The organism is Enterobacter sp. DVT3837 (genome assembly GCF_056238685.1).
Genome location: NZ_JBWDLA010000001.1, coordinates 865,074 through 920,590, shown reverse-complemented (window position 1 = coordinate 920,590; position 55,517 = coordinate 865,074). Strand labels below are relative to the sequence as shown.

56 protein-coding genes, 1 tRNA gene and 4 pseudogenes (2 of these 61 cut by a window edge) are annotated in these 55,517 nt (G+C 55.4%); 27 read left to right on the top strand and 34 right to left on the bottom strand.

Features of this window, described 5'->3' with window-relative positions; translation table 11 throughout:
• Together mgtA and AC0XWG_RS04505 are read left to right on the top strand one after the other, a co-directional pair.
• Positions 1–2,634, top strand: the 3' portion of a protein-coding gene (mgtA, locus tag AC0XWG_RS04510) for a magnesium-translocating P-type ATPase (RefSeq protein WP_475680418.1). 75 nt of this gene lie to the left of the window's left edge; only the last 2,634 of its 2,709 coding nucleotides appear in the window; its start codon lies off the left edge, out of view; its stop codon occupies positions 2,632–2,634.
• 200 nt (positions 2,635–2,834) lie between these two features.
• Complete coding sequence (locus tag AC0XWG_RS04505) at positions 2,835–5,219, top strand: beta-N-acetylhexosaminidase (RefSeq protein ID WP_475680417.1); 2,385 nt, start codon at positions 2,835–2,837, stop codon at positions 5,217–5,219.
• A gap of 49 nt (positions 5,220–5,268) precedes the next feature.
• Here AC0XWG_RS04505 and ridA read toward each other — a convergent pair whose 3' ends face one another.
• From ridA to AC0XWG_RS04485, 4 genes are all read right to left on the bottom strand, one after another.
• Positions 5,269–5,655, bottom strand: a complete 387-nt coding sequence (gene ridA / locus AC0XWG_RS04500) for a 2-iminobutanoate/2-iminopropanoate deaminase (RefSeq protein ID WP_014068687.1) — start codon at positions 5,653–5,655, stop codon at positions 5,269–5,271.
• Between the two features lie 74 nt (positions 5,656–5,729).
• Entirely contained in the window at positions 5,730–6,191 is a 462-nt protein-coding gene (pyrI, locus tag AC0XWG_RS04495) for an aspartate carbamoyltransferase regulatory subunit (RefSeq protein WP_028016502.1), read from the bottom strand.
• Positions 6,192–6,203: 12 nt separating this feature from the next.
• Positions 6,204–7,136, bottom strand: a complete 933-nt coding sequence (pyrB, locus tag AC0XWG_RS04490; RefSeq protein ID WP_025759900.1) for an aspartate carbamoyltransferase — start codon at positions 7,134–7,136, stop codon at positions 6,204–6,206.
• Between the two features lie 34 nt (positions 7,137–7,170).
• Entirely contained in the window at positions 7,171–7,275 is a 105-nt protein-coding gene (locus AC0XWG_RS04485; protein WP_022646880.1) for a pyrBI operon leader peptide, read from the bottom strand.
• Between AC0XWG_RS04485 and AC0XWG_RS04480 the strand changes: the two are divergent.
• Positions 7,255–7,372 (top strand): annotated as a pseudogene (locus AC0XWG_RS04480) (hypothetical protein). The gene AC0XWG_RS04485 and the pseudogene AC0XWG_RS04480 sit on opposite strands and share 21 nt — an antisense overlap.
• Positions 7,373–7,375: 3 nt before the next feature.
• Here AC0XWG_RS04480 and AC0XWG_RS04475 read toward each other — a convergent pair.
• The 5 genes from AC0XWG_RS04475 to arcA form a co-directional block, all read right to left on the bottom strand.
• Complete coding sequence (locus AC0XWG_RS04475; protein WP_028016503.1) at positions 7,376–7,855, bottom strand: arginine repressor; 480 nt, start codon at positions 7,853–7,855, stop codon at positions 7,376–7,378.
• An 80-nt stretch (positions 7,856–7,935) separates the two neighbouring features.
• Complete coding sequence (locus AC0XWG_RS04470; RefSeq protein WP_028016504.1) at positions 7,936–9,339, bottom strand: YfcC family protein; 1,404 nt, start codon at positions 9,337–9,339, stop codon at positions 7,936–7,938.
• Positions 9,340–9,385: 46 nt separating this feature from the next.
• A complete protein-coding gene (gene argF, locus AC0XWG_RS04465; RefSeq protein ID WP_119935755.1) occupies positions 9,386–10,390 on the bottom strand; it encodes an ornithine carbamoyltransferase in 1,005 nt (334 codons plus the stop codon).
• A 25-nt stretch (positions 10,391–10,415) separates the two neighbouring features.
• Positions 10,416–11,327 (bottom strand): carbamate kinase, encoded by a 912-nt coding sequence (arcC, locus tag AC0XWG_RS04460; protein ID WP_128348270.1) that lies wholly within the window; start codon positions 11,325–11,327, stop codon positions 10,416–10,418.
• Positions 11,328–11,337: 10 nt separating this feature from the next.
• Positions 11,338–12,558: an arginine deiminase gene (gene arcA, locus AC0XWG_RS04455; protein ID WP_008501384.1), complete on the bottom strand. Its 1,221-nt coding sequence runs from the start codon at positions 12,556–12,558 to the stop codon at positions 11,338–11,340.
• A gap of 675 nt (positions 12,559–13,233) precedes the next feature.
• Between arcA and AC0XWG_RS04450 the strand changes: the two genes are divergently transcribed.
• Positions 13,234–13,686, top strand: coding sequence for a YhcH/YjgK/YiaL family protein (locus AC0XWG_RS04450; protein ID WP_475680416.1), 453 nt, complete (start codon positions 13,234–13,236; stop codon positions 13,684–13,686).
• A gap of 95 nt (positions 13,687–13,781) precedes the next feature.
• Here AC0XWG_RS04450 and AC0XWG_RS04445 read toward each other — a convergent pair whose 3' ends face one another.
• The 4 genes from AC0XWG_RS04445 to argL form a co-directional block, all read right to left on the bottom strand.
• The gene (locus AC0XWG_RS04445) at positions 13,782–14,234 is read right to left on the bottom strand and encodes a DUF3828 domain-containing protein (RefSeq protein ID WP_028016508.1); all 453 of its coding nucleotides are present in this window, start codon (positions 14,232–14,234) and stop codon (positions 13,782–13,784) included.
• Position 14,235: 1 nt separating this feature from the next.
• On the bottom strand, positions 14,236–14,598 hold the full coding sequence (locus AC0XWG_RS04440; RefSeq protein WP_475680415.1) for a CHAP domain-containing protein: 363 nt from the start codon (positions 14,596–14,598) through the stop codon (positions 14,236–14,238).
• A 260-nt stretch (positions 14,599–14,858) separates the two neighbouring features.
• Positions 14,859–15,863 carry an ornithine carbamoyltransferase gene (gene argF, locus AC0XWG_RS04435; protein WP_128348269.1) on the bottom strand — a complete coding sequence of 335 codons (1,005 nt, stop codon included), beginning with the start codon at positions 15,861–15,863 and terminating at the stop codon, positions 14,859–14,861.
• Positions 15,833–15,928, bottom strand: a complete 96-nt coding sequence (gene argL, locus AC0XWG_RS04430) for a putative translational regulatory protein ArgL (protein WP_213014347.1) — start codon at positions 15,926–15,928, stop codon at positions 15,833–15,835. Before argL ends, argF (AC0XWG_RS04435) begins: the two co-directional genes overlap by 31 nt.
• Positions 15,929–16,027: 99 nt before the next feature.
• On the opposite strand from argL, the gene rraB reads away from it, so the two are divergent.
• The 4 genes from rraB to AC0XWG_RS04410 all read left to right on the top strand — a co-directional run bounded on the left by rraB (position 16,028) and on the right by AC0XWG_RS04410 (position 18,210).
• Positions 16,028–16,453 carry a ribonuclease E inhibitor RraB gene (rraB, locus tag AC0XWG_RS04425; RefSeq protein WP_025759886.1) on the top strand — a complete coding sequence of 142 codons (426 nt, stop codon included), beginning with the start codon at positions 16,028–16,030 and terminating at the stop codon, positions 16,451–16,453.
• A 45-nt stretch (positions 16,454–16,498) separates the two neighbouring features.
• The gene (gene miaE / locus AC0XWG_RS04420; protein WP_475680414.1) at positions 16,499–17,257 is read left to right on the top strand and encodes a tRNA isopentenyl-2-thiomethyl-A-37 hydroxylase MiaE; all 759 of its coding nucleotides are present in this window, start codon (positions 16,499–16,501) and stop codon (positions 17,255–17,257) included.
• Positions 17,258–17,287: 30 nt separating this feature from the next.
• Positions 17,288–18,019 carry a topoisomerase II gene (locus AC0XWG_RS04415; RefSeq protein WP_475680413.1) on the top strand — a complete coding sequence of 244 codons (732 nt, stop codon included), beginning with the start codon at positions 17,288–17,290 and terminating at the stop codon, positions 18,017–18,019.
• 106 nt (positions 18,020–18,125) lie between these two features.
• A tRNA-Leu gene (locus AC0XWG_RS04410) sits at positions 18,126–18,210 on the top strand.
• A gap of 513 nt (positions 18,211–18,723) precedes the next feature.
• Here the strand turns inward: AC0XWG_RS04410 and AC0XWG_RS04405 are convergent.
• From AC0XWG_RS04405 to AC0XWG_RS04380, 6 genes and pseudogenes are all read right to left on the bottom strand, one after another.
• The gene (locus AC0XWG_RS04405; RefSeq protein WP_475680412.1) at positions 18,724–19,563 is read right to left on the bottom strand and encodes a hypothetical protein; all 840 of its coding nucleotides are present in this window, start codon (positions 19,561–19,563) and stop codon (positions 18,724–18,726) included.
• A gap of 3 nt (positions 19,564–19,566) precedes the next feature.
• Positions 19,567–20,687, bottom strand: a protein-coding gene (locus tag AC0XWG_RS04400) for an IS3 family transposase (protein WP_134708787.1) whose coding sequence is annotated in 2 segments (ribosomal slippage) — positions 19,567–20,429 and positions 20,429–20,687 — 1,122 coding nt in all. Because the reading frame shifts where the segments join, the coding sequence is not laid out codon by codon here.
• 489 nt (positions 20,688–21,176) lie between these two features.
• Positions 21,177–22,070: pseudogene (locus tag AC0XWG_RS04395) on the bottom strand (IS3 family transposase); the annotation flags it as partial.
• A 12-nt stretch (positions 22,071–22,082) separates the two neighbouring features.
• Complete coding sequence (locus tag AC0XWG_RS04390) at positions 22,083–23,234, bottom strand: IS30-like element IS30 family transposase (protein WP_001254932.1); 1,152 nt, start codon at positions 23,232–23,234, stop codon at positions 22,083–22,085.
• A 64-nt stretch (positions 23,235–23,298) separates the two neighbouring features.
• Positions 23,299–23,547: pseudogene (locus tag AC0XWG_RS04385) on the bottom strand (transposase); the annotation flags it as partial.
• A gap of 44 nt (positions 23,548–23,591) precedes the next feature.
• The gene (locus tag AC0XWG_RS04380) at positions 23,592–24,110 is read right to left on the bottom strand and encodes a phosphorothioated DNA-binding restriction endonuclease family protein (RefSeq protein ID WP_475680411.1); all 519 of its coding nucleotides are present in this window, start codon (positions 24,108–24,110) and stop codon (positions 23,592–23,594) included.
• A 374-nt stretch (positions 24,111–24,484) separates the two neighbouring features.
• On the opposite strand from AC0XWG_RS04380, the gene AC0XWG_RS04375 reads away from it, so the two are divergent.
• On the top strand, positions 24,485–24,952 hold the full coding sequence (locus tag AC0XWG_RS04375) for a type I toxin-antitoxin system SymE family toxin (protein ID WP_257246770.1): 468 nt from the start codon (positions 24,485–24,487) through the stop codon (positions 24,950–24,952).
• Positions 24,953–25,211: 259 nt separating this feature from the next.
• Here the strand turns inward: AC0XWG_RS04375 and AC0XWG_RS04370 are convergent.
• From AC0XWG_RS04370 to trpS, 4 genes are all read right to left on the bottom strand, one after another.
• A protein-coding gene (locus AC0XWG_RS04370; RefSeq protein WP_223216367.1) for an IS1 family transposase occupies positions 25,212–25,909 on the bottom strand; the annotation gives its coding sequence in 2 pieces (ribosomal slippage) (positions 25,212–25,660 and positions 25,660–25,909; 699 coding nt in all).
• 28 nt (positions 25,910–25,937) lie between these two features.
• Positions 25,938–26,159, bottom strand: a complete 222-nt coding sequence (locus AC0XWG_RS04365) for a hypothetical protein (RefSeq protein ID WP_475680410.1) — start codon at positions 26,157–26,159, stop codon at positions 25,938–25,940.
• A gap of 54 nt (positions 26,160–26,213) precedes the next feature.
• The gene (locus AC0XWG_RS04360) at positions 26,214–26,558 is read right to left on the bottom strand and encodes a hypothetical protein (RefSeq protein WP_128348615.1); all 345 of its coding nucleotides are present in this window, start codon (positions 26,556–26,558) and stop codon (positions 26,214–26,216) included.
• Between the two features lie 188 nt (positions 26,559–26,746).
• A complete protein-coding gene (gene trpS / locus AC0XWG_RS04355) occupies positions 26,747–27,748 on the bottom strand; it encodes a tryptophan--tRNA ligase (protein ID WP_475680409.1) in 1,002 nt (333 codons plus the stop codon).
• Positions 27,749–27,947: 199 nt separating this feature from the next.
• Between trpS and fosA the strand changes: the two genes are divergently transcribed.
• The gene (gene fosA / locus AC0XWG_RS04350) at positions 27,948–28,373 is read left to right on the top strand and encodes a FosA/FosA2 family fosfomycin resistance glutathione transferase (RefSeq protein ID WP_475680760.1); all 426 of its coding nucleotides are present in this window, start codon (positions 27,948–27,950) and stop codon (positions 28,371–28,373) included.
• Here fosA and AC0XWG_RS04345 read toward each other — a convergent pair.
• Complete coding sequence (locus AC0XWG_RS04345) at positions 28,359–29,366, bottom strand: LacI family DNA-binding transcriptional regulator (protein WP_475680408.1); 1,008 nt, start codon at positions 29,364–29,366, stop codon at positions 28,359–28,361. The two genes, fosA and AC0XWG_RS04345, sit on opposite strands and share 15 nt — an antisense overlap.
• A 185-nt stretch (positions 29,367–29,551) precedes the next feature.
• On the opposite strand from AC0XWG_RS04345, the gene AC0XWG_RS04340 reads away from it, so the two are divergent.
• The 4 genes and pseudogenes from AC0XWG_RS04340 to AC0XWG_RS04325 all read left to right on the top strand — a co-directional run bounded on the left by AC0XWG_RS04340 (position 29,552) and on the right by AC0XWG_RS04325 (position 34,130).
• Positions 29,552–30,640, top strand: a complete 1,089-nt coding sequence (locus tag AC0XWG_RS04340; protein ID WP_475680407.1) for a cellulase family glycosylhydrolase — start codon at positions 29,552–29,554, stop codon at positions 30,638–30,640.
• 44 nt (positions 30,641–30,684) lie between these two features.
• Positions 30,685–32,080, top strand: a pseudogene (locus AC0XWG_RS04335) (MFS transporter).
• A 190-nt stretch (positions 32,081–32,270) separates the two neighbouring features.
• Positions 32,271–32,873 (top strand): ATP-dependent Clp protease proteolytic subunit, encoded by a 603-nt coding sequence (locus tag AC0XWG_RS04330; protein WP_028016528.1) that lies wholly within the window; start codon positions 32,271–32,273, stop codon positions 32,871–32,873.
• Positions 32,874–33,008: 135 nt separating this feature from the next.
• A complete protein-coding gene (locus tag AC0XWG_RS04325) occupies positions 33,009–34,130 on the top strand; it encodes a ribosomal protein uL16 3-hydroxylase (protein ID WP_208594045.1) in 1,122 nt (373 codons plus the stop codon).
• A 96-nt stretch (positions 34,131–34,226) separates the two neighbouring features.
• Here AC0XWG_RS04325 and AC0XWG_RS04320 read toward each other — a convergent pair whose 3' ends face one another.
• The gene (locus AC0XWG_RS04320; protein WP_475680406.1) at positions 34,227–35,642 is read right to left on the bottom strand and encodes an aminotransferase-like domain-containing protein; all 1,416 of its coding nucleotides are present in this window, start codon (positions 35,640–35,642) and stop codon (positions 34,227–34,229) included.
• A 176-nt stretch (positions 35,643–35,818) separates the two neighbouring features.
• Here AC0XWG_RS04320 and AC0XWG_RS04315 point away from each other — a divergent pair, with 176 nt between their 5' ends.
• Positions 35,819–35,980, top strand: coding sequence for a DUF1127 domain-containing protein (locus tag AC0XWG_RS04315; RefSeq protein ID WP_032666760.1), 162 nt, complete (start codon positions 35,819–35,821; stop codon positions 35,978–35,980).
• A gap of 86 nt (positions 35,981–36,066) precedes the next feature.
• On the opposite strand, the gene pdxR is transcribed toward AC0XWG_RS04315, so the two are convergent.
• The gene (pdxR, locus tag AC0XWG_RS04310) at positions 36,067–37,455 is read right to left on the bottom strand and encodes a MocR-like pyridoxine biosynthesis transcription factor PdxR (protein ID WP_475680405.1); all 1,389 of its coding nucleotides are present in this window, start codon (positions 37,453–37,455) and stop codon (positions 36,067–36,069) included.
• A 102-nt stretch (positions 37,456–37,557) separates the two neighbouring features.
• Between pdxR and AC0XWG_RS04305 the strand changes: the two genes are divergently transcribed.
• A complete protein-coding gene (locus tag AC0XWG_RS04305; protein WP_008501331.1) occupies positions 37,558–38,037 on the top strand; it encodes a carboxymuconolactone decarboxylase family protein in 480 nt (159 codons plus the stop codon).
• Here AC0XWG_RS04305 and AC0XWG_RS04300 read toward each other — a convergent pair.
• Positions 38,024–38,926 (bottom strand): LysR family transcriptional regulator, encoded by a 903-nt coding sequence (locus AC0XWG_RS04300; RefSeq protein ID WP_108089503.1) that lies wholly within the window; start codon positions 38,924–38,926, stop codon positions 38,024–38,026. The genes AC0XWG_RS04305 and AC0XWG_RS04300 overlap by 14 nt on opposite strands.
• 100 nt (positions 38,927–39,026) lie before the next feature.
• Here AC0XWG_RS04300 and AC0XWG_RS04295 point away from each other — a divergent pair, with 100 nt between their 5' ends.
• From AC0XWG_RS04295 to AC0XWG_RS04265, 7 genes are all read left to right on the top strand, one after another.
• The gene (locus tag AC0XWG_RS04295) at positions 39,027–40,442 is read left to right on the top strand and encodes an aldehyde dehydrogenase family protein (protein ID WP_475680404.1); all 1,416 of its coding nucleotides are present in this window, start codon (positions 39,027–39,029) and stop codon (positions 40,440–40,442) included.
• A gap of 75 nt (positions 40,443–40,517) precedes the next feature.
• A complete protein-coding gene (locus AC0XWG_RS04290; RefSeq protein ID WP_049004977.1) occupies positions 40,518–40,841 on the top strand; it encodes an antibiotic biosynthesis monooxygenase family protein in 324 nt (107 codons plus the stop codon).
• Positions 40,834–41,232, top strand: coding sequence for an amino acid-binding protein (locus AC0XWG_RS04285; RefSeq protein WP_049004976.1), 399 nt, complete (start codon positions 40,834–40,836; stop codon positions 41,230–41,232). Before AC0XWG_RS04290 ends, AC0XWG_RS04285 begins: the two co-directional genes overlap by 8 nt.
• The gene (locus tag AC0XWG_RS04280; protein ID WP_475680403.1) at positions 41,204–41,899 is read left to right on the top strand and encodes an ArsR/SmtB family transcription factor; all 696 of its coding nucleotides are present in this window, start codon (positions 41,204–41,206) and stop codon (positions 41,897–41,899) included. The genes AC0XWG_RS04285 and AC0XWG_RS04280 overlap by 29 nt, the downstream gene beginning before the upstream one ends.
• A gap of 148 nt (positions 41,900–42,047) precedes the next feature.
• The gene (locus AC0XWG_RS04275; RefSeq protein WP_134708237.1) at positions 42,048–42,518 is read left to right on the top strand and encodes a MarR family winged helix-turn-helix transcriptional regulator; all 471 of its coding nucleotides are present in this window, start codon (positions 42,048–42,050) and stop codon (positions 42,516–42,518) included.
• On the top strand, positions 42,515–43,582 hold the full coding sequence (locus tag AC0XWG_RS04270; protein ID WP_128348627.1) for an HlyD family secretion protein: 1,068 nt from the start codon (positions 42,515–42,517) through the stop codon (positions 43,580–43,582). The genes AC0XWG_RS04275 and AC0XWG_RS04270 overlap by 4 nt, the downstream gene beginning before the upstream one ends.
• Positions 43,572–44,648, top strand: a complete 1,077-nt coding sequence (locus tag AC0XWG_RS04265; protein WP_475680402.1) for a DUF2955 domain-containing protein — start codon at positions 43,572–43,574, stop codon at positions 44,646–44,648. The genes AC0XWG_RS04270 and AC0XWG_RS04265 overlap by 11 nt, the downstream gene beginning before the upstream one ends.
• Here AC0XWG_RS04265 and AC0XWG_RS04260 read toward each other — a convergent pair.
• Complete coding sequence (locus tag AC0XWG_RS04260; protein ID WP_475680401.1) at positions 44,645–45,916, bottom strand: DUF445 domain-containing protein; 1,272 nt, start codon at positions 45,914–45,916, stop codon at positions 44,645–44,647. The genes AC0XWG_RS04265 and AC0XWG_RS04260 overlap by 4 nt on opposite strands.
• 169 nt (positions 45,917–46,085) lie before the next feature.
• Here AC0XWG_RS04260 and AC0XWG_RS04255 point away from each other — a divergent pair, with 169 nt between their 5' ends.
• Both AC0XWG_RS04255 and AC0XWG_RS04250 read left to right on the top strand, forming a co-directional pair.
• Entirely contained in the window at positions 46,086–46,373 is a 288-nt protein-coding gene (locus AC0XWG_RS04255) for a BrnT family toxin (RefSeq protein WP_128348630.1), read from the top strand.
• Complete coding sequence (locus AC0XWG_RS04250) at positions 46,360–46,662, top strand: BrnA antitoxin family protein (RefSeq protein WP_128348631.1); 303 nt, start codon at positions 46,360–46,362, stop codon at positions 46,660–46,662. The genes AC0XWG_RS04255 and AC0XWG_RS04250 overlap by 14 nt, the downstream gene beginning before the upstream one ends.
• 30 nt (positions 46,663–46,692) lie before the next feature.
• Here AC0XWG_RS04250 and AC0XWG_RS04245 read toward each other — a convergent pair whose 3' ends face one another.
• Both AC0XWG_RS04245 and AC0XWG_RS04240 read right to left on the bottom strand, forming a co-directional pair.
• Positions 46,693–47,331 carry a LysE family translocator gene (locus AC0XWG_RS04245; RefSeq protein ID WP_128348632.1) on the bottom strand — a complete coding sequence of 213 codons (639 nt, stop codon included), beginning with the start codon at positions 47,329–47,331 and terminating at the stop codon, positions 46,693–46,695.
• 48 nt (positions 47,332–47,379) lie between these two features.
• Positions 47,380–48,123, bottom strand: a complete 744-nt coding sequence (locus AC0XWG_RS04240; RefSeq protein WP_128348633.1) for an AraC family transcriptional regulator — start codon at positions 48,121–48,123, stop codon at positions 47,380–47,382.
• A gap of 151 nt (positions 48,124–48,274) precedes the next feature.
• On the opposite strand from AC0XWG_RS04240, the gene AC0XWG_RS04235 reads away from it, so the two are divergent.
• On the top strand, positions 48,275–49,645 hold the full coding sequence (locus AC0XWG_RS04235; protein WP_128348634.1) for an NAD-dependent succinate-semialdehyde dehydrogenase: 1,371 nt from the start codon (positions 48,275–48,277) through the stop codon (positions 49,643–49,645).
• A 50-nt stretch (positions 49,646–49,695) separates the two neighbouring features.
• Here AC0XWG_RS04235 and AC0XWG_RS04230 read toward each other — a convergent pair whose 3' ends face one another.
• Positions 49,696–50,241 (bottom strand): YfaZ family outer membrane protein, encoded by a 546-nt coding sequence (locus AC0XWG_RS04230; protein WP_028016547.1) that lies wholly within the window; start codon positions 50,239–50,241, stop codon positions 49,696–49,698.
• A gap of 410 nt (positions 50,242–50,651) precedes the next feature.
• Between AC0XWG_RS04230 and AC0XWG_RS04225 the strand changes: the two genes are divergently transcribed.
• Positions 50,652–52,010, top strand: a complete 1,359-nt coding sequence (locus AC0XWG_RS04225; RefSeq protein WP_475680400.1) for an esterase-like activity of phytase family protein — start codon at positions 50,652–50,654, stop codon at positions 52,008–52,010.
• Positions 52,011–52,440: 430 nt separating this feature from the next.
• Here the strand turns inward: AC0XWG_RS04225 and yjiA are convergent, their stop codons facing one another.
• The 3 genes in view from yjiA to AC0XWG_RS04210 are tightly spaced (at most 54 nt apart) and all read right to left on the bottom strand, a layout consistent with a single transcriptional unit that may run on beyond the window.
• Positions 52,441–53,394 carry a GTPase gene (gene yjiA, locus AC0XWG_RS04220; RefSeq protein ID WP_257246782.1) on the bottom strand — a complete coding sequence of 318 codons (954 nt, stop codon included), beginning with the start codon at positions 53,392–53,394 and terminating at the stop codon, positions 52,441–52,443.
• Between the two features lie 10 nt (positions 53,395–53,404).
• Positions 53,405–53,608, bottom strand: coding sequence for a YbdD/YjiX family protein (locus AC0XWG_RS04215; RefSeq protein WP_003856610.1), 204 nt, complete (start codon positions 53,606–53,608; stop codon positions 53,405–53,407).
• Positions 53,609–53,662: 54 nt separating this feature from the next.
• Positions 53,663–55,517 carry the 3' portion of a carbon starvation CstA family protein gene (locus tag AC0XWG_RS04210; RefSeq protein WP_028016551.1) on the bottom strand. The gene runs 299 nt beyond the window's last position, so the window shows 1,855 of its 2,154 coding nt (coding positions 300–2,154); its start codon lies beyond the right edge, outside the window; it ends in the stop codon at positions 53,663–53,665.

The window sequence follows — 55,517 nt, the reverse complement described above, 5'->3', positions numbered from 1 at the left end:
CCGCTGCCCAATGCCAAAAACATGGCTGGCGCGGCGATCCCCGCTTCTCTGACCGAGCGCTGCCTGAATGTGGCAGCAATGGATGAAAACGAAGTCTGGCGCGCCTTTGGCGGACACCCGGAAGGGCTGAATGCGGCCGAAGTGGAAAAAATCCGCGCCTTGCATGGCGATAACCAGATCCCGGCGCAAAAACCGTCTCCGTGGTGGGTGCATCTGTGGCTCTGCTACCGCAACCCCTTCAACCTGCTGCTGACCGTGCTCGGCATCATCTCTTATGCCACGGAAGATCTGTTTGCCGCAGGCGTGATTGCCCTGATGGTGGGGATCTCCACGCTGCTGAACTTTATTCAGGAAGCCCGGTCCACCAAAGCGGCGGATGCCCTGAAGGCGATGGTCAGTAACACCGCGACAGTCTCGCGCGTGATTAACGAACTCGGCGAAAACGCCTGGGTGGAACTGCCCATCGACCAGCTGGTGCCGGGCGATCTGGTGAAGCTTGCCGCAGGGGATATGATCCCGGCGGATTTACGCATCATCCAGGCACGCGATCTGTTTGTCGCGCAGGCCTCCCTGACCGGGGAATCCCTGCCTGTGGAAAAGGTGGCGCGCAGCCGCGACCCGCAGCAGATGAACCCGCTCGAGTGCGATACCCTGTGCTTTATGGGAACCACGGTGGTGAGCGGCACCGCGCAGGCGATTGTCACCGCCACCGGGGGCAACACCTGGTTTGGTCAGCTTGCCGGGCGCGTCAGTGAGCAGGAGAGTGAACCCAATGCCTTCCAGAAAGGGATTGGTCGCGTCAGCATGCTGCTGATCCGCTTTATGATGGTGATGACGCCGATCGTACTGCTGATCAACGGCTATACCAAAGGCGACTGGTGGGAAGCGGCGCTGTTTGCGCTCTCCGTGGCCGTCGGCTTAACGCCGGAAATGCTGCCGATGATTGTGACCTCTACGCTGGCGCGTGGGGCGGTGAAGCTCTCTAAACAGAAAGTGATCGTTAAACACCTCGACGCCATTCAAAACTTTGGCGCGATGGACATTCTCTGCACCGATAAAACCGGCACCCTGACGCAGGACAAAATCGTGCTGGAGAACCACACCGATATCTCCGGTAAAACCAGCGAGCGTGTCCTGCACAGCGCGTGGCTGAACAGCCACTACCAGACCGGGCTGAAAAACCTGCTCGACGTCGCGGTGCTGGAAGGGGTGGATGAAGAGTCTGCCCGCACGCTCTCTGGCCGCTGGCAGAAGGTGGATGAGATCCCGTTCGACTTCGAGCGCCGCCGTATGTCGGTGGTGGTGAGCGAGCAGGCGGATGTCCATCAGCTGATCTGCAAAGGTGCGCTGCAGGAGATCCTGAATGTGTCAACGCAGGTGCGCTATAACGGTGACATCGTGCCGCTGGACGACACCATGCTGCGCCGCATCAAGCGCGTCACCGACAACCTGAACCGCCAGGGGCTGCGCGTGGTGGCGGTAGCGAGCAAGTTCCTGCCAGCCCGCGAGGGGGATTATCAGCGTATTGACGAATCCGATCTGATCCTCGAGGGCTACATCGCCTTCCTCGATCCGCCGAAAGAGACCACCGCACCGGCGCTGAAAGCGCTGAAGGCGAGCGGGATTACCGTGAAAATCCTCACCGGGGACAGCGAACTGGTGGCGGCGAAAGTGTGCCACGAAGTGGGGCTGGATGCGGGTGATGTGGTGGTGGGGAGCGATATTGAGCATCTCTCCGACGACGAACTGGCAAAACTGGCGCAGCACACCACGCTGTTTGCCCGCCTGACGCCGATGCACAAAGAACGTATTGTCACCCTGCTGCGTCGTGAAGGTCACGTGGTGGGCTTTATGGGCGATGGCATCAACGATGCACCCGCCCTGCGAGCAGCGGATATTGGCATCTCCGTGGATGGTGCGGTGGATATTGCCCGTGAAGCGGCCGACATCATTCTGCTGGAAAAGAGCCTGATGGTGCTGGAGGAAGGGGTTATCGAAGGGCGTCGTACTTTTGCGAATATGCTCAAGTACATCAAAATGACCGCCAGCTCCAACTTCGGAAACGTCTTCAGCGTTCTGGTGGCGAGTGCATTTTTGCCGTTCCTGCCAATGTTGCCGCTGCATCTGCTGATCCAGAACCTGATGTACGATGTGTCTCAGGTGGCGATCCCGTTTGATAACGTGGACGATGAACAGATCCAGAAGCCACAGCGCTGGAACCCGGCCGATCTGGGGCGCTTTATGCTGTTCTTTGGCCCGATCAGCTCCATCTTTGACATCCTGACCTTCTGCCTGATGTGGTTTGTGTTCCATGCCAACACGCCGGAACACCAGACGCTGTTCCAGTCTGGCTGGTTTGTGGTGGGGCTGCTGTCGCAGACGCTGATTGTGCATATGATCCGCACCCGCCGCATTCCGTTCATCCAGAGCCGTGCCGCGTGGCCGCTGATTGTGATGACGGGGATTGTGATGGCGCTTGGGATCGCGCTGCCGTTCTCGCCGCTGGCGAGCTACCTGCAGCTGCAGGCGCTGCCGCTGAGCTACTTCCCATGGCTGGTGGCGATCCTTGCGGGTTACATGGTACTGACGCAGATGGTGAAAGGATTCTACAGCCGTCGGTATGGATGGCAGTAACGGCAAGCCCGGTGGCGCTGCGCTTACCGGGCCTACGATCCGAACGTAGGCCGGGTAAGGCGAAGCCGCCACCCGGCAGCTGGCTTTCCTCTCAAATTCAACAACCTGTGATCTCCGTCGGCGCATTCGCTTGACGACAAATTGAGCGCATGTTAACAGAATGTTTTGCCTTTATTTGGCCCGTCAGATAAGGAACATTCATGTTACGGTACAGTCTCTTAACCGCCGGGCTGATGCTCGGCTTCTCTGCGTTTGCCGCCCCGGCAGGCGATCTCCCCCTGATGCCCTGGCCTGCAAAGGTCGAACGCCCGACAACCCAGGGCACGCTGGTGCTCAGCAACAACGTTTCCATTAGCGTCAGCGGGGACGATCTCGGTGACGCCGTCAACCGCCTTCGCCAGCGCATCGCTCTGCAAACGGGCTGGACGCTCCAGCCGCAGGCTGAAAAGCCGGAAAAACCGACCATCCGCATTGCCATCGCCAGAAAGGTCAAGCCCCAGCCGCTGCCGGATAGCGATGAAAGCTATAAGCTGACGGTGGATGCCAGCGGTGTCGATATCTCCGCCAACACCCGTTTCGGCGCATTGCGCGCCATGGAAACCCTGCTCCAGCTGATACAGAACGGCGCGGAAAACACCTCGCTGCCGTGGGTTGCCATTGAAGATTCGCCACGCTTCCCGTGGCGCGGGCTGCTGCTCGATTCGGCGCGTCACTTTATCCCGCTGGCGGATATCAAGCGCCAGATCGACGGTATGGCTGCCGCAAAACTTAACGTATTGCACTGGCATCTGACCGACGATCAGGGCTGGCGCTTCAGCTCGACGCGCTATCCAAAGCTCACTCAGCTTGCCAGCGACGGGCTGTTTTACACGCCTGAGCAGATGCGCGAGGTCGTTCGCTATGCGACCGAGCGCGGTATTCGCGTGGTGCCAGAGATCGACATGCCGGGCCACGCGTCGGCCATTGCCGTGGCTTACCCGGAACTGATGAGTGCGCCGGGGCCATACAAAATGGAGCGTAACTGGGGTGTGCTCAAGCCGGTACTGGATCCCACTAAAGACGCAACCTATGCCTTTGCTGATGCGATGGTCAGCGAACTGGCAGCGATCTTCCCCGATCCGTATCTGCATATCGGTGGTGATGAGGTGGATGACAGCCAGTGGAAAGCGAACCCGACCATTCAACAGTTTATGCGCGACCACAAACTGGCGGACAGCCACGCATTGCAGGCGTATTTCAACCGCAAGCTGGAGACGATCCTTGAAAAACATCACCGCCAGATGGTCGGCTGGGACGAGATCTACCACCCGGATCTGCCAAAAAGCATTCTGATCCAGTCCTGGCAGGGGCAGGACGCGCTGGGGCAGGTGGCACAAAGCGGCTACAAAGGTATTCTCTCGACAGGCTTCTATCTCGACCAGCCTCAGTCCACGGCCTATCACTATCGCAATGAAATCGTCCCACAGGGATTAAACGGTGTGGATGTGATTGCCGACACTGACAGCGTCCAGAGCTGGGCCTTCTCCATGCCGCGTCTGAAAGGTAAACCGGTAGAAGGGAGTTTCACCCTGGTGAAAGGGGAATCTGGCTGGCGCGGGTTTATTGATTTCGCCGGGAAATCCCGCCGCGCGGTGCAGGATATTGAATGGCGTGATGACAGCCAGGTGACGTTCACCGTCGATACCTGGATGGGCGAAACGCGGCCGGTTGTCTCCGTTGAAAACGATAAGCTGAGCGGCTATTTCCTCGTGGGGAATACGCGCTACCCGATTAGCGGCACGCGTCTGGACGACGTGCCGAAAGGCATTCCACCTGTCGTGCCGGACGTAGCGAATCAGGCCAACCTGCTCGGCGGTGAAGCCGCGCTGTGGGCGGAAAACGTGGTGGCGCCGGTGCTGGATATCCGCCTGTGGCCGCGTACTTTTGCAGTGGCGGAGCGGCTGTGGTCCGCGCAGGACGTCAACGATGTCGACAACATGTATACCCGTCTGCAGGCAATGGACAGCTGGTCGACGGTATCGGTCGGGTTGCAGCAGCATACCCAGCAGCAGGTGCAGTTCACGCGGCTGGCGAACAATGCCGACACCTTGCCGCTGCAAATCCTCGCCCAGGCGGTAGAGCCGGCACAGTATTACACGCGTCAGCATCTGAAGTTCCAGGCCGGAAACTATCATCAGTTTGAGCCGCTTAACCGGTTCGCCGATGCGCTGAACGCCGAAAGTTCCACCGTGCGCCAGATGAACAAATGGGCTGACCGTCTGGTCAGCGATGCAGAAGACACGGAAAGTGCTGACGCGCTGCGTCACGTCTTCAACCGCTGGCAGAGCAACACCAGCGATGCGCTGGCATTAAGCGAAAATAGCTACCAGCTGAAGGCGATAAAACCGGTTATCCAGGAGGTGGACAAGCTTGCCTCCATTGGTCTGAGGTTGACGGATCTGGTGGCCCGTCAGGGGACGCTGGATGATAAAGAGATCGCGTCGATTCAACGCGAGCTGGATAACGCGGCGAAAGTTCAGGATGAAGTGGTGATTGCGGCGGTTTATCCGCTGGAGACGCTGCTGCGCGCGACGCGCAATCAATAGCGGGCAACAAAAAAGGCAGCCAGGCTGCCTTTTTTATCGCAAAAGCGAATTAGCGACGAACGGCAATCGCTTCAATTTCGATTTTCACGTCTTTTGGCAGACGTGCAACTTCCACGCAGGAGCGCGCCGGGAATGTCGCGTTGTGCTCGGTGAAGAAGGCTTCGTAAGTGGCGTTAACGGTCGCGAAATCGTTAAGATCTTTCACGAAAACGGTGGTTTTCACGATATCGCCAACTTTCAGACCGGCAGATTCCACAATTGCCTGCACGTTCTCCAGCGACTGACGCGCCTGTGCCGCCACGTCTTCCGGCACAGCGCCGGTTTTCGGGTTCACCGGGATCTGGCCAGAGGTAATAATCATGCTACCCAGATCAACGCCCTGAACGTATGGGCCGATAGCCGCTGGTGCATTTTCCGTCGCGAGTACTTTGGTCATGATTTCTCCAGAATAACAGCTGATTAAATGTTCCCGGCCATTATAGGGAGGCCGGGATCCTTTACCAACCTCAATTAGTTGGCCAGCACCACATAATGAGAAAACTCTTTTTCGCAGTATTTGCATTTGAGTGCGATGTCATCAGCGCGTTTTTTCACTGCAAAACTGGAAGAAACCGGCTCAGCATGACTGATGCAGTTGCTGTTCGGACAGACCAGCACGCTTTCGATGCGCTCCGGCAGGCTCGGACGGGATTTGCCGACCACTTCATATTCGTCGATGCGGTTGACGGTGGCGTCCGGCGCGTACAGGGACAGCTGGTTCACCTGCTCATCGGTCAGGAAGGTGTTCTCAATCTTGATCAGATCCTTACGACCCATTTCGCCTGACGGCAGGTTCAGGCCGATGGTGATGCGCTGGTCGGTTTCGGTCAGTTTGAACAGCGTCAGCAGCTTAAAGCCTACCTGTGCAGGGATGTGGTCGATCACAGTGCCACGCTTGATGGCTTCAACCTGGAGTTTGTTATCGTGTGTCATTGTCGTTTCCCCTTACAGAGCCAATTCGCGATTCAGAACCAGTGCCAGTAACGCCTGGCGAGCGAAAATGCCGTTCCCGGCCTGCTGGAAGTACCAGGCGTGCGGCGTTTTATCCACGTCGGTGGTGATTTCATCAATACGCGGCAGCGGGTGCAGCACCTTCATGTTGTCGCGCGCGCCCTCAAGGTCGCTGGCGCGCAGCACGAACTGCGCCTTCACGTTGGCGTATTCGGACGGATCCAGACGCTCTTTCTGCACGCGGGTCATATACAGAATATCCACGTGGCTCATCACCTCTTCGATGCTCGCATGCAGGCTCCACTGAATGCCTTTCTCGTCCAGCATGTCGAGAATGTACTGCGGCATCGCCAGCGCGTCCGGGGCGATGAAGAAGAAACGGTTGCCGTTAAATTTCGCCAGCGCCTGGGTCAGCGAGTGGACGGTACGGCCATATTTCAGGTCACCGACCATCGCGATGTTCAGGTTTTCAAGCGTGCCCTGGGTTTCCTGAATGGTGAACAGATCCAGCAGGGTCTGCGTCGGGTGCTGGTTGGCACCGTCACCGGCGTTCAGCACCGGAATGCCACCGGAAAACTCGGTCGCCAGACGCGCCGCCCCTTCTTGCGGATGGCGCATGACAATCGCGTCTACGTAAGTACTGATAACTGAAATGGTATCCGCCAGCGTTTCGCCTTTTTTACCCAGCGACGTGTTGCTGCTGTCAGAGAAGCCGACCACGCTCGCGCCCAGGCGGTGCATGGACGTTTCAAAGGAGAGGCGCGTACGGGTAGAGGCTTCGAAGAAGCAGCTCGCAATCACCTTGTGCTTCAGCAGCTCCGGTTGCGGATTAGCTTTCAGTTTTGCCGCGGTTTCCAGAACCAGTTCCAGCTCTTCGCGGCTGAGGTCGTTTATGGAAATGATGTGTTTTTGATAAAGCGGATTCATGTTTATCTCCTGACGCCGGGCAAAAAAAAGCCCCTCAAATGAGGGGCTCTGGGAATAGGTTTAGCAACGGGAAGAAAAACGGCAGGCCAGCGTCTGATTTCAGACGCGGTAAGACGTTATGTCGTACACGCTTGACCATGCTTCCTCCCGGCAAATTGTCGGGCATTATACGCACCCCGATTTTCGGATCAAGCGATTTAATGCACGCTTTACTCAATGCAAACGGTTCTTTGTGAATATTAATTCGTTCTGAGTAAATAATTAATTTGCTTATGCACCAGCGCGGTACGCTTCACCACCCGGGGAGCGACCCAGACGATACTGCTGCCTGCCACCACGCCTAAAATTTCCGGTAACTGGTGGTAATCCAGAATACGCGCCACCGCGCGGCCATATCCGGCGACAGTATGAATGAGGATAAACTCGCTATTGTGCTCCACGCTCACCACCATTTCAGAAACGGTACGCGCGGCATCGGGGGCAGGGCGCAGTTGGGGATTCAACGAATAAATCTTTAGCCCTTTGGCATTTCGAATTTTTATGACGCCGAGCAATTTCAGCAGACGCGAAACGGTCGACTGGCTGATGCTGTCAAACCCTCTCTCCTGCAGGTCGCGGCGAATTTCTTCCTGTGAAAGATAGCTCTTTTCGGCGATCAGACGCTGGCACACCGTTAGCTGCAGTTGTTCTTTGGGAGAGTACGCTTCGTAATCCATCATGTTTCCCATATTAGTTCCTGAAATAACCGGTGGCACTGCACCGATCCGTAGGCCGGATAAGCGCAGCGCCATCCGGCAAATCACAACAAGGCACCCAGGCTTAGCGCCACCATAATCACCACCGTCAGGATCGCCAGCAGCGGCGCAACCCATTTCAGGTAGCGCACGTAAGGCACACGGGCGATAGCCAGCCCGCCCATCACCACTGCTGAGGTTGGCGTGACCAGGTTAACGATGCCGGAGGCCGACTGGTAAGCCGTAACTACCAGGTCGCGGTTGACGTTAGCGAAATCGGCTAGCGGTGCCATGATCGGCATCGTCAGTACGGCCAGGCCGGATGAAGAAGGCACAAGAAACGACAGAACAACTTCCAGCCAGTACATCACGTTAATAAACGCCACCGTGGACAACCCGCTGACCAGACCTTCCGCGCTGTGCAAAATGGTGTGGGTAATCATGCCCTTATCCATGATAACTACGATACCGCGCGCAATGCCGATAATCAGCGCGACACCCAGCAAATCTCGCGCACCGTTGATAAAGGTTGAGGTAAGCTCCTCTTCACTCATACGGGCGATAAGCCCCACGATGATGGCGCTGGCGAGAAACACCGCCGAGATCTCTGCCATCCACCACCCCAGCACCGCCACGCCGTAGATCATCACCGCGAAGGCGAGGGCGAAGATCACCAGAATGATTTTGCGCACCGGGGTAAATTCCAGCGACTGTTCACCCTTGTTGCCGAGGAAATGGGCGCGGTTCTCTTCCTGTTTGTCTGCGACGATAGAGAGAGACGGATCCTGACGAACTTTACGGGCGTAGCGCATCACCCATGCCACGCAGATGACCCAGCCGATGACCAGCAGCGCCACGCGCAGGGCAATACCGTGGGTGAAGGGGATCCCGGCGGCGTTGGCGGCGATCACCGTGGCAAACGGGTTAATGGTGGAACCGAGCGTGCCGATCCCCGCCCCGAGCAGCACGGTAGAGGCGGCAACCACCGGATCAAAACGGGCGGCCAGCATGACGGGCACCAGCAAGGTATAGAAAGGCAGTGACTCTTCGGCCATGCCGTAGATCGTGCCGCCTGCGGCAAACAACGCCATCAGGATCGGGATCATCCACTCTTCGCGTCCGCGCAGGCGGGTCGTCACACGTTCGATCCCGGCGTCAATCGCCCCGGTTTTGGTGACGATCCCGAGGAATCCCCCGATGATCAGGATAAACAGCGCCACGTCGATCGCCCCGGCCTGACCGGAAACGGGATCGTACAGCCCGGCGATGGGGGCCATCAGGACGGAAACCAGCCCCTGCGGGTGCGCCGCCACGTGCGCGTACGTTCCGGCAATCGGGACTTCTTTGCCAAGGGTTTCATTCATCGCCATCTGGTACTGACCGGCCGGAACAACCCAGCTCAGCGCCGCCACAACGGCAATCAGAAAAAAGAGAATGGTGTAAGCGGAGGGAAACTTGAACTTGCCCATGATGTTCTCCTGAACCCGGCGCACCCCGTGGTGCGCCGGGCGGTGATTAGTCGCCGAGTGTCGCCACCATGACCGCTTTAATGGTGTGCATGCGGTTTTCTGCTTCGTCAAAGACGATAGAGTTCGGTGATTCAAAGACCTCTTCCGTCACCTCAAGCCCTTTCAGGCCGTAAGCCATCTCAATTTCACGGCCCACTTTGGTGTGCTCGTTGTGGAACGCCGGCAGGCAGTGCATGAACTTGACGTTCGGGTTGCCAGTGGCTTTCATCACCTGAGCATTAATCTGGTAAGGCTTCATCAGGCTGACGCGCTCGGCCCATGCCTCTTTCGGTTCACCCATGGAGACCCACACGTCGGTGTAGAGGAAGTCAGTCCCCTGAACGCCTTCTTCCACGTCATCAGTGAGGGTGATGCGCGCGCCAGTCTCTTTGGCGATGGCGCGGCACTGTTCCACCAGCCCTGCTTCCGGCCAGAAAGATTTCGGTGCCACGAGGCGGATATCCATCCCCATCTTGGCTGCACCGACCATCAGGGAGTTGCCCATGTTGTTCCGCGCGTCGCCCAGATAGGCAAAGCTCAGCTCCGGCAGGGTTTTCCCTGGCGCATGCTCCAGCATGGTCATCAGGTCAGCGAGGATTTGGGTGGGGTGAAACTCATCAGTCAGACCGTTCCACACCGGTACGCCCGCGTACTCGCCCAACTCTTCAACGATGGCCTGGCCGTAGCCGCGATACTCAATGCCGTCGTACATGCGGCCCAGCACGCGGGCGGTGTCTTTCATCGACTCTTTATGGCCGATCTGCGATCCGCTTGGGCCGAGATAAGTGACCTGTGCGCCCTGGTCAAACGCGCCGACTTCAAAAGCGCAGCGGGTGCGGGTGGAGGTTTTTTCAAAGATCAGGGCGATGTTTTTCCCGACCAGGGTTTGCTTTTCACGTCCGGCTTTTTTGGCGGCCTTGAGTTCGATGGCAAGGTCGATCAGGTACTGGATTTCTGCCGGGGTATAGTCCAGCAGTTTCAGGAAGTTGCGGTTTTTCAGGTTGATGGTCATGGGTAAATCCTTTTTGAAATTTGAATTAGTTGCGAATCAACGTGCCTTTCTCGCCCGCGAGGATCTCCGCGCCGTCAGCCAGCGCGCCGATCCCGGCAATCCCGTTGCAGGTTTCAACAAACTCGCGGCAGGCGGCCACTTTTGGTCCCATCGATCCGGCGTCGAACTGCATGCCTCTGAGCAGTTCCGGTGTTACCTGTGCCAGCGGACGCTGGGTCGGTTTGCCCCAGTCGAGATACACCGCGTCGGCATCGGTCAGGATCAGCAGGGCATCGGCTTCGATCTGGCGCGCCAGCAGCGCGGCAGAGAGGTCTTTGTCGATCACCGCCTCAATGCCGTGATAGCCGTTGGCGTTTTCCACCACCGGAACCCCGCCGCCGCCGTTGCAGATCACCAGGTGATCGCGCTGGATAAGCGCCGTAATCGCGTCGCTCTCGACGATGCGTTTGGGTTGCGGGGAGGGAACGACGCGGCGGAAGTAGCTGCCGTCGGCCTTAAACACCCAGCCTTTTTCCGCGGCCAGCGTTTTCGCCTGAGCTTCGCTGTAAACCGGGCCGATATATTTGGTCGGGTTGCGGAACGCTGGGTCGGCGGCATCCACCTCTACCTGGGTGAGCAGCACGCTCACTTCGCGCTGAGGAAGATTGTTTTTCAGCGCCTGCTGGAGCATGTAGCCGATCATCCCCTGACTTTCGGCGCCGAGAACGTCCAGCGGGTAGGGCGTGACTTTGTCATAGGCGCTGTTCTGCAGCGCCAGCAGCCCGACCTGCGGGCCGTTGCCGTGCACCAGCACCACGCGCCACTGCTCCGTCAGCCCGGCGATGGTGCGGGCGGCCTGCTCGATGTTCTGGCGCTGGATCTCCGCTTCCAGCGGTTCGCCGCGTTTCAGTAACGCGTTACCGCCAAGCGCCACAACCAGAGTGGGTTTTCGTTCCATGATGACTCCTTTAAATTCCGTCACGTTCCAGTGGGCAGCTCATGCAGCGCGCGCCGCCGCGACCACGTCCGAGTTCGTCACCTGGGATCGGCAGCACGGTGATGCCCGCTTTGTCGTATTTCTCGTTGGTCCAGACGTTGCGCTCGTAGCCAATCACCACGCCCGGGCGGATGGTCAGAACGTTATTGGCGTCGTTCCACTGTTCACGTTCGGCCTCAAAGGCATCGCCGCCGGTGGTGATCAGGCGCACCTGGTTAATGCCGAGGGCTTTTTCGATGGCGTGGAGCAGGTCGGTTTCCTGAGTACGCAGCAGACCGCCGCGTCCGTCCGGGGTGAGCGTCCAGCACTGGGCATCTTTGCGCACCACTTCCGGGTAGACGGAGAAGGTGTCCACGTCGATGTGGGTCATCACGGTGTCGAGGTGCATGCAGGAGCGGTGTTTTGGCAATTCAACGGCGATCACGCGCTCGGCCTGGCGGTGTTTGAACAGGCTATTAGCAAGGAATTCCACACCCTGTGGCGTTGTGCGCTCTGACATGCCGATTAATACCGCGCCGCGTCCAATCACTAATACGTCACCACCTTCTAATGTCGCGTGATCGTAATTAATATTCTCGTCGCCGAAATATTTAATAAAATCACCGTCGGCAAACGCAGGATGCCAGCGATATATGGCCCGCAGGTTATTGGTTTCACGCTGGCGAGCCGGTTTAGCCATTGGGTTAATGGACACGCCGTTATAAATCCAGCAGGAAGTGTCGCGAGTAAATAAATGGTTAGGCAGCGGCTTCATAATAAAATCATTCGCCGTGTGGGTATCCACCACCATATTTTTAATGGCTGCCGGAATTTCACCGTAGGTTAATCCGCCGCTTAACCGGCGCGCCAGTTCACGGTGCGGCATATCCGCCAGCCAGCCGCGCACATCACCTGCAAAGGTTGGCCCGAGGCGGTAGTCAGAGATTTGGGTTTCGAGAAGCCAGGCTTTTGCTTCTGCAATATCAAGCGTTTGAGTAAGAAGGTCGGTCAACAGCAGGACTTCCACACCCTGCTCGCGCAGTGTGTTTGCGAAAATATCGTGCTCTTCACCCGCCCGTTCAACCGAGAGCACATCATCGAAGAGTAATTCCTGACAGTTCGACGGCGTTAAACGTTTCAGACTTAAATTTGGACGGTGCAGCATAACGCTACGCAATTGACCAATTTCAGAACCGACATAATGCTTTTCCATAATTATTCCTTTAACTGTTTTTCAGAATAAAAAGGGCATGCGCCATGTGATGTGATTATTTCCATGGCGGCTAAGCTCAATTGATTTCGAGGTTCATACTAGGCGGTTAAATAATCCGTATTGTGATATTGCTCACGTGAAACCGGATATTAAGCGGTTTGTTTTCATTTGCATGATTCGCATCAGATAATGATTAATTGGATATAATTGCCGGGTGAATAGCTAAGCAGGATGCGCTGGTGTTATTTGGAGTTGTTATTATTTTGTGGAATTTAATCATTTGAAATATTTTGTTATCCTGTTGATTTTAAAAGAATAAAAATTATGAGAGGAATGACTATGCAGTATTAGTAATTAACTATTTTCAACTTAAGGAAAATCAATAAATAATTATGGGATTTAATAGCAAATTATCAAAATGATAAAGTGTGAGCCCGGAGAGAGTTTTGTTGTTAACGCCATACGATCAGTGAGTTAGCTATAGGGCGAGACCACGAAGATCTGAGGTTATGCATAACGACTGCATAAATGCCTGAGAGGGCTTAACAGCAAATTAACACATTTCCCGATAAACATGCGCTGGCGCAAAACCTGTCGTGAAAGCGGTGGTATGGCAGTGAGAATTCTCGTATAAAAGATTAAAGTGAAACGATGTTTTATATTGAGGGTTTGTTTATGATTATCGGCAACATCCACCATCTGCAATCCTGGCTCCCTGACGAATTGCGCCAGGCCATTGAACACGTTAAAGTCCACGTCACCGACGCCACTCCGCTCGGCAAGCACGATATCGACGGCAACAACCTGTTTTATCTGGTCTCGGAAGACATGACCCAGCCGTTCGCCGAGCGCCGCGCCGAGTACCACGCGCGCTATCTGGATATTCAGATCGTGATGAAGGGGCAAGAAGGGATGACCTTCAGTACCCTGCCGCACGGTACACCGGACACAGACTGGCTGGCGGATAAAGACATCGCGTTTCTGCCGGAAGGTGAGCAGGAGAAAACGGTGGTGCTGAGCGAAGGGGATTTTGTGGTGTTCTGGCCGGGCGAAGTGCATAAACCGCTGTGCGCGGTGGGGGCACCTGCTAAGGTGCGTAAAGTCGTTGTGAAGATTCTGGTGGAGTAAGACCCTCACCCAGGGTTTTGTACGCCGGGTAAGCGCAGCGCCACCCGGCAAGAAGATCGTACCGAATCAGTATTATTGTCAGTACGTCGTTTGGCTCATTTCGTGGTAGCCAGATTTCTTGAAAAATCCGCATTTGAAACCGACTGTACCTTCCATAAGTTGTTTTCTTTAACCATGCAGTCTATGACTACGTGGTCCTGCTTTTTACCGAATGCAATGTATACGTTGACACAGACTGGATCGGTATCCCCAGCTATGGCTGTTACATTCTGCGGCCAGTCATCGCCGACGTATTGCGCTTTTAAAAATATATCTGCCTCGTAAAACTCTTCGTCTGCATAGCGAGGATCCTGCGCGTGACGGAGTTTTTTCATTGTTGATGCTGTGACATATTTATCTATTTCGTTTCCATCAGTGATCGGAAATGCATCTTTGTTGATTTGATTAACGTACCAGCTGTTAAATTTAACCGCACGCTCAATCGGGTCAGAATGGCCAGCCATCGCAGAGAAAGAAAATATGAAGAGAAGCGGTAAGATATTTTTCATATCAGTAGTGCCTGTAAAAGGTTATTTTTGGCTGTATCTTCCGATATGTCGGACCGGGATAAAGGCTGTTCTGTTTAAAGTCTGAATACCAGGTACCCGATCCGTCGTAGATACATACATGCCCGTTCTGATGCGCACCAGGTAATGCGTCAATGACTGCAACATCACCTTCAATAGGGGTGCCGTACACCTTACTGAATCCTGCCTTCTCAAGTGATCGCCAGAAGTTTTTTGCATCAGCGCCATCAATCTTCAATCCTCCGGCACGGATAGCAGCAGCAACGGCGCGAGCGCAGTAACCGGTACTTTTATGATGTGAGTGGCTGCGGGCATATGACACAGCTTCGTGCTTATTCCATGACATAAATAATCCTTATTAACGAAATGCAGCAATAAGGAAATATTACGCCTTTAATATACACTGTTTTGTAATTTATAATGAATTAATATTAACCATTATCTATCCAATAAATAATGGCTAATAAAATCATAAATACATTTTATGGTTGATATGTATCTGTGGGAAGTGTCAGGAAAATAAATTTTTATGCCAATAGACCGGAAATGATTATCTGCTGAAAATTAATTCAGCAGATAATCACCATTTCAATGTGGGAGAGAGGATCACTCCCCAAGCGTCGCCACCATCACCGCCTTAATCGTATGCATCCGGTTTTCTGCCTGGTCGAACACGATGCTCGCCGCCGACTCAAACACCTCGTCCGTCACTTCCATCCCGCCGTGCAGGTCGAACTCTTTCGCCATCTGCTTGCCGAGCGTAGTCTGGTCATCATGGAACGCCGGCAGACAGTGCAGGAACTTCACGTTCGGGTTGCCGGTCAGCGCCATCATCTGGCTGTTCACCTGATAGCTCCGCAGCAACGCAATACGCTCCGCCCACTTCTCTTTGGCTTCGCCCATCGACACCCATACGTCGGTGTAGATGAAGTCCGCGCCTTTTACGCCCGCCGCCACATCTTCCGTCAGGGTGATTTTCCCGCCGTTCTTCGCGGCGAGCGCGCTGCACTCCGCCACCAGGCTCTCTTCCGGCCAGCAGGCTTTCGGGGCCACCAGACGCAGATCCAACCCGGTCAGCGCTGCGGCTTCGAGCATCGAGTTGCCCATGTTGTTGCGCGCATCGCCTGCATAAACCAGCGTCATCTCGTTAAACGCTTTGCCCGGCAGGTGCTCCTGCATGGTCAGCAGGTCCGCCAGCAGCTGCGTTGGGTGGAACTCGTTGGTCAGCCCGTTCCACACCGGCACGCCCGCATACTGTGCCAGGGTTTCAACCACTTCCTGACCGTGACCACGATACTGAATGCCATCGTACATGCGGCCTAGCACGCGTGCGGTATCTTTAATTGATTCTTTATGCCCAATCTGGCTGCCGCTCGGCCCTAAATACGTGACGCGCGCGCCCTGGTCAAATGCGGCAACTTCGAAAGAGCATCGTGTACGGGTTGAGTCTTTTTCGAAGATGAGCGCGATGTTTTTACCGGTAAGTTTTTGTACTTCCTTGCCATTTTTTTTATCGGCTTTGAGTTGTGCGGCAAGAGTCAGCAGAGAAGTGAACTGTGCAGGGGTAAAGTCGAGCAATTTCAGAAAGTGTTTCTTGTACAAATCAGACATTTTATCCTCACATGGCGAACGCCACTTATTGAATTAAAATTCACTTTATATGTGTAATTATTCATTTGCAACCCCGTTTAACAAATCTTTCTCACAAAGGTGGAGGCAAACACGTCCGTGTGTGAAAATAGAAGTATCTGCCGCACTTTAAAGAGGATTGAGCCATGGCAAACCCGGAACACCTGGAAGAGCAACGCGAAGAGACGCGTCTGATTATTGAAGAGCTGCTGGAAGACGGTAGCGATCCGGACGCGCTGTACACCATCGAGCACCATTTCTCTGCGGATGATTTCGACGCGCTGGAAAAAATGGCGGTGGAAGCCTTCAAACTGGGTTACGAAGTGACCGAGCCGGAAGAGCTGGAAGTGGAAGAGGGCGACACCGTCATCTGCTGCGACATCCTGAGCGAAGGCGCGCTGAAGGCGGAGCTGATCGACGCGCAGGTAGAACAGCTGATGAACCTGGCCGAGAAGTTCGACGTGGAATACGACGGCTGGGGAACCTACTTCGAAGATCCAAACGGTGAAGACGGCGAAGAAGGCGACGACGAAGATTACATCGACGAAGACGACGACGGCGTGCGTCACTAATAGCGTTCAAGCGGCAGTGCATGCTGCCGCTTTCAAGGTTTAAACATGGATTACCCGCAGATACTCGCCCCCGTACTCAACTTCCTCCAGTGCCCGACCCCGCAAGCATGGATTGATCAAGCCCGCGACCCGGCGAACCTACCGCTGCTGCTCACCGACCACATGGTGTGCGAGCTCAAGGCCGCCCAGACCGCGCTGCTGCTGGTGCGTAAATACGTCGCCGACGAAAGCGGTGCAGACGCGCTGCTCGACTGGCTCAAACCCTACGAACAATTCACCTTCCGTGACGGCCCGGAGCCGGACTTCATCGCCCTGCACAAGCAGATTGGCAAAAGCGTGATGCCCAAAACCGACGACCCGTGGGGCCAGGCGCTCATCGACAGCATGGTGTTGCTGATCAAAGAGGAGCTGCACCACTTCTGGCAGGTGCGCGATGCGATGCTGGCCCGCGATATTCCGTACGTCAAAATTACCGCCAGCCGCTACGCCAAAGGAATGCTGAAAGAAGTACGCACTCACGAACCGCTGACGCTGATCGACAAGCTTATCTGCGGCGCGTACATCGAAGCCCGTTCCTGCGAACGCTTCGCCGCGCTGGCTCCGTTCCTCGACGATGATTTGCAGAAGTTCTATCTCTCGCTGCTGCGCTCGGAAGCGCGCCATTATCAGGACTACCTGACGTTGGCCCAGCAGGTGAGCGATAACGATATCTCACCGCGCATAAAGCTTTTTGGCGAAATTGAAGCCACACTTATCTCGACACCGGACAACGAGTTTCGCTTCCACAGTGGCGTGCCGGTGTAAACAGGCATAGCGAAAGGATAAGGATGCGAGATGAATAAAACGTGGACCCGTATTGTCATTGTCGTCATCGCGGCCGCCTCCGTGGCGTTCTGGGTGTATTTTGACAAACAGCGTATGCAGCGCACCCCTGAACAGCAGCTTGATACCACCCTCAACACGATGCCCGCCTGGCAGGTGATTAAAGAGCAGGAACCCGCGTTCCAGAAACGCATCCGCGAGCAGATCCTCACCATGCAGAAAGCGGGCGAGTCTGAACAGCACATTATCGACGTCATCCAGCCGCAGATTTTGACCCTGCAGATGTCACGCCTGCAGCATGCCCCGGACGCCAACGTGGTGGAATATATGAAGGTCAACATGGAGCAGACTGCCGCCATCCAGAAGGTGAGTGACGACGCCTGTTTCCGCTTCCTCTACCCGGCGGTGAAAGGCGGTGTCAACCCGATGCGCGTGCTGGACCAACAGATGATGGCCCGCCGTATGCAGGCTGACGCCGACATGATGCGCGCAGCCTACGGCAAAAACAGCCACACCGTGACCCCGGCCGAACGCGAAGCGGCTGTCGAGGATGTCCGACCCATTATGAAGGAACTTGCCGATAAGTACGGCGAGGACATCCAGCTGCTGCAGATGCCGGAGAACGCGGTGGGCAAAGAGAAGCTCTCCTGCGATATGGTGCAGGAGATGTGGGCGAAGGTGCTGGCGCTGCCGGAGCAGAAGGCGGCGAGAGTGATTCGGCTGGCGGTTTCGGAGCTGGATTGATGAAGGGCGCTGTTTTTTTGGGCACTTAGCGCGGGTTTAGCGCGTCGCCGCTTGCATGGCGGCGCGCGACAGGTATAATCCACAACGTTTCCGCATCCCCTTCAGTGCCGAAGTGGCGAAATCGGTAGACGCAGTTGATTCAAAATCAACCGTAGAAATACGTGCCGGTTCGAGTCCGGCCTTCGGCACCAAGTCACTAAATTCCTTACAATACAGCTAGTTAGACAATAAAATCTGTCTCTTTTGCCTGTAAGAAATGCTCTGTTATGTCCCTTGAAAAAGCCGCTGTGGTTGATAGTGGTAATTGGGATGTTAACTTATAGCGGCGTGTAGTTCCAAGCGTCAAACACGTACTGACTCAACTTGAAAGCTATGACGTAGCCACCGTCTCTAAACAATCCCATAAACTTTTAGTGAAGCGCATTTTAGCCCGATGCCCCCGTTCTGTCGCCGTCGCGAGACGCCGCAGGGGATAAACAGGTTTATGGTGGTCACGGTACTTGCAGACCATATGCAAGCTCTGCCAGCGGTTCGGCCTCGCTCCCCTTGGGTACATGGTCATCCTGATAAGCCTCACTAACTGACATAACTGTGATGTAGTCGCCAGAGGCTCCGCTTGTTGTCTTACCACCAACGGGGCTTTATGGATTCTATTGCGGTATGTTTGAAAGTGCGCGGGGGTTCATTCCCGCGCGTCCGGCGCTTTATGGTAAGTATTTAAGTATTTCTGCTGCCCAGTTTACACGGTGGATGACACGGGCATGGTGCAAGTTTCCGTCTAGTATTTCGGCTTTAGTTAGCTGGGATAACTGCTGCCAATTATTGTTAAGTATATAAGTTGCGTTATTACATTGTGAGCTTTCTAGTACGTAAATGTTTTGGCCTGTGAACCCAAATATCACGTAGCCTTGGAACCCAGCTTGCCCAACCGCTACGAAATCTGGTTTTTTACTATTGATAAGTTCAAGCCTGCCTTCAACAACAGCGGTATTGCCCTTTCCCCTGATCTTAATAGCTGAAAGGATTTTTGAACCAATAGTGCTCCAAGGCTGTTGACCCTGTGGCAGGAGGCTCCAGTTTAGTTTTATAGATTTACTTTTAACGATGGTATTAAGTTGGTCGTCAACAGTTTCGCACAACTCAAAAAGCTCTAAAAAAAGATTAATGCAGTGAGCCACTAACTCTTTGTTGTTAGCTGTCAAACTTAGCTTTGGAGAGATGATCAACTTCTCCCCTTGCAGATTCTCTACAATCTTTAACTCTATGCTTGGTGGAGGGGTGAGGATTCTCTTGTAGCGCTTATACTCAATTTCACGAGTGTCAGTAACTTCTTGAGTTGCGCCCCCTCCGACCCATTGCTTTCTAGTCCATGAAATTTGTCTGTATGCAGTTTCTTTAGGTGCTGTTTTGTCAGGTACTGATTTGCCATTAGCATTGAATCTGGTTATTGGCCCTAAAATTTTGGGGAGGACTTCTTCACCTAAAGCTCTTTGACTTGAGAAACCAATAGAGTCCGTTTGACCTGCCCCCAGGATTAGATACAACCTTCAGTTAGTAATGTCGGTTGGTTTTTCTTCATATTTCCTGTTTCGCCAGTCCGTTGCGAATTCAGCTGGTGTCTGGTAATCCAGCGATGAATGGGGACGGCACTCGTTATAATCCTGCCGCCAGTCATTAATCGTTTTCCGGGCATGAAGAATATCGCTGAACCAGTGTTCATTCAGACACTCATCGCGAAAGCGTCCGTTAAAACTCTCAATAAATCCGTTCTGCGTTGGCTTACCTGGCTGGATAAGCCGTAGTTCCACACCATGCTCAAAGGCCCATTGATCGAGCGCGCGGCAGGCAAATTCCGGGCCCTGATCGGTTCTTATTGTCGCCGGATAGCCCCTAAACAGCGCGATGCTGTCCAGAATACGCGTGACCTGAACGCCTGAAATACCGAAAGCAGCGGTGATTGTCAGACACTCCTTCGTGAAATCATCCACACAGGTCAGGCACTTGATCCTCCGACCGTTGGCCAGTGCGTCCATAACGAAATCCATCGACCATGTCAGGTTCGGCGCATCCGGGCGCAGAAGCGGAAACCGTTCGGTTGCCAGCCCTTTACGGCGTCGTCTGCGTTTTACGCTCAGTCCATTAAGGTGGTAAATACGGTATACCCGCTTGTGATTGACGTGAAGGCCCTCCCGACGCAGCAGCTGCCAGATGCGGCGGTAGCCAAAACGCCTGCGCTCCAGTGCCAGCTCAGTGATGCGCCCTGATAAATGCGCATCAGCTGCCGGACGCTGAGCCTCGTAGCGGCAGGTCGACAGGGACAAACCTGTAAGCCTGCAGGCACGACGTTGCGACAGACCGGTCGCATCACACATAAACTCAACGGCTTCCCGCTTCTGGTCTGTCGTCAGTACTTTCGCCCCAGAGCCACCTGAAGTGCCTCCTTATCCAGCATGGCTTCGGCAAGTAGCTTCTTGAGGCGGGCGTTCTCCTCTTCAAGAGATTTAAGCCGCTTCACCTCAGGAACTTCCATGCCACCAAACTTCTTGCGCCAGGTGTAGAAAGTGGCATCGGAAATGGCGTGCTTACGGCAGAGCTCACGGGCAGAAACTCCGGCTTCCGCTTCGCGAAGAATACTGATGATCTGTTCGTCGGAAAAACGCTTCTTCATGGGGATGTCCTCATGTGGCTTATGAAGACATTACTAACATCGGGGTGTATTAATCAACGGGGAGCAGGTCACGTTTTCCCCGCATCTGGCAAAGAATGTGCAATGTAGATATCTCGGCCATCAAAGTTAGGTATGTAATTATCAATATTTCGAATACGCTTTTTCTGAATAAGCATGGATCGTTCCTTTTGATTTTATCTTACTGTTTACATAACCAACCAAGCCGGGCACAATCGAGCCGTTAGAAACGATAGTGAGGCTAACAATCGTTATGAGTTTGCAGACTCATGGCGGTCATGCTTCATAGACCGGATTCACGCAGGTGACTCCGGTTTTTTTATGCCCATCATTTATACATGAGCACAACATATAGGGTGTGTTAATAAGATTACCCCCTACATGTTCAGCATTCTAGTTAGGATTCTTTGCAGTACAAGGGTTGATTTTGAGGTTAAATTGAGGTTGTCAAAGTGAATCGCCACGGATAATCTAGACACTTCCGAGCCGTTGATAATACTGGTTTTCATATTCTGTCGGTGACATCTGATCGCTAGAACCATGCCGACGCTTACTGTTATAAAACATTTCGATGTAATCAAAAATATCACTGCGGGCTTCTTCCCGCGTTCCGTAGATCTTTTTCTTTATCCGTTCGCGTTTCAACAACTGGAAAAAGCTTTCTGCGACCGCATTATCATGGCAGTTACCGCGACGGCTCATGCTGCCCTCCAGGCCGTGTGATTTCAGGAACGACTGCCACTCATGGCTTGTGTACTGACTGCCCTGATCCGAATGAACCAGCACCTGTTTTTGGGGATTACGCCGCCATACAGCCATCAGCAGTGCGTTCAGGACAATGTCCTTTGTCATCCGGGATTGCATGGACCAGCCGATAATTTTGCGTGAGAACAGATCAACAACCACAGCAAGATACAGCCAGCCTTCGTGGGTCCTGATATAGGTTATGTCGGTTACCCAACGCTCATCCGGAGCATCCGGATTGAACTGTCGCTGGAGCCTGTTGGGCGACACGATACTGGCCTCGCCTTTACGTGCCCGCGGGCTCTGGTATCCGACCTGAGCCTTTATCCCGACACGTTTCATCAGTCGCCAGACTCTGTTGACTCCGCACTGTTGCCCGCTGTCCCGCAGATCCAGATGGATCTTGCGATAACCATAGACGCATCCCGATTCCAGCCAGAACTGTTTAATCTGTCCTGTCAGTCTCAGGTCTGCCCGATGGCGTTGTGAATGCGGCTGCTGAAGCCAGGCGTAAAAGCCACTGGGATGAACATCCAGCACCCGACAGAGCAGGCGAACAGGCCAGCAACGGGCGTTGTCACGGATAAAGGCGTACCTCAGTCGGACAGTTTTGCGAAGTACGCCGCTGTAGATTCAATCTGTCAATGCAACACCCCTTTCAATTATCTCTTTCGGTGTTTTGAACTTCAGTGTCTTTCTCGGTCTGTTGTTTAGCTGAGCAGCAACCAGATCTAGTTCATGTTGAGTATATTGGGCAAGACATGTCTTTTTAGGAAAGTACTGCCGAATTAGCCCATTTGTGTTCTCATTTGTTCCCCGCTGCCAAGGACTCTGAGGATCGCAGAAGTAAACTTTAACGCCGGTGCTGACAGTAAATTCTAGATGTCTGGCCAGTTCCATTCCTCTGTCCCATGTCAGTGATTTTCTGAGTTCTGACGGTAAACTCAGGAATTTGTCGGTAAGAGCCTGATTTACTGAGACAGAATCTTTGCCCCTGAGTCTAAGGATGATCGTATAACGTGATTTTCGGTCTACAAGTGTGGCTATATGGGAGTTTTTTGTACCTGAGACTAAATCGCCCTCCCAATGCCCCAGAGAGCGTCTGTTATCGATATTTCGGGAACGTTCGTGAATTGGTGTTCCGTTCACTATGTTAATCGTACCTCTTTCGCCTTTGCGGGTATGACGCCTGCCATGGCGAAGGCTATGCGACCGTCGCAGATGCTGTATATTCAGGTGGTGTAGCGCTTCACGGCTACGAAAGTACAGCGTTTTATAAATTGTCTCAGGTGATATTCGCAGCGTTTTTTGACGTGGTTTTGTTCGCCTTAACCATCCTGATATTTGCTCTGGAGACCATTTCATCTCCAGCTTTTCCAGAACAAGCTTTCGCAATGGTAAATTTTGATCCAGTAAGCACGGTTTTGGCCTTTTCGCCATTCTGTTGGCTCGGTTATTAGCATCAACAGCTTTGTAATAGCGTCTGCCCCGATTACGCTGAACTTCACGTGAGATCGTCGAAGGACTGCGATTCAGCGCAGTAGCTATCGCACGAATGCTCATTTTGGCTGACAAACCAGCTCGTATCTCCTCGCGCTCAGACAGTGTCAGGTGAGCTACAGCCCGCTTACGCTCATGGGGTTTTATGCCGCCAGTATCCCTTAACATAGTGAAGATCGTTCCGGGTTTTGAACCCAGGATATTCGCTATTTCACTGAAGCCTGTTCCGTTCTTCCATAGTTCAAAAACAGAGGCTTTTTCCTCTGCTGTAAATGTTCGTCTCATTCAAAAAACCTCCGCAACCCCATGTTTTCACATAACTGTTGCGTTGACCAATTGAATCTACAGCGGCTTTTTTTAATATGTCCCGTTCGTCAGTAACCCGCTTCAGCTCTTTCTGGAGACGGCGGATCTCGGTCTGAGCATCTGACTGTTCTTTATGAGTGGAGGAATCCGGACCGTACTTCTTTATCCAGGCGTAAAGGCTGTGGGTGGTGATATCGAGACGTGTTGCCACGCTGGAAACAGAATAACCACGATCAACAACCTGTTTGACTGCTTCAGTTTTAAACTCTTCGGGATAACGCTTACCGCTCATGGGCACCTCTCTTTAAGCCATCTTAAATGACTCTGAGGTGTCTGTTAAACCCGTGGCGATTCAGTTTCGTCTAACGAGGGATCCTGAGTGATAATATCGATGTCTGGTTGAACGAGAGCGATACGATCGCTCGGGCTATCAACCTCATCAAATGGCTCAGGTGTTTCAAACCCCAGTACCTGGAATAACGCTGTGTGAGATTCTATAGGTAAATATTGTTCAACTACCTGTTTTGCCAGCGAATCAATCAAGGATTTCTGATTTTGTAACTGAGAAAAAGAGGTTACATCAAAACCACTGCGCACGTTGTTATCTAAGACCGTCTGCAGCCTCGGTTCCTCAGAGCTTTTAAGTAGAGCAAGGTCTGTTCCTTCCAGTGCCCAGAAGCCATCATGTTTTAACCGCCAGAACGGCATAAGAACTTCATAGTTGCTGCGTTTTGGCCCGTAGCGTTTTAGCAAATCTCGTAGTTGATCTTGTATTTCATCCTGAAACTGGAAAAGTCGCTCATGGCCTTTCTTGTACTGGGAAAGAACGTACAGAACAAGTAAGGGTTTATTCAACGCTGGTGCTTTTTTGTACTAGGCTGTTTTCATCCCGGCAATTTTTTGACTGAGAGATTTTGCGATGGTCATAGTTCAGTTACAGGAGCCAGTAGTTTTGCGATGATGCTCGCAAAATCCAGACCAATCAACCCGCAATCAACAAAAACATGACCTTACCGTACATAACTCTATTTCCTGAATCCCCCTCGCAAATTCCAAATTTACCCCACGCCAAACCGCTGTATTTATATTCAGCCCCGTATAATAAGCACCAGAAATTACGCCAATCGGCGAAAGGAAGTATCAAAGAAATTTAAACGAGGAATTCGCGATATGAAGGTGCTGCAACACCCCCATACCGCTAACCACAAACAACTGAAAAGGAGTTGAAAATGGCTGCGACGAATTTTAAGCCAGAGGTTACTGTTTGCAAAACAGAACCAGACGCTTTCACCGGCATGATTGAAAACCGCGAGCTGGTACGCAAAAACAGCGCCCGCCGTCTTCACGGAAACCAGACCAACGCGGCCCCCGTTCATCCCCGCGCAGAAACGCCGCAGAACAGTGCCGCTTGCTGCGAACTTTATTCCCGCATAGATATGAAATACCTTCTTCTGGGCGGCGAGTGGTTAACCCGAGCGGGCTTTATCGACGGCATGCCGGTAAAAATCCGCGCCATGAAAGACTGCATTGTGATTACGCCACAGCATACAAGAGAATTATGGGGATGCCTGGAGGGTATGAGCGTGGTGAATATAAATAAGCAGAAAGTCGCGCAGTGGTTAAAGACCTTCCCGGGTGCATTGAATGATACAGGTGATATTCCGGTGATTAAGCGTGGTAGTGGGCAGGCTGTTTAAACTTCAAGCCAGTATGCGCGGGCATGTGAGCACATGCCCGCACTACGCTAAAAGTAACTCAATCATGATGTATTTGTTCTTTCACTGCCTTAACCAGCACAGCATGGAGTTCACCAACGGTTAAAGCGCGTATCACAGGTTCCGGAATGCCACGTAGCCTGCGAATCAAACGGCAGATACCGAAGTAATCTATACCCTCGGTGCTAAAAAGAAACTCGTTTTCAGCAAGGGAAAAAGTTTTCTCGGTAATGACTCCAACTTACTGATAGTGTTTTATGTTCAGATAATGCCCGATGACCTTGTCATGCAGCTCCACCGATTTTGAGAACGACAGTGACTTCCGTCCCAGCCTTGCCAGATGTTGTCTCAGATTCAGGTTATGCCGCTCAATTCGCTGAGTGTAACGCTTGCTGATTACGTGCAGCTTTCCCTTCAGGCGGGATTCATACAGCGGCCAGCCATCCGTCATCCATACCACGACCTCAAAGGCCGACAGCAGGCTCAGAAGACGCTCCAGTGTGGCCAGAGTGCGTTCACCGAAGACGTGCGCCACAACCGTCCTCCGTATCCTGTCATACGCGTAAAACAGCCAGCGCTGACGTGATTTAGCACCGACGTAGCCCCACTGTTCGTCCATTTCCGCGCAGACGATGACGTCACTGCCCGGCTGTATGCGCGAGGTTACCGACTGCGGCCTGAGTTTTTTAAGTGACGTAAAATCGTGTTGAGGCCAACGCCCATAATGCGGGCGGTTGCCCGGCATCCAACACCATTCATGGCCATATCAATGATTTTCTGGTGCGTACCGGGTTGAGAAGCGGTGTAAGTGAACTGCAGTTGCCATGTTTTACGGCAGTGAGAGCAGAGATAGCGCTGATGTCCGGCAGTACTTTTACCGTTACGCACCACGCCTTCAGTAGCTGAGCAGGAGGGACAACTGATGGAGATGGAAGCCACGGGAGCACCTCAAAAACACCATCGTACACTAAATCAGTAAGTTGGCACCATTACCAGTTTTCTCATAGCCATCTTCTTCAGTGACAAGCGTAACGCCAAACGCTTCCTCGCAGTCTTCTATCAGGGCATCGCCATCCATGCCGCATATATCAAGGTCGGCTTCGATTAGGGTGTTCGCATCAATGTGCTTGCGATGATGTCCAGAGGACTGACGTACAATCTCAATGACCTGCGAAAGAGTGGGGTTCATTATGATGGATTCCTTGGGTAAAGAGATAACACAGAAATTTGTTAATAGACTGCGTTAATGCTTGGAGCTTATTATTGATGGAGCCCAAAAAAACAAAATAACCCATGCAAACATCCCAATAATTTTCATCGGCCAGGGTTCTAACACATCCAGACACACAATTGCACCAATAATTAATAGCGGACCTTCTACAATTTCAATTACCCCCTCTAAAACATTTAACCTATGAGGAAGTACACGATTTAGTAATGCCACAATAAGGTGTGCGCTACCTAGTATGATGGTTATTGCGATTGTGCGGTCCTCCCAGTTATCAAAACTAACAAAGGAAATGAGGCATGTAGCCAGTATATAGCCACAAAATAATATATTCAGAATATAAATAATAAACTTGCTCATAGCATTAGCCGCGACGTTTGAAATATAAAGAGTCTATAAATATAGTGCTCTCAACAGAATGACAAACGATATTGGCTAATAATGCATTTCAGAATTTATTGCGCCTTGCTTATTTTCGTAATAAACGAGTTAGCGGCTTCATGCCGGTGCCATACACTCCACCGCTAACTCTCTCTTAACTCACACTCTCAAAACACCGGCACCCCCAGCCCAACCTTCACCTCCCTCAACGTCTCCTGCGTCACCCCCTGCGCCCGTTCCGTCCCGCGCTTCAGCATCGCCATCAGCTCTCCCTTATCCTGCATATACATCGCCCTCCGCTCCCGCATCGGCGCAATCAGCTCCTGCAGGCACGCCTCCAGCTCGTTCTTGCAAACCCGGTCACCCAGCCCGCCCGCCTGATAGCGCGCCTTCATCGCCGCCACTTTCTCCTTGTCAGGATGAAACGCGTCGAGGTACGTAAACACCACGTTCCCCTCAATCTGCCCCGGGTCGCTCACCTTCAGGTGGTTCGGGTCGGTGTACATGGCGCTGACCGCACGGTGGATGGTCTCTTCGCTGGCCGAAAGGTGCAGCGTGTTGCCGAGCGATTTCGACATCTTGGCGCTGCCGTCGATGCCGGGCAGGCGGCTGGTGTCGCTCAGCATCGCCTTGCAGTGGCGCAGCACCGGGGCGGGCAGCAGGCTGTTCATCTTGTGCACAATCTCGTTGGTCTGCTCAATCATCGGCAGCTGGTCGTCGCCGACGGGCACGCACTCGGCCTTGAACGCGGTGATGTCCGCCGCCTGGCTGATGGGGTAGGCCATAAACCCGACCGGCAGCGAGCGGGCAAAGCCCTTCTGCGCAATCTCGTTTTTCACTGTCGGGTTACGCTCCACGCGGGCGACGGTGACGATGTTCATATACAGCATCGTCAGCTCGGCGAGGGCGGGCAGGGCGGACTGCAGGCAGATCGTGGTCAGGTTCGGGTCGATGCCGGCGGCGAGGTAGTCGGCCAGCACTTCGGGGATGTTGTCGCGGATCTTTTGCGGGTTGCTACCGTTGTCGGTCAGCCCCTGCAGGTCGGCAATCAGCACAAACTGGTTGTGCGTCTGCTGAAGCGCCACGCGCTGGCGCAGCGATCCGACGAAGTGTCCGAGGTGCAGCGGGCCGGTTGGGCGGTCGCCGGTGAGGATGGTTGGCGTGTTCATAAAGACTCCTTAATGTGCAATTGCCGAAAGGGGTCTTAGAAATGTGAAAGCCGCCTTTCGGCGGCTATCTGAAAATGGGGAAAACAACTCCGTGCCGCCTTTAAGAAGGCAGCCACCAGCGGTTTACGGTGAGCACGGCGTGGTTTATGTTCATCTCTGTACCGTACCACGTCCGGCGCGAAAAACAAAAGGGCACGTCATGCTGCAATCACTCAACCATCTGACCCTCGCGGTCAGCGACCTGCAAAAAAGCGTTACCTTCTGGCACGAGCTGCTGGGGCTTGCGCTGCACGCCCGCTGGAATACCGGGGCCTATCTCACCTGCGGCGATCTGTGGGTCTGCCTGTCGTACGACGAGGCGCGCCAGTACGTGCCGCCGCAGGAGAGCGACTACACCCACTACGCGTTTACCGTGTCGGAAGAGGATTTTGAACCGTTCTCGCAAAGGCTGGAGCAGACGGGCGTCACCGTCTGGAAGCAGAACAAAAGCGAGGGGGCGTCGTTCTATTTTCTCGACCCGGACGGGCATAAGCTGGAGCTGCACGTGGGCAGCCTCGCCGCGCGGCTGGCGGCGTGTCGCGAGAAGCCCTATGCGGGCATGGTGTTTACCTCAGACGAGGCTTGAGGCGCGCACCTTCAGCCTGCCCGCCAGCGTCACGTGCGTGGCGGCATCTTCCTGATTGCACAGGTACTCTACCGCCAGCCGTCCCAGCTCGCTGTAGGGCAGCTGGATACTGGTCAGCGGCGGGGTGAGCTGCTCGGAGATCTTCTGGTCGTCGTAGCCTGCCAGCAGCATGTCCTGCGGGATGCGCACGCCGTTCACCGCCAGCGCCTGATAGCAGCCAATCGCCAGCCAGTCGCTGGCGCAGAAGATGGCTTCCGGGCGCTCGGCCAGCTCCAGCAGCGAGGTTGTCGCGGTAAAGGACTCGCTGAACTGCCAGTTGGTCTGGCGCACCAGGTTGTCATCACACGCGAGTCCGGCCTGCTGTAGTGCCGCCTGGTAGCCCGCCAGACGCTGGCGGGAGGCTTCCATCCAGCTCTCCCCGGTGATGTGGGCGATGCGCGTGGCCCCGCAGGCGATGAGATGTTTCGTCACCTGGAAAGCGTTGGCGTAGTCGTCCGGGATAAACGACGGCAGCAGCGGCGAGCCGGGGTCTCGCTGGTTGAGCAGCACCAGCGGGATGCGGGTGCAGTCCTGGAACGCCGTCATGTCCACCAGTGTGGTGACCGGGGAGGCAAGAATAATCCCGATGCAGTTGCGCTTCTCCAGCTGGCGGATGATGTTCAGCGCCAGCTCGATGTCGTCTCCGTAGTCGTAGACGGTGAGCAGGGTCTCGTTGCGCCACGCCGCTTCCCGCGCCTGGCTGATGGCGTCAATAAACGGGTCGAAGCTCTGCATGGAGCTGACCAGCAGGGCGATCTCTTCCTGGTTGCGCGGGGCGTGAACGGCGGGGAGGCGGTCGTAGCCGAGCTCGGTGGCCACATTAATGACCCGCTGGCGGGTGTCGTCGCTAAGCTTGATGTTGCGGGACTGGTTGAGCACCAGCGATACCGTCGCCTGCGACACTCCTGCCGCCCGCGCAATATCGTTCATCGTCACTTTCGTTTTTCGCTTCATCCGTCCTCTCCCTTTCGCGACTTCGCATCATACCCTAACCGCACGCTTTAGCGCCGTCGATCACGTTTCTCATTCATCGAAGCGCGAACTTTGTGAGGGGCATCGCTTTTCTTCGTGCGAGAAATTGCGCATTTATCCCGCAACTAATATTTATTAGCTAAATATTATCAGTAAGAGGACGCGTAATGAAAGAGCAGTGGAGCAGGGAGCAGGCACAGGTGTGGTATGAACAAAAAGGCTGGCTGTGCGGGTTTAACTACCTGCCGTCGACGGCGGTGAACTGGACCGATATCTGGCAGGAAGAGACTTTCGATGCCGAAACCATCGACCGCGAGCTGGGTTGGGCGGCGGACGCGGGTTACAACACCCTGCGCATCAACCTGCCGTTTATCGTCTGGGAGCACGATCGCGACGGGCTGATGGCGCGCATCGACCGGTTTTTGACGATTGTCGACGGTCACGGCTTCAGCACCATGCTGACCCTGATGGACGATTGCGGCTTCTCCGGCGACGAGCCGTATCTCGGCCCGCAAAAGCCACCGGTGCCGGGCAAGCACAACAGCCAGGCAGCGGCGAGCCCGGGGCGCGACAAAGTGTGCGATCGCGACTGCTGGCCGCAGATTGAGCGCTATATCCGCGACGTTGTTCGCCAGTTTCGTGAAGACGGGCGCGTGCTGCTGTGGGATCTCTATAACGAGCCGGGCAACCGTGGCATTTTCGCGACGGGTACGCAGGAGGTGCAGTACGACGCGAAGCTGGAGACCTGTGCCCACGAGCTCATGAAACTGGCGTTCCAGTGGGTGCGTGAAGAAGACCCAACCCAGCCGCTCACGGTCTGCGCGTGGCGAGTCCCGCCGGAAGAGGAGGGTGAGACGTTCTTCCAGCATCCGCTGGACCAGACCGCGCTGGCGCTCTCGGACGTGGTGAGCTTCCACGCCTACACCAACACCGGGCGGATGACGGCGATTATTCAGCAGCTACAGGTGCTCGGGCGCCCGCTGTTCTGCACCGAATGGCTGGCGCGCCACGTGGGCAGCACCATCGAAGAGCAACTTCCGCTGATGTACATGGCGAAAGTCACGCCGTATCAGTGGGGGCTGGTGCGCGGTAAAACCCAGACGTGGCTGCCGTGGCCGGTGGTGATGAAGGAGTCCACGGACTACTGTCGCCTCTGGTTCCACGACGTGTTCGAGGAAAACGGTATTCCGTTCTCGCGCCGTGAAATCGCGCTGATGCAGAAGTTTCGTCAGATCGCCCCGAAAGCGCAGGGCTAATCATATTGACCCGGCGCCTGTCGCCGGGTAATCAGGTACGCACTATGGCAACGATAATGAAAATACCGTCTCGCGAGTTGTGGTCTTATTTTGGTTATGGTTTAGGTCAGTGTTTTAGCTTTGGTTTAGTGGGTTCGTTTATTAACTATTTTTACACCGACGTGCTGGGGATCTCGGCGCTGGCGGCGAGTACCATCTTCCTGATTGCCCGCGCGTGGGACGCGGTTCACGATCCGCTGTTTGCCAGCATTATGGACACCATTAACAGCCGGTTCGGCAAGTTTCGCCACTTTTTACTGATTGCACCGCTGCTGATCACCGGCGTCACGCTGCTGTCGTTCTATAAAATCGAAGCGGACATGACCACCAAAATCCTCTACGCCGGGGTGACCTACATCCTGTGGGGGACGCTGTACGCCATCTCCGATATCCCGTTCTGGTCGATGTCGTCGGTGATGACCAACGACTCCGCCCAGCGCACCCGCGCGGTAACGGCGGCGATGCTCGGGGTAAACGCCGGGATTGCCTGCGCCAACATCTTCTTCCCGAAGCTGGCGGCGTTTTTTTGCTCAGCACAGCAACGATAAAGGCTACTTTATGGCGGCGCTGGTGATGATGCTGGTGGGCCTGCCGCTGATGCTCAACGGCTTTATGCAGATCAAAGAGCGCGTGCCGCCAAGCCCGGAAAAGGTGACGATGCGTGATACCTTCCACAACCTGCGCCAGAACAAGCCGCTGTTTATCGTCCTGCTGTCGTTCTTCTTCTGCGTGTTCCATAACGTGGCGGGTGGTCTGTATATCTACTTCTTTATCAACAACCTGGGCGACGGTAGCCTACAAATGGCGATTGGCGTGATGGGGATAGTGGCGGCGGTGCTGTGCCTGGTCGCCCCGATGCTGACGCGCCGGATGCAGAAGCGGAAGCTGTTTATGATCCTCTGCGGGCTGGACGTGGCGGTGCGCGTGGTGATGTGGTTTGTCGGCTATCAGCAGGTGACGATGCTGTTCATTCTGCTCGGCCTGAGCACCCTGTTCGTGATGATGACCAACATCCTCACCTCGTCGATGATTGCCGACACCATCGAGTACGCGGAGTACCACACTAACAAGCGCTGCGCGGCGATCACCTTCTCGGGGCAGACCTTTACCGGCAAGATGTCGGTGGCGGTGGGGGGCGGGCTAATCGGCGTGTTCCTGACGATGATTGGCTACGTGCCGCAGGCGCAAATCCAGAGCGAAAGCGTGCTGTCTGGGCTGTTCTTCGGGATTTGTCTGCTGCCGGCGATAGGGTCGCTGATCCGAATGGGCTTTATGTCGCGCTTCACCTTTACCGAGGAGAAGCATGCGGAGATTTGTCGACTGCTGGCGGAGCGCAACGCGTCTGCGAAAGCGCCGGGTAGCGGCTGTGACTTACCCGGACTACAAAACCAACCCTTGTAGGTCAGATAAGCGAAGCCCAAAAGGCTTCGCTTTTAATCGTTTGCTCCGACCAGCTCAATCTGTGTTGCCGTTCGGAACCCGGTGCGGTAGCTGCAATCTTATAAACTCCCTCGCTGTCTGTCTCAGAGGACTTTGACCGGTAAAACAGGCTACACTCTGGTTTTGAGCGCGATAAGCTGAGGAAATAACAATGCACTACACACTGAAAGAAAGTGACAAGGATAAGGCTGAAGGGGCAAACGGCGCAGGCGCGCTGCAGCAAAAACTGCTGGAATCCCGTTCGATTGTCATCTCTGGTGAGATCAACCAGGAACTGGCGCAGAAAGTTATCACCCAGATGATCCTGCTGCAAAGCGTAAGTAACGATCCGATCAAACTGTACATCAACAGCCAGGGCGGCCACGTGGAAGCGGGTGATACCATCCACGACTTCATTAAATTCATCCGTCCGGACGTGCACGTCATTGGCACCGGCTGGGTCGCGAGCGCTGGGATCACCATCTTCCTGGCGGCGAAAAAAGAACACCGCTACTCGCTGCCAAATACCCGTTTCATGATCCACCAGCCGCTGGGCGGCGTACGTGGTCAGGCGACGGACATCGAAATCGAAGCGCGTGAGATCATCCGTATGCTGGATCGCGTGAACAAGCTGATTGCTGACGCCACCGGTCAGCCGCTGGAAAAAGTGAAAAAAGACACCGACCGTAACTTCTGGATGTCTCCGGCTGAAGCGCTGGATTACGGTATCGTGGGTAAACTGATTACTCATTATGACGAGCTGAAGCTCGATTAAGCGTTAAAATCGTGTATGTGTCGGGTAGTGGCTTCGCCTTACCCGACCTACGCGAGCTCGTTTGACCCATGACAAGTTCCCCCTCCACCGTCTCCCCTATAATCGCGCCTGTTTCCCCTCTCACTGGTGCTACCCATGGCGTATCAACTGAACCTGAACTGGCCGGAATTTCTCGAAAAATACTGGCAGAAAAAACCCGTTGTGCTGAAAAATGCCTTCCCGAATTTTGTTGACCCGATTACCCCGGACGAGCTGGCTGGCCTGGCGATGGAGCCTGAAGTCGATAGCCGTCTGGTGAGTCATTTCAACGGTAAATGGCAGGCCAGCAATGGTCCGTTCGAGCACTTTGATGGTCTGGGTGAAACCGGCTGGTCGCTGCTGGCACAGGCGGTGAACCACTGGCATATGCCTGCGGCGGAGCTGGTGCGTCCGTTCCGCGTATTGCCAGACTGGCGTCTGGACGACCTGATGATCTCCTTCTCTGTTCCGGGTGGTGGTGTAGGCCCGCATATCGATCAGTACGATGTATTTATCATTCAGGGGATGGGTAGCCGCCGCTGGCGCGTGGGGGACAAGCTGCCAATGCGTCAGTTCTGCCCGCATCCGGCGCTGCTGCATGTCGATCCATTCGAGCCGATCATCGACGAAGATCTGGCTCCGGGCGATATCCTCTATATTCCACCAGGATTCCCGCACGACGGCTTTACCCATGAAACCGCGCTGAACTACTCGGTTGGTTTCCGTGGGCCAAATGGCCGCGATCTGATCAGCAGTTTTGCCGATTACGCGCTGGAAAACGATCTGGGGGGAGAGCATTACAGCGATCCGGATCTGACCTGTCGCGAACACCCCGGCCGCGTGGAGCAGTATGAACTCGATCGTATTCGCCAGATGATGATCGATATGATCAGCAAACCTGACGATTTCACGAAATGGTTCGGCAGCTTTGTTTCTACGCCGCGTCACGAGCTGGATATTGCTGCTGCGGAACCGCCGTACTCAACAGAAGAGGTGCTCGATGCGCTGCAGGGTGGCGAAAGGTTATCTCGCCTGAGCGGGCTGCGCGTACTGAACATTAACGGCAGCTTCTTTATCAACAGTGAACTGCTGGAAACGGTAGATGCAAAGGCCGCAGATGCGCTGTGCCGCTACACCGAACTCGGTCATGCCGAGCTGGGCGATGCGCTGAAAAACCCGGCGTTTGTCGACGAGCTCACCGGGCTGATTAACCAGGGATACTGGTACTTCGACGAGTAGTGCGGTCTGTCGCCCGGTGGCGCTTCGCTTACCGGGCCTACGGGCGATAAGATGTAGGCCGGGTAAGGCGAAGCCGCCACCCGGCAAAAAACCGCACTACTCCTCCATCGCAATCACGATCGCCTCACCCATCTTCTTCAGTGCATCACGATTTTTTTTCGTCGGGGGCAGCGCCACGTTGATCCGCAGGCAGTTGCGATACTTCCCGGAGGCGGAAAACAGCGACCCGGCCGCCGCCTGGATCTTCAGCCGACACAGTTGTTTGCTGACGCACACCATATCCACTTTCTCTGGTAGCTCAACCCACAGCAGGAAACTTCCCTGCGGTCGCGTCACGCAAATCCCTGCCGGAAAATACTGCCGTACCCAGCAGGTGTAGGTTTCCATATTCTGCTGATAAATCTGACGCATACGGCGCACGTGGCGATGATAATGCCCGTCGCGAATAAATGCCGCCACCGCCATCTGGGTGCCGGGCACGTTAAAGCCACCTGCGGCGTATTTCATGTGCATCACCCGGTCATAATAGCGTCCCGGGACAATCCAGCCGACGCGCAGACCTGGCGCAACGGTTTTGGTAAATGAGCTACAGAGGATCACGCGACCATCAATATCCATCGAATGGATGGTGCGCGGACGCGGGTACTCCGCCGCCAGCTCGCCGTAGATATCATCTTCCACGATCACGATGTCGTGCCGCTGGGCCAGAGCCAGCACCTGCTTTTTACGCGTTTCGGGCATGATGAATCCCAGCGGGTTATTGCAGTTTGGCACCAGGATCACCGCTTTAATCGGCCACTGTTCCAGCGCCAGTTCTAACGCCTCAATGCTGATCCCGATTTCAGGATCGGTGGGAATTTCAATCGCCTTGATATCAAAGCCGCGCAGCATCTGCATGGTGCCGTGAAACGACGGCGACTCGACCGCCACGATATCACCCGGCTTGCAGACCGAGAGCAGGGCAATCGACAGCGCGCCGTGGCAGCCGTTGGTGATCACAATCTCATTCGCCGCTACGGTCGAGCCGCCATCCAGCATCAGGCGGGCGATCTGCTCGCGCAGCTCAAGACGGCCGTCGAGTACGTCATAGCTCAGCATCTCGCTCGGGTTATGCTGCGCAATACGGCTCATCTCGCGCCACAGAGGCTTCAGGCTCGGCTGGTTAATATCCGGTGAACCGCCACCGAAGGAGATCATCTCTTTGTCGGCGCGGGCATCCAGCAGCATCATCACCTCATCCCATTGTGTCACGTCCACGGGCCGCTGCACCGGGCGAGTCATGGCGGGAACGGGGGGCTGGGCTTTACGTTGTGAGACAAAATAGCCGGAACGCGGCTGGGGGGTGATCAGCTGGAGATTTTCGAGGATCTGATACGCCTGCTGTATGGTGCTGATACTCACGCCGTGCTCCTGGCTCAGCGCACGTACCGACGGTAAACGTTCTCCGCTGCGATACAGCCCTTGTTCAATGCGTTCTGCCAGAAGGTTGGCAAGATGTTGGTAGCGCGTCATGCTGTATCCTTTGTTTTCACCATACAGATTGTAAAACCAGTACAGATTGCCGCAAAAAACGGCATGCAGATACTGTTTTAGCGGATCTGTATGTTAAACAAAAGCTGTTTTTGAATCTGTATTGTGCATGCCGTTTTCCCTGATGATATCCCCACTGGCACAGCGAGGAGAGCATCATGGAATTCTATGAGAATCGTTCAAAACGTCCGTTTATTGCGTTTGTCTGGATCGCGAAAACGCTACGCAACTGGTACCGCATCAACCGTACCCGCCGCATTCTGAGTCAGATGAGCGACGAGCAGCTCAGGGATGTTGGGTTGTCGCGATATGATGTGTGATCCACGTCGCCGCCGGGTGGCGGCTGCGCCTTACCCGGCCTACTCGATCCCGTAGGCCCGGTAAGCGTAGCGCCACCGGGCGATTTTCAGCTCAACAGCGCAAGCGTCTGCCGTTTCGGTCTTTCCAGCAGCTCAATCGCCTCCTGATATGTCTGCACGTTGTTATACCCCATCACCAGCCCATAGCGTTTACCCGACCCGCGATACCATTCCGAAAGCGCATTCACCTGCAACTGTTGTTCCTGCCAGCAACGGGCGATTTCTCTGTCGCAACTGCCTTTCGTCAGAAAGGCCACGATATGCATCCCGCCATCGTTTTGCTCGGTGAAAAACAGATCGCCATACACCTCGCGCAGGGCGGCAATCATCCAGTCGCGGCGGGTCTGGTATAGCGCGCGCATCTTTTTCAGGTGACGGAAAAAATGGCCTTCGTTGAGAAACGCGGTGAGGATCTTTTGCGTCAGCACCGGCTGGCCGCTGGTGGTGATGTCAGCACAGTCGGTAAACGCCCCGACGGTGCTGGCGGGCATCACCACGTAACCCATGCGCAGTGACGGCATAATGGTTTTACTGAAGGTGCCCATAAAAATCACCCGGTCGTGCGGATCGAGGCTTTTCAGCGACGGCAGCACCTTACGGGTGTAGTGAAACTCCCCGTCGTAATCGTCTTCGATAATCCAAGCCGCGTTCTGGCTTGCCCAGTCGAGCAGCTGCTGCTTGCGCGGCAGGGAGAGCGTCACCGCCAGTGGGCTCTGGTGCGACGGGGTGACAATGACAAAACGCGCATCGCGATGGTGACGAAGTAGATAATCTGTATCGAGGCCGCAGCGATCGACCGGCACCGTGTGCAGGCGCGGGACGATCCGCTTGAGCAACTGCTGGCCCATAAAGTAGCCCGGATCTTCAAACACCACCTTGTCGCTGCGGCTGGCGAGGGTGTCGAGGATCAGGCGCAGGCTGCCGCTGTAGCCGCTGGTGATCAGCACCTGTTCGGCGCTGCAGGAGAGCCCGCGCGAGATGTTGAGGTAGCTGGCGATGGCCTGGCGCAGCGGATACCAGCCCGGAACGGGCGGGTTGAGCATCTCCTCCTGGCGCATGGCGCGCGTCGCCTGGCCTGCCAGCAGCAGCCATTTTTTATACGGGAAGCTGTCGAGCGCGGGGATGCCGGGTCGCAGAAAACCGGCCCGTTCGCGCTGGCTGATAAGCGATGCCGGAAGCGTGCCGGTGGGCTGTTCCGCAGGGGCATTTTTATCCGGTAACAGTAAATCCGGGTTGACCCGCGTGCCGCGTGCGCCCTGGCTCACCAGATACCCTTCGCCCGTCAGGATGGCATAGGCCGTTTCGACGGTTTTGCGCGCCACTTTCAGCTCTTCGGCCAGGACCCGTATAGCAGGCACTTTGTCGCCGGGCTTCAGCACGCCGCGCGTGATGTTGTCGCGATAGCGGGTATAGATCTCGTGATAGCCCGGCTTCATGTCCTACCTCATTTCACGTTTTTTGTATCTTTTTACTATGTCATGAACGGCGTAGATTTGCCTCATCGCATGACATATGCCGCACAAAAAAGAGGAAAGACAATGAGCACTCGCGTTAACCACCATAAAGCCACCCCCGCCCTCGCCAACGCGCTGTCTGCCCTGAGTATGGAGGTGGCGAAAACCTCCATCGACCCGGCGCTGAAGCACCTGATCGACATTCGCGTGTCGCAGCTGAACGGCTGTACCTTCTGCCTGGATATGCACTCGAAAGAGGCCAAAATTGCCGGCGAGCGCGAGCTGCGCCTGTACCATCTGGCGGCGTGGCGCGAGTCCCCGCTGTTCAGCGCTCGCGAAAAAGCCGCGCTGGCCTTCACCGAAGCGCTGACCCAGATTGGCGTGCATGGCGTGAGCGATGCGCTCTATCGCAGCGTGGCGGAGCACTTCTCGGACGTCGAGATTTCAGAGCTGAACTTTGCCATCGTGGCCATCAACGCCTGGAACCGTCTGGGGATCACCTCCCGCATGGCACCTGGCTCGCTGGACGCGGCCTACGGGCTGAATAAGGCTAACCTGGAATAATCCCGCGCTCGCGGATCATCGCCACCAGCGCCCGTAGTCCTGGCGGGACGTGGCGGTGGCCGGGGTAATACAGGCGCAGCCCGGCAAACGGCTGCGCCCAGTCGTTCAGGACGCTCACCAGTTCTCCACTCTCAAGCTCTTCCCGAATATACAGCTCCGGCAAAAATCCAACGCCTAATCCCGCTTTCACGGCGCGAATCGAAGCAAAAAGATCGGACGTCGCAAAGCGCGGTGGCACGGCAAGCGCGTACGTTTCCCCCCGACGCGCCAGCTCCCAACGGTAGATCCCGCCGTGGGCCATACGCATGCCGATCCCCTGGTGTTGCAGCAGATCGTCCGGCGTCTCGGGTATGCCGTGCTGGGCGAAATAGCCCGGCGTAGCGGTGACAAGCTGGCGGATCTCTCCGGTCAGCGGCACGGCGATCATGTCCTGAGGCACGGACTCTTCAAGGCGGATCCCCGCGTCATAGCCTTCAGCAACGATGTCGATCATCTTTGCTTCGCTTACTGTTTCCACGCGCATTTTCGGGTAGCGGATCATAAAGTCGATCAGCAACTGATCCAGGAATAGCGTGCCGATATTGTTTGGCACGTTCAGGCGCAGCGTTCCGGCGGGTTCCCCGGTATCGCTGTGGATCTCCTCGCTGGCGAGACGGATCTCCTGCAGGGCTGGGCCAATACGTGCCGCGTAGCGCTTTCCGGCGTCGGTGAGCGCTACGCTGCGGGTGGTGCGGTTAAAAAGGCGGATATCAAGGCGACTCTCCAGCCCGGCGATGGCATTGCTCACCGCCGTGGCGGACATCCCCAGCTCCTGCGCCGCGCCGCGAAAGCTACCGCGCCGCACGACGGCCATTACCACTTCCAGCTCTGTCAGACCTGAACGATGCATAGATTATCCTGAAAATCGAAACAACCCTTGCAGCATAGCGTGGATTATCGCAACGGAGAAGCCGTGCCAGACTGTCCTCACACAGCCTCAGGAGGGTTATATGCACACTATCGAACAGATCTTTATTAACGGCGAATTTGTTACCCCGCACGGCACCGAACGGTTTGATTTGTACAACCCGGCGACGGCGCAGGTCATAGGGCAGGTCCACCTGGCGGATGAGGTTGACGCCGGGCGCGCCATCGCGGCGGCGAAAGCGGCATTTCCGGCATGGTCGCAAACCTCAAAGCAGGAGCGCATCGCAGCGCTGAAGCGTATGCACGCGGCTGTGGTGGCCCGTCATGACGATTTGCTGGAAGCCGTCATCGAAGAGTACGGCGCGCCGGCCTCGCGCTCGGCGTGGATGGCCAGCTATCCGGCAGATGTTATTGCTCAGGCGATAGAGGCGCTGGAGGCGTTTGAATTCGTTACCTCCGCAGGCGCAGCAACGGTGCAGATGACCCCGCTGGGTGTAGCCGGGCTGATTACGCCGTGGAACAGCGACGCGGGCTTTATCTGCGGCAAGCTGGCAGTCGCGTTGGCAGCGGGCTGTACGGCAGTTATCAAGCCGAGCGAAATGAGCGCTCTGCAAACCCAGATTGTCACCGAAGCGCTGCGTGATGCCGCGCTGCCGCCGGGCGTGTTTAATATCGTCACCGGGCGCGGCGAGACGGTGGGTGACACCATCAGCCGCCATCCGGACGTGGCAAAAATTTCGTTCACCGGTTCGACGAATACCGGTAAGGCTATCCTGCGCAACGCGGCGGAAAGCTTTAAGCGCGTGACCCTGGAGTTAGGCGGTAAATCGCCGACGGTCCTGCTGGATGATGTGGATCTGGTTCAGGCGATCCCGCTTGTGATTCAGGCCGGGTTTATGAACAGCGGGCAGGCGTGTGTGGCCGGAACGCGCATTCTGGTGCCGCAGTCGCGTAAGTTGGAGATCGAAACCGCGCTGGCGCAGGCAGTGGCGGCGGTGAAATCCGGTGACCCGCGCGATAGCGAAACGGATGTCGGCCCGATGGTCAGCGAAAAGCAGTGGCAGCGGGTGCAGGGCTATATCCGCAAGGGCACAGAAGAGGGAGCACGCCTGCTGGCAGGCGGTGAAGGGCGACCGGAAGGCACGCAGGACGGCTGGTTTGTGCGCCCGACGCTGTTTGCGGACGTGAATAACCAGATGACGATTGCCCGCGACGAGATTTTTGGCCCGGTGCTGTGCGTGATCCCCTATCAGGACGAGGCGGAGGCTGTCGCCATTGCCAACGACACCGAGTATGGCCTGAGTGCGGTGGTACTGGGCGGTGATGTTGAGCGTGCGCGTCGCGTGGCGCAGCAGATTGTCTCCGGTCGCGTGCTGATAAACACGCTTGCTCATGAACCGAAAGCACCGTTCGGCGGGTTTAAGCACTCTGGCGTGGGGCGTGAGATGGGCGAGTGGGGGATTCGGGCGTTTATGGAGCCGAGGTCAATTCTGGGCTAAAACTTCGCTATTTACCGAAGCATTGTGCTTATCCATCCCGCATGCTCTCCTCAACATCACCACGGAGAGACCCTCATGATCGCAGTTATTTTCGAAGCCAAAGCCGCGCCAGCCCATCAGGCGCGCTATCTTCAGCTTGCCGCAGAGCTTAAGCCTTTGCTGGCCGACATCGACGGCTTTATTGATATCGAACGTTTTCAGAGCCTGACCACCGACGGCAAAATTCTGTCCCTTTCCTGGTGGCGTGACGAAGAGGCTATCCGTCACTGGAAGCAGAACGTTTTTCACCAGGCGGCGCAGGCCGAAGGACGGGCGTCAATTTTTGCGTACTACCGCATTCGGGTGGCGCAGATGGTGCGGGAGTATAGTTCCGAAACCGGAGGGCATGCCGATGTATGACCTTCACGTGATTTTCAGCGACGGGCCCGGCGAACTGGCGCGCTTTGGGCAGCTGTTAGGCCGCAACGGCGTGGGGCTGGAGGGCGGTGGCGTATTTGGTACCGATGCCCATTTTCTCGTTGAGGATGGAGAAAAAGCGCAACGTGTTCTGATGGCGGCAGGATTTACCGTGCAGGCGGTGCGCAAGCCGATTATCAGGAAACTCAGGCAGGAGCGGCCTGGCGAGTTAGGCGACATTGCGGCGGCGCTGGCGGCACGCGGTGTGTCTATTCTTACTCAGTATAGCGACCACGCAAATCACCTTATTCTGCTGACGGATGATGATAAGCTGGCCGCAGAGATCACCGAACCCTGGGCGACCCATGTTAAAAACGAGCTTACCGCCAGATAACAGTGCGGTGCTGGAACAGGCCATTGCAGCGGTGGCTGCGGCAATGGCCGATCCGTCGCGCGTGAAGATGCTCTGCGCGCTAATGGACGGACGCGCGTGGACGGCTACCGAACTGAGCACCGCGGCAGATGTTGCACCGTCGACTGCCAGCGGGCATCTCGCCCGGCTGCTTGAAGGGCAACTGATTACCTGCCTGTCGCAAGGGAGGCATCGCTATTATCGCCTTGCCGGGCACGACGTGGCGGCGCTGGTGGAGCAGATGATGGGGCTTTCGTGGAGCCGCATTACTCCACCGGAAACCACCGCGCCGAAAGCCATGCGGGAAGCCCGGACCTGCTACGACCATCTGGCGGGTACGGTGGCGGTGCAGATCTACGATTTCATGCAGGCTGAAGGCTGGCTGGAGGCTGACGGTTCAGCGCTGACCCTGTATGGCCGGGAGCAGTTCCTGACGCTCGGCATTTCGTTAAGCGCTCATCCGCGGCGGAAGGCCTGCTGCGCCTGTCTCGACTGGAGCGAGCGGCGGTTTCATCTTGGCGGAGAGGCGGGCGCGGCGCTGCTTACTCATTTGGAAAGTAAAGGCTGGATCCAGCGGGTGGCGGGGTATCGGGAGGTGGTGGTGACGGCTTCGGGGAAGAGCGCCATTACCAGACGTTTTAGTCATTAAATTCCGCTGCGGGCTGATGCCCTCACTCCGACCCTCTCCCTGTGGGAGAGGGATATATCGTTTCGCAATTCCTGCGCTTTTACCTCTCGTTTCTTGATACTTACCCTGATAACTATTATCGTGACCGCGTGTGATGAGAGGTTTCCCCATGAGTGAAGAAAATCTGTTTAGCCGCAGGCCGATGGGCATGCGGATGGCAATGATCGTGCGTCAGTGGCGTGCCGTCATTGACGATGCCATTCTCGATACCGGATTAACCCAGTCGAGCTGGACAGTAATGATGCAGCTTCATCAGCTTGGGGATAACGTCTCGGTGAGTGAACTGGCGGAGATGCAGGGGATTGAACTGCCGCCGCTGATGCGCACTCTGACACAGCTGGAAAAGCAGGGATACCTGCTGCGCTCCGTATCGCCTTATGACAAGCGCATCCGGCTTCTGACGCTGACGCCTGAGGGAAAAACCATATTAAAAAGGCTTACTCAGGTGATTGAGACATATCAGGCGCGTGTATCGCAAAACATCGCGCCGGAACATATCGACATTTTCAGCGCCACCCTGAATCAATTCGCCTGCAATTTGCGGACAATCCGCGAAGAAGATAACAAGATCGAAAAATAATGACGCCTGAACAAAAGTTTGCCCGCTGGGTAAGGGTGAGTATTGCCTCTTTCCTGCTGATGTTTGTCTACTTTATCGTCGCGGATATCTGGATCCCGCTGACGCCAGATTCCACCGTGATGCGCGTGGTGACGCCGGTTTCTCCGCGCGTCTCCGGCTACGTGGCGGCAGTTCACGTGCATAACAACAGCCAGGTGAAGAAAGGCGATCTGCTCTTTGAACTGGATGACACGCCGTTTCGCAATAAAGTGGAAGCGGCGCAAATCGCGCTGGAGCAGGCACGTCTTTCCAACGAACAGCTGGATGCGCAAATCGCCGCCGCGCAGGCCAACCTGAAAACCGCCGTGCTGACCGCGCGTAACGACAAAGTCACGTTTGATCGTTATCAGAAGTTGAGCACCCTGCAGAACGTTTCGCAGGCGGATCTGGATAAAGTCCGCACCACCTGGCAGAGCAGCGAACAGTCTGTCAGTTCGATTCAGGCCAATATCCAGAACCTGCGTATCCAGCGTGGCGAGCGGGACGAGCACCGCAACGTGACGCTGCAAAAATACCGTAACGCGCTGGATGAAGCGGAGCTTAACCTCGGCTGGACGAAGGTTTACGCCCAGGCGGACGGCACGGTCAGCAACCTGCAGTTGAGCCCCGGCTTCTACGCTTCTTCCGGTTCCGCCGCGCTGGCGCTGGTGAACAACCAGACCGATATCGTGGCCGACTTCCGTGAAAAAAGCCTGCGTCATACCCATCAGGGCACCGACGCGGCCGTGGTGTTTGACGCCTTTCCGGGGCACGTCTTTCGCGCCCACGTGACCAGCAGCGATGCGGGGATCCTTGCGGGCCAGGAGGCCGTTAACGGCCAACTGTCAGAGCCGGAAACCTCTAACCGCTGGGTACGTGATGCCCAGCGGATGCGCATTCACGTGACGCTGGATGAAACGCTGCCGAAGCATCTGCCAACCGGGGCTCGCGCGACCGTGCAGCTCTACAACAGTGAAGGCCCGTTTGCGCGCTTCTTCTCCGGGATGCAGATCCATCTGGTAAGCCTGCTGCACTATGTCTATTAATACGCTGGCGCGGGTATTTACCCCGCACGGTAATATCGTCTACACGGCAAACGATTTTCGTCAGACCCTGCGCATCGTTTTTGCCGGGATGATTGCCCTGAGCATCTCCAGCTTCTACAACACCAGCTACGGCGTGTTTTATGTGGTCTACCCGATCATGCTTCTGTCGCTGGTCCCGGTGTTTAACCGCCACGTGGCGAAGCAGTTTATCTTCAGCGCATCGCTAAACTGCGTTGAAATGGTGATTATCATCGGCTATCTGTCGCAATGGCCGCTTATTATGACGCTGGTGGTGTTTGCCCTGTACGTGATGCGTTTTCGCTTTATGAGCAAGGGGCCATTGTTCCTGTTCGGTTCGATGGGGGTGGTGTGTCAGAGCGTGATGCTCAACTTTATGAGTTACCCCACCACCAACTGGCACACGCTTTTGTTTTCCAACATCGAAGCGAGCATCATGGCGGTATGCCTGAGCGCGCTGATGAACTATCTCCTGCCGGATGTGGAGCCACGCAAGCCGCCACCGCTGATTGAGAAAGACGACGCCCGGGTGCGACACGAGTCGCTGCTCTCCGGCACCGTCGCGACGCTGATATTCGTGGTGTTTCAGATTAGCGATTTAAGCGATTCGCTCTCGGCGCTGATGGCGGGGATATTGATTCTGTTCCCGATGCACTATCGCGGCGCGGTGATGAGCTCCATCTGGCGCGTGGTCGGCGTAGTGCTGGGCTGTCTCTATATTCTTGTCGTCCAGCTTATCCTCTACGATCACAGCAGCCATATGCTGCTGATGATGCCACTTATTGGCCTCGGCCTGGCGTTTGGTGCGCGTCTGCATGTGATGGAGAAAGTGGGGGCCGGGGTGGGGTTTTCCAGTATTACCACCATCGGCATTATGTTCGGGCAGAACATGCACCCGGACACTGACCTGGTGTTCAGCGATCTCTATCGCATCACCTCCGTCACCTTTTCGCTGGTAGCAACGCTGACGATGGTCTTTCTCGTGCATCTGGTTTTGAATCGCTTCGAGGCGACGCGCTACGTTATCGCGCCGCCCAAAGAAGATTAGAAACTCAGTACGACGGGGAGTTGCGAGAGTAAAAACAGGATCAGGCCAATCGTCCCGCCCACCAGCGTGCCGTTGACGCGGATGAACTGCAGATCCTTGCCAATATTCAGTTCAATCTGGCGGGACATATCTTTGGCATCCCAGCTTTTCACCGTGTCGCTGATGTGCCGGGTCAGGAACGCGGCGAAATCCGGCGCCAGGCGATGCGCGGCCTGCTCCAGATGCTCGTTCAGCGACGCCCGCAGGCTGGCGTCGTTTGACAGCGTTTCGCCAAACCACAGCCCGGCGTTGGCGATGCGCTGCTTCACGCGCGAATCCTCACTTTGCATATCCGCTTTCAGCCACTGGCGCAGGTCGGCCCACATTTCCCCCAGATAGCGGTTAAACGCCTCATCGTTCTTCAGATAGTGCTTGATGTTGTCGGCTTTCGCCGCCATCTCCGGGTCATTTTTCAGGTTGTCGATAAGCTTCAACGTGGCGCGGTCGAACGCCTGGCGGATCTGGTGCGTGCGGTCGTGGCTGATATCGTCCAGCAGCGTATTTACCGCGTTCGATACCATCTCCGCACTCTGGTCACCTAGCCACTCGGTGGGAAGTACCATCGCCTTGCGCGGGTGCTCGGTCTTCAGCCAGTGGACAATCTGGTCGGCAATAAAGTCCCGCGTGCTTTCCCGCTGAATCAGGGTAATCAGGCGGTTGATGATGGCGTCCAGCAGCACCTGGTGGCGATTATTTCTGGTCATGCTTTCGAGGATCACGGCGCTGGTTTCGGTGAAATCCACTTTATCGATAGCCTTATGCACCGCGCGCTTGAGCAGACGCTGAATGCGTCCGTCGTCGGTGAGTTCGAGAAAACCGCTCATCACCTGCATCAGATGCAGCCCGACGCGCTGGGCGTTGTCTGGTTTACTGAACCAGGCACCGATCATCTGTGCGGGTTCATAGCGGCGGATCAACGCCACCAGCGACTGGGTATCAAGAAATTTTTCCTGCACGAACTGGCCTAGATTGTCGCCGATCCTGTCCTTATTGCGCGGGATAATTGCCGTATGGCGCGAGATGAAGGGAATGGGCACTCTGCGGAACAGCGCAACCACGGCAAACCAGTCTGCCAGCGCGCCGACCATCGCCGCCTCGGCAATGGCCTTCACGCCGCGCCCCCAGAAAGTCTGCGGCAGGAACAGGGTGGTGATAAACGCCGCAGAGGCCAGCAGTAGCAGCGACAGCGCCAACAGCTTGGCGCGTTTGAGTTCAGTAATTTTTTCCATGGGGTAAGGATAGAGTGAGACGGGAGGAAAGTGCAAAGCAGGGAGCGTTATGTCTTTCCCGCTTCTGGAATCTGCCTTCCGGAAGTAAACACATCTTTTGCATATTGGGTTTAATCCTTGTGCAATTTGTATATGCTTTTTTGTATATACAATCAGGGAAGAGTACACTATGCCAATGGAGTATGAGTGGGATAGCAATAAGGCGAAAAGTAACCTGCGAAAACATGGCATACGCTTTGAGGATGCGGTTATGGTTTTCGACGATCCTTATCATTTGTCTATTCAGGATCGCTATGAGAACGGTGAGTTTCGCTGGCAAACCATCGGCCTTGTGCAAGGCCTTCTTGTTATTCTGGTCGCACATACGGTACGTTTTGAAAGCGGAGGAGAAATCATCCGTATTATTAGCGCACGAAAAGCGGACCGCAAAGAGAGGAGCCGTTATGAGCATCGTTAAACATAAACGAGGTAGTGCGCCTGAGGTAAGCCCTCGTCGTGAGGCTGAGCTCAAAGCATTAGCTGAAAAACCAGAAGCAGAGATTGATTACAGCGATATCCCTGCTATGGACGATGAACAGTGGTCAGGGGCGGTGCGAGGGAAATTTTATCGACCACTCAAAACTCAGGCATCTGTACGCATTGACGCTGACGTGATGGAGTGGCTTAAACGGCCTGGAAAAGGTTACCAGACGCGGCTGAATGCTATTTTGCGTGAAGCGATGCTGCGCGATCAAAACAAAAAATAAATAGCGGGCAGCGTTGGGCTGCCCGCTCTCTCAGCGTGTATTTTCCACCAACCGCCACAACACCCACCCACCAAACCCCATCAGCACTACTCCTGCCGCGCGCTCAATCAACCACAGCGAACGGCTGAGCTTCTGTTGCACCGCCGATAGCCCCATCAGCGACACCAGCGCCAGATCCCACACCAGAACCACCATCACCATCCAGACGCCGCAGGTCGCCTGCTGAAGCAGCGTGACGTCCGGTCCCAGTAGCGCCGTCATCAGCGCCAGATAGAACAACGCATTCTTCGGATTAAGCAGCGCGGAACCGAGCCCCAAAAGAATCTGCTTACGCAGTGAAGGGAAGCGCTGGTGAGTTTCATTCAGCGCCAGTGCCTGCGGTCGGCTGCGCACCAGATGCGAGCCGATCCATAGCAGGTACAGCGCCCCGCAAAGCTCGATAAGCGTAAATAGCCACGTAAACTGGCGCAGCGCGCTCCAGCCGATAATGACCAGTAAGATATACAACCCGTTGCCCGTAGCGATGCCGACGCACAGCCCGGCGCTGCCGCGTAACCGATAGCGCGCCGAGTAGCCCACAAGCAGGAAGAAATCCGGGCCCGGGCTTAACAGGGCAACAAAATGCGCCAGCGCCAGGGCGAGAAAAGCCGAAGGGAAGAACAGTTCCATAGCGACCTCAGAATGCAAAACCGGGTACAGACTACGGAAACGCAGAACCTATTTATTGTCTGATATTGATCGGCCCGTGGCGTACTGGCGCGGCGTGGCGGCGGTATAGCTCACGAAGGTCTTGTGAAAATGGCTCTGGTCGGCAAACCCGCTCTGGTAGCCGACGTCGGCGATATTATCCCCGGCGCGCAGCCGCGCTTTGGCATACTCTACTCGGGAGATATTGAGGAAGCTCCCCGGCGTCAGGCCGGTATCCTGTCTGAAAGTGCGGATCAGCGTCTCCTTGCGCAGCGAGAATCGTTGGGCAAGTTCGTCTAGGGAAGGCGGGCTGGCGAGATCGGAAAGAAATGCCTCCTGAACCTGCTGGCTGGTTACGCGAAGCGCGTCTGCGTTATCCGCACAGTGCGGAAGGGCAGAAAGCAGCCTGTCGACGGATGCCGGAGACATCGTCTCCACAATATCAAGGTAGTACTTAAAGAGCGCAGGGTTGCGAATCACCTGAAGCGCCAGAGGAAGCCCGGTGTCGATATAGAGCATGTGGTAGCTGCGCGGCTTTCCGGCGACGGGGTTGCAGCTGTGCGGCATATAAGTTGGGATCACAATCAGGTCCCCGGGCTGGAGGATGTACTCTCTGTCATGGCACATGCAGCAGGTCTGGCCTTCTACTATCGCGCCAATGGAGATCTGAGGATGACAGTGACGTTTGTACGCCTGCGTACTCTGCCACGTGCTGCGCAGCTCAAGTCCTGAGGCGCGGTTAAACGTCTGGCGGATATGTCGGGTATTGGTCATGGGAACTCCTTCTGGAGGTTTTTTATACCACGTCAAACAACTGTCTGGCAGCGCTTCATTAAGAACCTTCCGGATATACCCAACTTTACGTCCATAGCCAGTCACGTTGACTACCCTTAATACCCTAAGCGGTAAAACAAGGAGATTCGACATGGCTTATCAGACAGTAAATCCTGCCACTAACCAGCTCATCAAAGAATACCCCTCTCATACCGACGCGGATATCGAAGCGGCACTGAAGGTGGCCGATGCGCTCTACCATTCAGAATGGGCGAAAGGCGACATCAGCCAGCGCCTGCCGGTACTGCATAAGCTTGCCGACCTGATCGACCAGCGCACCGAGGAGCTGGCTAAAATCGCCAGCCAGGAGATGGGTAAGCTCATCGAACAGAGCCGCGGTGAGGTGAAGCTGTGTGCGAAAATCGCCCGCTATTATGCTGATAACGCGAAACAATTCCTGGCCCCGGTGAAGTATGAGTCTGAACTCGGGGAAGCGTGGGTGGAGTATCACCCCATCGGCGTGCTGATGGCCGTCGAGCCGTGGAACTTCCCGTATTACCAGCTGATGCGCGTTCTGGCGCCGAACCTGGCGGCGGGTAACCCCGTGCTGGCAAAACATGCCAGCATCGTGCCGCACTGCGCCGAGGCGTTTGCCCATCTGGTGCGCGAAGCGGGGGCACCGGAAGGGGCGTGGACTAACCTGTTTATCTCGTCCGATCAGGTGGCGAACATCATCGCCGACGATCGCGTGCAGGGGGCCGCGCTGACCGGTTCCGAAAAAGCCGGTAGCGTCGTGGCTGCGCAGGCGGCGAAGCACATTAAGAAATCGACCCTTGAGCTAGGTGGTAACGACGTCTTCGTGGTGCTTGATGATGCGGACCTGGACAAAGCCGTGAAGATTGGCGTGAATGCGCGACTCAACAACGCCGGGCAGGTCTGCACCGCGGCGAAGCGTTTTATCCTGCACGAGAAAATTGCAGATGCCTTCCTCAGCAAATTCACCGAGGCGTTTAAGCAGGTGAAGATTGGCGATCCGCTGGACAAAAGCACCACGCTGGGGCCGCTGTCGTCTAAAGATGCCCTGGAAACGCTGACCAGACAGGTTAACGAAGCGGTGAAAAACGGTGCGACGCTGCACTATGGCGGCAAACCGGTGCCGCGAGACGGGAGTTTCTTCGAGCCGACGATCCTGACGACTATCTCGCGCGACAATCCGGCGTATTTCGAAGAGTTCTTCGGCCCGGTGGCGCAGATGTTCGTGGTGAAAAACGATGACGAGGCGGTTGCGTTGGCCAACGACTCCCACTACGGCCTGGGCGGGGCGGTATTCAGTCAGAATATCGAGCGCGCGAAGAAAATGGCGTCGGGGATTGAAACAGGGATGGTGTATATCAACTGGCTCACCGATACCGCGCCAGAGCTGCCGTTTGGCGGCGTGAAGCGCTCCGGCTACGGACGCGAGCTGTCGGATCTGGGGATCAAAGAGTTTGTGAACCAGAAGCTGGTAGTAGTGCGTAAGTAAGAGGTAATAAAAAACCTGCCAGACGGCAGGTTTTTTATCTGTGCGGAGCCTTAGAAGCTCACGCCGCCGCCCACATAGGCGCCGTCAATCAGCGTATGGCCAGGACGGCCGTCTTTGCCATCTACGCTCACGTGACGGTAACCCACTTTCAGGGTCACTGGCGTAATTGGCGTCCAGCTTACGCCACCATTGGCTTCAACGTAGTTTTTCACGCTGTTGTTCAGACCTTCTGGAGCGACATAACCTTCACCAAATACGTGAATGCTGTCGGTCAGGGCAACGTTAACGCCGCCACCAATCGGGAACGCCACGCCGTTATCGCCTTTTTTCGGGCCAAGGTAGATCGCCTTCGCGCCCGCATTCAGCATGACCGGGCCGACTTCCAGGTTGTAACCTGCACCCACTCCACCTGTCTGGGTGCCGTCGTCAGTGTTTTTAAGCCAGTTGCTTTCGGCATACAGGCCAGACGAGGATTTACCCATTTCCAGATTGAGGTTGGTAAAGTTTTTACCCTGCTCAATGCTGCCACCCATCGCCAGTGCGGAACCCGAGATAGCGGTCAGAGCAGAAAGAAGAAGGATATTCAGTTTTTTCATGTTTTATGCCTCGTCATCAAATTAATCTTACGGCACCTTAACAAGCGATGTTTATGACTGCAAATGTGGTTAGGATCAACTTTTTATACTGTAAATGTTAATTTTATTGCTCAAGTTGTTATGAAAGTGTTTTGTTTTAGGGGTGTCAACGCGTGATTTTCTGCTGTTTAAGAACAGTTTAATTTTTTGACTAAACATAAACTGAACGAGGCGGGGATAATCATTCGGAATGCATTAATGGCATTTCTAATAATTTCCAGAAATGTTTCAGGTGTCATACAAAACCACAAAAAATTACATTTCTGGCGCTGATTATACGTTCAACTGCTCGGCCCTGTTTCCTCGCAATGTCATTTTTCTGACACGTTGATTCTTTACGGTGTTGGCTTCACTCTATGGATGCTAACAATATGAAAAGAAAAATTATTCCTGTACTTATCGGTTGTGCGCTCTCTTTCTCTGGCCTGGCGGCGCAGCCCACGGCTGAACACTATGTCGTTAGCTTTCCCGAAGGCTCCCACGTGAGCTACAGCGGGGCGTTTGCGGATGCTTTCCCGCATGGACTTCCTGTCGGAATCGGTTCTGGCCTGTTGTTCACCGGCAAGCAGGGCGATGCGCTGACCTTCGTGACGGTTACCGATCGTGGTCCGAATGCGGACGCGCCAAAAATGGGTAAAAACGAAGCCAAAATTTTTGTTACGCCGGATTTCGCGCCGCTGCTGATGACCATCCGCGTCGAGAACGGCAAAGCAGAAGCAACGGACGCCCGTCCGCTGCATGACGATAAAGGCGAGATTAACGGGCTACCGCTGCAAAGCGGCGTGATTGGCTCCACCAATGAAGTGGCATTCAGCGACACGTTAAAGACGCTGAAGGGTGACAACCGCGGGCTGGACACGGAAGGCATCACGCCGGACGGCAAAGGCGGATACTGGCTGTGCGACGAGTATGGTCCGTTCCTGATAAACGTCGACAGTAGTGGGAAAATCCTGGCTATTCATGGGCCGCAGGCGGCGGAAGGGGAAAAATCCATCGCGGGCGGTCTTCCAAACATTATCAAATGGCGTCAACCGAACCGGGGCTTTGAAGGCCTGACCCGCATGCCTGACGGACGCATTATTGCCGCTGTGCAAAGCACGCTGGATATCGACGGTAAAAGTAAAAAACAGGCGCTGTTTACGCGTCTCGTCAGCTTCGACCCGGCGACCGGGAAAACCGCGATGTACGGCTATCCCATCGATAGCTCCGCCTACAGTAAAAACAGTGATGCCAAAATTGGCGACATTGTGGCGCTCGATGACCAGCACATCCTGCTGATTGAGCAGGGAAGCGATAAAAACGACGGGATGCGTAACCTGATCTACAAGGTGGATCTCAGCAAGGCGAGCGACCTTTCCGCCTTTGACAAGCCGGGCGAGTACCCGGAGTTTGATGATGAGAAGACCCTGGCGCAGCGCGGCATAACCCTTGCGGTGAAAACGCAGGTCGTTGATTTACGCGCCCTCGGCTGGCAGCAGGAGAAGGCCGAAGGGCTGGCGCTGATCGACAGCAAAACGCTGGCAGTGGCGAACGATAACGACTTTGGCGTAAAGGTGGCGATGCAAAACCCGGTCGAGGGCAAGAAGCTCAAGGATTATCGGGTGAACGCAGAAGGTAAGCTGACGCTGGATGATAAACCGGTGGAAACCACGCTCAGCGTGAAGCCGCTGAAGAAGCCGGACTCAGACAGCGAGCTGTGGATTGTGACGCTGCCGGAGGCGGTGAAATAAGTATCCCCACAAAATAATGCCTGCACAGACGGCCCCCTCTCCCTTGAGGGAGAGGGCTGGGGTGAGGGGGAACATACGACTCTGGTGGTCATTCCGTTCACTTTATGTTCATTGCTACTCTATAACAGCATGACCTGTGAACGTGCCAGGGCGGCTCAATCGCCGCCGCCCTGGCAACCCGGGCTCCCGGCGGTAAATCGCCGCTTCGCGGTACCCTCAGCTTATTCCTTCAGGCTATCGGGTCGGGCATGAGCCTGCATCCCTGCAGGCCACGCCCTCTCGGCGCATCCCTGCGCCTCGCCCCGGCCTTACGGAAACGCCTCGGCGATTTACAGCCGGACCAGGACATCGCTGTAATTTATTCATTTTCCTGATACAAAGCTCATCGCTTCAGGTTAATAAATTACTGGGCAGAGGGGATGCATAGCGTTTATTTCTGTAGTCCCGCAAATGCCGCCCGAATTTCCTCTTCCGGCAGCTGGATGCCAATAAACACCATCACGCTGCGTGGCGTTTCCTCACCCCACGGCCTGTCCCAGTCGGCGCTATATAAACGCTGTACACCCTGGAACAGCAGGCGGTTTGGTTCACCGTGTATCCACAGCATCCCTTTGTAGCGCAGCAGCTTGTCGGCAAACGACAGCAGCAGGTTCTCCATCACTCGCGAAACCTCGCCGATGTCCACCGGATAATCCAGCTCCACCACAATCGACGCCACGTCGTTTTGCTTATCTCCCATAAAGTGGAAGCGCGGCTTCGAGGTGACATTCTCTTCCAGCATAAAGCCATTGGTGTTGAACAGTTGAGACAGGTCGATATCCCCGTGCGTCACCGTGTAAATCGGGGCGCGGGAGTTGATGCGCGTCAGGCGCTCGCGCAGTTTTTCGCTCTCGCCCGCCACGTCGGTTTTGGTCAGCAGAATGCGGTCGGCATAACCCACCTGAGACTGAGCAATGGTGAACTGGTTCATCTGCTCGTCGGCATGGACGGCATCGACAAGCGCAATCACGCCGTCCAGCAGGTAGCGCTGGCAGAGGATCTCATGGGAGAAAAAGGTCTGAATAATTGGGCCGGGGTCAGCCATGCCGGTGCATTCAATCACCAGGCGGTCGAAATTGATGTCACCACGATCGCGGCTGTCTAGCAGGTCCAGCAGAGCGTCTTCCAGTTCGTTAGAGCGGGTGCAGCAGATGCAGCCGTTGGTCAGGGTTTTGATCTGCGTGGCGCGATCGCCGATCAGCTGATCGTCTACCGAAACTTCGCCAAACTCGTTTTCGATAACGGCGATTTTGAAGCCGTGCTGCTCGTTCAGAATATGGCGCAGCAGGGTGGTTTTACCTGCGCCGAGGAAACCGGTCAGCAGGGTGACGGCAATCGGGGTCATGGTGTCTCCTTTAGCAGCAGCGGACGCCGCCTTCTCCACTTCCGCCGTAGCGCGCTTCCTGACGCTCGCGGAAGAATTCGGTGTAGGTCATGTACGGCTTATCCGGATGGTTGGTCTTCATATGCTCAACGTAGTTGTCATAGTCCGGAATGCCAATCAGCATTTTCGCCGCCTGACCGAGGTATTTTTTTGCTTCGCCTAAGTTACCAAACATAACGTGTCCTGATAAGAACAAAGCCCCGCCGAAGCGGGGCTGGATATGACGTCATTAATGGTGTGAAGAGGTCTTCACGCCGCCTTCCGGCACCGGCACATACGGGGTTTCTTTATCCGTACGACCCTCGGCGTTACGCACTTTCAGCCAGGTTTTGATGCCGTAGAAGATGATGCTGTACACCACCACCAGGAACAGAATACTCAGACCCGCGTTGGTGTAGTTGTTCACCACGATATGGTTCATGTTGGCAATCTGCTGCGCAGTCAGGTCTGCGCCGCCTGCGGCAATCTTCTCTTTGTACTGGTTAGCCATAAAGAAGAAGCCTTCCAGCTGCGGGTTGGCACTGAACAGTTTCAGGCCAAGTGCCCAGGTGGTGCAGAGCAGCAGCCACAGCGCAGGGACCACGGTGACCCAGATGTATTTGGTGCGTTTCATCTTCACGAGGACAACGGTGCCGAGTACCAGAGCAACGGCTGCGAGCATCTGGTTAGAGATACCGAACAGCGGCCACAGGCTCTTCACGCCGCCCAGTGGGTCGACAACGCCCTGATACAGCAGGTAACCCCACAGGCCAACACAACCCGCCGTGCCCAGTACGCCCGCAACCAGAGAGTCGGTTTTCTTCAGGAATGGCACGAAGTTACCCAGCAGATCCTGCAGCATGAAGCGGCCAGCACGGGTACCGGCGTCCAGCGCGGTCAGGATGAACAGGGCTTCAAACAGAATACCGAAGTGGTACCAGAAGCCCATGTCCGCCCATGGCAGCACTTTGTGGAACACGTGCGCGATACCGACAGCCAGCGTTGGAGCACCACCTGCACGGTTCAGCACGGACGGTTCGCCGATGTCTTTCGCGGTCTGCATGATCTGCTCAGGCGAAATCACGAAGCCCCAGGAGCTGACGGTCGCTGCAGCATGTGCGCTTGCGTCTTTCAACTGCGCCATAATCAGCGCCGCGTTGTCACCACCCATCTCATGCAGGTTTGGCATGGTAATGCCCAGACCCGCCGGAGGCGTGTTCATCGCGAAGTAGAGACCCGGTTCGATAATGGACGCAGCAACCAGCGCCATGATCGCCACGAAGGATTCCATCAGCATGGCACCGTAACCGATCAGACGTGCGTCTTTCTCGTTCGCCAGCAGCTTAGGTGTGGTACCTGAAGAGATCAGCGCGTGGAAGCCTGATACAGCACCACACGCGATGGTGATGAACAGGAACGGGAACAGCGCGCCTTTCCACAGTGGGCCAGTACCGTCGATGTACTGCGTCACTGCTGGCATTTTCAGATCCGGGTTAATCACCAGGATACCGATCGCCAGACCGACGATCACGCCGATTTTCAGGAAGGTCGCCAGGTAGTCACGCGGAGCCAGAATCAGCCATACCGGCAGCAGAGCGGAGATAAACGCATAACCGATCAGCGCGAAGGTGATGGTAGTGTCCTTAAAGGTCAGCGCCGGGCCCCAGTACGGGTCGTGCGCAATCACGCCGCCGAAGTAGATGGAGGCCACCAGCAGCACGATACCAATCACCGACACTTCGCCCACGCGTCCAGGGCGCAGGAAGCGCATGTAGATACCCATGAACAGCGCAATCGGCACGGTAGAGCAGACGGTGAAGACACCCCACGGACTCTCAGCCAGGGCTTTCACCACGATCAGAGCAAGCACCGCGAGGATGATGATCATAATCAGGAAGCAGCCGAACAGGGCGATAGTCCCCGGCACGCGGCCCATCTCTTCTTTGACCATCTCACCCAGAGAGGCGCCGTTACGACGAGAAGAGATAAACAGCACCATAAAGTCCTGCACCGCACCCGCCAGCACGACACCGGCGAGCAGCCACAGGGTGCCCGGCAGGTAGCCCATCTGCGCGGCCAGTACCGGGCCGACCAGCGGGCCAGCG

Bases quoted from the DNA above. Each gene is read 5' to 3' on its own strand.
- AC0XWG_RS04505 (WP_475680417.1), top strand. From the start codon at position 2,835: ATGTTACGGTACAGTCTCTTAACCGCCGGGCTGATGCTCGGCTTCTCT.
- ridA (WP_014068687.1), bottom strand. From the start codon at position 5,655: ATGACCAAAGTACTCGCGACGGAAAATGCACCAGCGGCTATCGGCCCA.
- pyrI (WP_028016502.1), bottom strand. From the start codon at position 6,191: ATGACACACGATAACAAACTCCAGGTTGAAGCCATCAAGCGTGGCACT.
- pyrB (WP_025759900.1), bottom strand. From the start codon at position 7,136: ATGAATCCGCTTTATCAAAAACACATCATTTCCATAAACGACCTCAGC.
- AC0XWG_RS04485 (WP_022646880.1), bottom strand. From the start codon at position 7,275: ATGGTCAAGCGTGTACGACATAACGTCTTACCGCGTCTGAAATCAGAC.
- AC0XWG_RS04475 (WP_028016503.1), bottom strand. From the start codon at position 7,855: ATGATGGATTACGAAGCGTACTCTCCCAAAGAACAACTGCAGCTAACG.
- AC0XWG_RS04470 (WP_028016504.1), bottom strand. From the start codon at position 9,339: ATGGGCAAGTTCAAGTTTCCCTCCGCTTACACCATTCTCTTTTTTCTG.
- argF (WP_119935755.1), bottom strand. From the start codon at position 10,390: ATGACCATCAACCTGAAAAACCGCAACTTCCTGAAACTGCTGGACTAT.
- arcC (WP_128348270.1), bottom strand. From the start codon at position 11,327: ATGGAACGAAAACCCACTCTGGTTGTGGCGCTTGGCGGTAACGCGTTA.
- arcA (WP_008501384.1), bottom strand. From the start codon at position 12,558: ATGGAAAAGCATTATGTCGGTTCTGAAATTGGTCAATTGCGTAGCGTT.
- AC0XWG_RS04450 (WP_475680416.1), top strand. From the start codon at position 13,234: ATGATTATCGGCAACATCCACCATCTGCAATCCTGGCTCCCTGACGAA.
- AC0XWG_RS04445 (WP_028016508.1), bottom strand. From the start codon at position 14,234: ATGAAAAATATCTTACCGCTTCTCTTCATATTTTCTTTCTCTGCGATG.
- AC0XWG_RS04440 (WP_475680415.1), bottom strand. From the start codon at position 14,598: ATGTCATGGAATAAGCACGAAGCTGTGTCATATGCCCGCAGCCACTCA.
- argF (WP_128348269.1), bottom strand. From the start codon at position 15,863: ATGTCTGATTTGTACAAGAAACACTTTCTGAAATTGCTCGACTTTACC.
- argL (WP_213014347.1), bottom strand. From the start codon at position 15,928: ATGAATAATTACACATATAAAGTGAATTTTAATTCAATAAGTGGCGTT.
- rraB (WP_025759886.1), top strand. From the start codon at position 16,028: ATGGCAAACCCGGAACACCTGGAAGAGCAACGCGAAGAGACGCGTCTG.
- miaE (WP_475680414.1), top strand. From the start codon at position 16,499: ATGGATTACCCGCAGATACTCGCCCCCGTACTCAACTTCCTCCAGTGC.
- AC0XWG_RS04415 (WP_475680413.1), top strand. From the start codon at position 17,288: ATGAATAAAACGTGGACCCGTATTGTCATTGTCGTCATCGCGGCCGCC.
- AC0XWG_RS04390 (WP_001254932.1), bottom strand. From the start codon at position 23,234: ATGAGACGAACATTTACAGCAGAGGAAAAAGCCTCTGTTTTTGAACTA.
- AC0XWG_RS04375 (WP_257246770.1), top strand. From the start codon at position 24,485: ATGGCTGCGACGAATTTTAAGCCAGAGGTTACTGTTTGCAAAACAGAA.
- AC0XWG_RS04365 (WP_475680410.1), bottom strand. From the start codon at position 26,159: ATGAACCCCACTCTTTCGCAGGTCATTGAGATTGTACGTCAGTCCTCT.
- AC0XWG_RS04360 (WP_128348615.1), bottom strand. From the start codon at position 26,558: ATGAGCAAGTTTATTATTTATATTCTGAATATATTATTTTGTGGCTAT.
- trpS (WP_475680409.1), bottom strand. From the start codon at position 27,748: ATGAACACGCCAACCATCCTCACCGGCGACCGCCCAACCGGCCCGCTG.
- fosA (WP_475680760.1), top strand. From the start codon at position 27,948: ATGCTGCAATCACTCAACCATCTGACCCTCGCGGTCAGCGACCTGCAA.
- AC0XWG_RS04345 (WP_475680408.1), bottom strand. From the start codon at position 29,366: ATGAAGCGAAAAACGAAAGTGACGATGAACGATATTGCGCGGGCGGCA.
- AC0XWG_RS04340 (WP_475680407.1), top strand. From the start codon at position 29,552: ATGAAAGAGCAGTGGAGCAGGGAGCAGGCACAGGTGTGGTATGAACAA.
- AC0XWG_RS04330 (WP_028016528.1), top strand. From the start codon at position 32,271: ATGCACTACACACTGAAAGAAAGTGACAAGGATAAGGCTGAAGGGGCA.
- AC0XWG_RS04325 (WP_208594045.1), top strand. From the start codon at position 33,009: ATGGCGTATCAACTGAACCTGAACTGGCCGGAATTTCTCGAAAAATAC.
- AC0XWG_RS04320 (WP_475680406.1), bottom strand. From the start codon at position 35,642: ATGACGCGCTACCAACATCTTGCCAACCTTCTGGCAGAACGCATTGAA.
- AC0XWG_RS04315 (WP_032666760.1), top strand. From the start codon at position 35,819: ATGGAATTCTATGAGAATCGTTCAAAACGTCCGTTTATTGCGTTTGTC.
- pdxR (WP_475680405.1), bottom strand. From the start codon at position 37,455: ATGAAGCCGGGCTATCACGAGATCTATACCCGCTATCGCGACAACATC.
- AC0XWG_RS04305 (WP_008501331.1), top strand. From the start codon at position 37,558: ATGAGCACTCGCGTTAACCACCATAAAGCCACCCCCGCCCTCGCCAAC.
- AC0XWG_RS04300 (WP_108089503.1), bottom strand. From the start codon at position 38,926: ATGCATCGTTCAGGTCTGACAGAGCTGGAAGTGGTAATGGCCGTCGTG.
- AC0XWG_RS04295 (WP_475680404.1), top strand. From the start codon at position 39,027: ATGCACACTATCGAACAGATCTTTATTAACGGCGAATTTGTTACCCCG.
- AC0XWG_RS04290 (WP_049004977.1), top strand. From the start codon at position 40,518: ATGATCGCAGTTATTTTCGAAGCCAAAGCCGCGCCAGCCCATCAGGCG.
- AC0XWG_RS04285 (WP_049004976.1), top strand. From the start codon at position 40,834: ATGTATGACCTTCACGTGATTTTCAGCGACGGGCCCGGCGAACTGGCG.
- AC0XWG_RS04280 (WP_475680403.1), top strand. From the start codon at position 41,204: ATGTTAAAAACGAGCTTACCGCCAGATAACAGTGCGGTGCTGGAACAG.
- AC0XWG_RS04275 (WP_134708237.1), top strand. From the start codon at position 42,048: ATGAGTGAAGAAAATCTGTTTAGCCGCAGGCCGATGGGCATGCGGATG.
- AC0XWG_RS04265 (WP_475680402.1), top strand. From the start codon at position 43,572: ATGTCTATTAATACGCTGGCGCGGGTATTTACCCCGCACGGTAATATC.
- AC0XWG_RS04260 (WP_475680401.1), bottom strand. From the start codon at position 45,916: ATGGAAAAAATTACTGAACTCAAACGCGCCAAGCTGTTGGCGCTGTCG.
- AC0XWG_RS04255 (WP_128348630.1), top strand. From the start codon at position 46,086: ATGCCAATGGAGTATGAGTGGGATAGCAATAAGGCGAAAAGTAACCTG.
- AC0XWG_RS04250 (WP_128348631.1), top strand. From the start codon at position 46,360: ATGAGCATCGTTAAACATAAACGAGGTAGTGCGCCTGAGGTAAGCCCT.
- AC0XWG_RS04245 (WP_128348632.1), bottom strand. From the start codon at position 47,331: ATGGAACTGTTCTTCCCTTCGGCTTTTCTCGCCCTGGCGCTGGCGCAT.
- AC0XWG_RS04240 (WP_128348633.1), bottom strand. From the start codon at position 48,123: ATGACCAATACCCGACATATCCGCCAGACGTTTAACCGCGCCTCAGGA.
- AC0XWG_RS04235 (WP_128348634.1), top strand. From the start codon at position 48,275: ATGGCTTATCAGACAGTAAATCCTGCCACTAACCAGCTCATCAAAGAA.
- AC0XWG_RS04230 (WP_028016547.1), bottom strand. From the start codon at position 50,241: ATGAAAAAACTGAATATCCTTCTTCTTTCTGCTCTGACCGCTATCTCG.
- AC0XWG_RS04225 (WP_475680400.1), top strand. From the start codon at position 50,652: ATGAAAAGAAAAATTATTCCTGTACTTATCGGTTGTGCGCTCTCTTTC.
- yjiA (WP_257246782.1), bottom strand. From the start codon at position 53,394: ATGACCCCGATTGCCGTCACCCTGCTGACCGGTTTCCTCGGCGCAGGT.
- AC0XWG_RS04215 (WP_003856610.1), bottom strand. From the start codon at position 53,608: ATGTTTGGTAACTTAGGCGAAGCAAAAAAATACCTCGGTCAGGCGGCG.